Below are 56897 nucleotides of genomic sequence, written 5' to 3'. Positions count from 1 at the left end.
ACTATCACCGATATAGTGCATATAAGCTAAAACATCAGGAATTCCTCTGTCAAGAAATACGATATTTGCCTTTTCTTTTTTGGCTGAATGGAATTGTTTTTTTCTTCCTTCCAATAACAATTCACTAAAAAGTAAAGGTTGTTCTAAAAATAATTGCTCAATTCCTTTTTCTTGAGCTTCTTTGATAACTTCTCTTGAAACTTCTGGATAACAGACGTGTCCGTTTTCTTTTAATTTATTGATTAAAGTTGTTTTTCCAGAACTTGGACCACCAATTAAAACGACAATTTCTTTATTCATTTGATAATTTTCTTGTGGCAAAAATAGTTTTTTTTTAAAAATTTCTTTTGCATTTAAAAATATAAGTTACTTGCTTTTAAGTCTGAACATAAAAAAGTATCTTTGCTATTCAAAAGAATTACAATAAATGGATCAGAAAACAGAAGATTTTTACAAGAGATTAAAAGAAGAATTAATAAACTCAACAATTTGGCCTGCCGAATATTTATTTAAATTTATAGTTCCGTCAGACAATCATAAAATCGCTGTTATTGAAAACTCTTTTGATAATATGGGAGCTGTAATAAAAACTAGTACTTCTAAAAACGGAAAATATACTAGTGTTTCTGTAAACACAACTATGAAAAGTGCTCAATCTGTTATTGACAAATATCAAGAACTTTCTTCAATTGAGGGCATTATTTCTTTATAAAAAAACTTATGAAATTTAATACACAAGACGCTGTTTTTAACTTAGAATATAATGCAGAACGTTCGCATTTAATCATTCCAGAATATGGAAGACATTTGCAAAAATTGATTGATTTAGCCACTGCTATTGATGATAGAGAAGAACGTAACAAAGCAGCAAAATACATAATTGATGTAATGGGAACATTAAATCCTCATTTACGTGATGTTCCAGATTTTCAGCACAAATTATGGGATCAATTGTTTATTATGTCTGATTTTAAATTGGAGGTAGATTCACCTTATCCAATTCCCTCTAGAGAAGTTTTAAATCAAAAACCAGAGCGATTAGCTTATCCTCAAAATTTTCCTAAATATCGTTTTTATGGTAACAATATCAAATATATGATTGATGTTGCAAATAAATGGGAAGAAGGAGAATTGAAAAACGCTTTGATTATTGTGATTGCTAATCATATGAAAAAGTGTTATTTGAGTTGGAACAAAGATACGGTTGAAGATTCAGCAATTTTCAATCATTTGTATGAGCTTTCAAATGGAAAAATTGATTTAAGAAAATCTGAAGAAGAACTTTCTACCTCTCATGATTTAATAAAAGTAAATAAAAAGCAATCTAATAAAACCCAGTTTGGTTCAAACGGTAAAACGATTGTAAAAAAAGGAAAGAGCCAAAAAAATAATAAACAAAATAGTAGAAAATAGTACTCTATGGGAACATTTCAAATTGAAGGTGGTGTAAAATTAAAAGGAGAAATAACTCCTCAAGGTGCAAAAAATGAAGCTTTACAAGTTTTATGTCCAGCATTATTAACGTCAGAAAAAGTAAGAGTTACAAATGTTCCTGATATTATTGATGTTAATAAACTAATTACTCTTTTGGGCAATTTAGGAGTAAAAATCCAAAAAAATGGACCTAGTGACTACACTTTTCAAGCGGATGAAGTTAATGTAGATTATTTAAAAACAGAAGCTTTTAAGAAAGAAGGTGGAAGTTTAAGAGGTTCAATTATGATAGTTGGTCCATTATTAGCTCGTTTTGGTTGTGGATATATTCCAAAACCAGGTGGTGATAAAATTGGACGTAGAAGATTAGATACACATTTTGAAGGTTTTATAAATCTTGGAGCCAAATTTAGATATGAAAGAGAAGACCATTTTTATGGTGTAGAAAATGAAGGAAGATTAAAAGGAACTTATATGTTACTTGATGAAGCTTCTGTAACTGGAACAGCAAATATTGTGATGGCTGCTGTTTTAGCTGAAGGAACAACAACTATTTATAATGCTGCTTGTGAACCATATTTACAACAACTTTGTAAGATGTTAAACTCAATGGGAGCAAACATTAAAGGTGTTGGTTCTAATTTGTTAGTAATTGAAGGAGTTGAATCTCTTGGAGGTTGTGAACATAGAATTTTGCCAGATATGATTGAAATTGGTTCTTGGATTGGTCTTGCAGCCATGACAAGAAGTGAAATTACAATTAAAAATGTGAGTTGGGATAATTTGGGTCAAATTCCAAATGTATTTAGAAAATTAGGAATTACTCTTGAAAGAAGAGGTGATGATATTTATATTCCTGAACATAAAGATGGTTACGAAGTAAAAACAGATATTGATGGTTCAATTTTAACAGTTTCAGATGCACCTTGGCCTGGATTTACACCAGATTTATTGAGTATCGTTTTGGTGGTGGCTACACAATGTAAAGGAGAAGTTTTAATTCACCAAAAAATGTTTGAAAGCCGTTTATTCTTCGTTGATAAATTAATTGATATGGGAGCCAAAATTATTCTTTGTGATCCACACAGAGCAACAGTTATGGGACACAATTTCCAATCGCAATTAAAAGCAACAACAATGTCTTCTCCAGATATTAGAGCTGGAATTTCGTTATTAATTGCTGCACTTTCTGCAAAAGGGACTTCCACTATTCAAAATATTGAACAAATTGATAGAGGTTACGAAAATATTGATGGAAGATTAAAAGCAATTGGTGCTAAGATTGTTAGAGTTAGCTAAAAAGTTAGCAGTGTTCAGTTTTTAGTGTTCATTAAAATATATAAATCCAAATTCCGCAATAAATCGGAGTTTGGATTTTTTAATTCGATTTTAAGTAATGGAAACTTATGTTATAGTGCTGCTTTGTATCGCATCATTTGTGGCTGGATTTATTGATGCTATAGTGGGTGGTGGTGGTTTAATTCAAACACCAGCTGCTTTTATTTTAATGCCAGCACAAAATGTTGCTACCATTATTGGTACTTTGAAAATTCCTGCTTTAAGTGGAACAAGTGTAGCGACTTATCAGTACCTTAAAAAAGCAACTGTTAATTGGAAATTATTTGGTCTAATGGCAATTGTTTCTTTCATGTTTGCCTATCTAGGTTCGAGTTTGTTGAATGTAATGAAAAGCGATTTTATGAAGCCTTTATTGTTTGTAATATTGGTTTTGTTACTGGTTTACACATATTTTAAAAAAGATTTTGGTCAATTTCAAGTGGATAAATTAACGCAGAAGCAAATCTATATTTATGCTATAATTATATGTGTATTTATAGGGTTTTATGATGGGTTTATCGGACCAGGAACTGGTAGCTTACTAATTATGGCCTTTATAGCTATTTTAGGATTTGACTTTCTTCAAGCTAATATTTATGCAAAATTAGTGAACTTGGCTACAAATATTGGTTCTATTACTTTGTTTGTGATGAAGGGCAAAATTATTTGGTCTGTTGCAATTCCTATGGCAGTTTGTAACGCAACTGGAGCTTGGCTTGGAGCACGATTAGCTATTTCAAAAGGGAATGGATTTATTCGAGTTTTCTTTTTGATTATTGTTGGAATTGCTTTGCTTCGTTTTGGGTACGATGTTTTTATAAAATAAAAATTCCAAATTCTAAAACTATTGTTCTTGGAATTTGGAATTTATTTGTTTTTAAAAGTTTTATTAATTCAACCAACCTTTATCAATTGCTTTTTTTGAATACCAGATTAAGAATATTGCAAATAAAGGAATTATAAAAGTCATTACTAGTTCAAAAGTTTCAAAATCAGCAAAATTTAATCTCATAAAAGCATCGATATTTTGTACAACTACTGCTATAAATGAAATAATAAATAATGTATTAGCCATTTTTTTTCGCATTAAAAGAGCAATACATCCTAAAGCTCCAGCAAATACTGCAATTGCAAATGCAGCTGTTGCCCAAGCAGGTGTTTGATTAATTAAAGCTAATTTTTCAGCGGAATACATTGCTCTAAATTCTTCCGTTTGATAGGCTTGTTGAATGTATTGATTTACACCCATTAAATTCCATATCAAAGCAATTACACTGATAATCCAAAAGCCGATGTTTGGTTTGTTTGTTGTTTTCATTTTAAGAGTTTTGTTGGTTAGTTATAGTAAATGTATAAAAAAAACTCCAAATTTCAGTTTCATGAAATTTGGAGTTTTAAATTATTGAAAATTTATATTATTACATTTTTATGCCAAAAACAACTCCATCACCTTGAAATCCATTTTGATAAGCTCTTACATAACTGATTCTAAAAATTCTTAATTTTCCAATTCCAATATTATCGAATCCAACAGAAAACTCTTGATAAGGTTTTAATTTTGGAACATTAATTTGGTGAAATCCACCAACTAAATTCCATTGCAGCTTGTTTAACAACGGAATTTTATTCATGATATACCCTTTGAAATTATGATCAATATGAGTTTCAAAATAAGCATCATTTGTAGAGTTACTATAATAAGGTAGAAGTCCAAAAGAATTTAAATAACTTCCATCTAAAACAACGTGAGTTTGGTTTCCGTTAAAATGTTTGTAGTCTACGAAGGAAATGTTTTCTGCATTAAAGAATTTACCTGCTTTTAAACGAACGGCAAAATCACCTTTATTTCCTATTTTTTTGTCAAAATCAACAGTGGCATTTAGTAAATCATAATTGTATTTGTCTTCACTTCCTGCAAATGCTTTTTGGTAACCCAAATAAATTACTGGAAAATCATCGTTTGAAACTGTAATTTTTCTGTCTGGTCGAGAAATGTATTTTTGTCCAAAACGAATACGTGCTCCAACACTAGCTTTGTACAAATGATGTTCTTCAAATGTAGTAGAAGTGAAATTGTTGGGTTGCAAAGGGTCATTAGAACTATACATATCATCTGATTTTATCAATTTATAATCAGTATTGTTGAATAATGGTTTTCTGTTTTCATAACCTATTTTTCCAGAAATATATAAACCATTTATAGTTTCTTGTCCATATATGGCTTCCACAAATTCTTTATTGTATAACTTCATGAAGTTATTGGTAAAGAAAAGCGTGCTTATAGTATTTAAAAGTTTGCTAATTGGCTCTGAAGCATTAAATTGATTGATACTGCTTCCACCAGCAATAGCAATATTGGCATAATTTTGCATATTAAATCTATGGTAAAATCTTCCATTTACTCTCAATCTGTCTTCGGAAAAACCATAATTAAAGGTAGAATTTATAGAAGTATATTTTCCGTTTTCTTCATTGTATTTGGTATATGAAAAACCACTATTAAAATTATAGCCTTGAACTGTGTTGAATCCTATTGAGCCAATATTTAAAATTCCATCATAATTAAACCTGCTTTTTTTGAAACTATTTTTATAAGTATAACCTGTTAAAATATCTTGAATTTTGAATTTATTGGTTTTAGCATCAATAGAATCCATGTATTTTTGAGAATTTCTCAACGTTGAAATACTATCTTTTTTAACATAGTTAGTGGTTTCTTCTTCAGATAAAGGAACTTGTCTGTTGGCTGTCCAATAAGAATCGTCTTTTTTATTTGCGTTTTCTGCAAAAGAAACAATTTCTCTTCCAAATGTTTTTGGTTCAAAAGCATCTTTAAAATTATAATTTGAGAACACATGAGTAAACTTTCCGGAGAACTTAATTCCAAAAATACCCGCAACAAAATCTAATGCTTGTACATTTTTTACCCAAAGTTTATTTGTTTTATTATAGCTAAAGTTTTGAGTTAATTTCATGGTTTCCAAAATAGGTTGCTGCATTCTATAACCTTTTATGTCTAAATCAACACCATAAATTGCCCATGAATCCTCTACAATATAAATGTAGCCTTCAAATACGGGTTCTTTGTCACGTTTTGGAGTTACTAAAATTTTGTTGATTAATTGATTGTTATCATCATAAAAAGTGCTTTCTAATTTAAACTTGTAATAATTAAAGGTATTGTCAGCAATTGGGGAAACCATATTTACATCAAAATCAATATAGTTTTCATAGAAATCATAATTTGTATTTAGAGCAGTGTTGTAACTAAATCCATTGTCATTTCCGGCAACTTTACTAGCCAAAATTTCTTCTTTTAGTTTATTAGGTTTTTCAACTTTAATTTTTGAAACTGTTTCAGACAAATATATTACACCGCTTCTTGTTGAGTCAATTTCACCATCTAAATCACCAACTTCAATTCCCATGATTTTTTTAGGAACATCTTTCACTCTAAAAATTCCTCTTGAATAGAAATCAGCTTCAAACTTATCCGTTTTTGCGCTATTTGTTTTTTTGGATTTAATAGCATTTCTAATTACAATATCTGCTGGATTTTCACCTTCTGTTAAAACCACTTCTTTTAGATCAAAATTTTCTTCTTGAAGTTTAACATCGTTTGTAAAAGGATATTTATCAATGTTTAAAATGTTTTTTTGAGTTTTATATCCTAAATATTGATACACGACACTTACGTTTTTTTCTCCAGAATAATTTAATTCGTATTTTCCATTTTCATTAGTTGTAGTTCCTATATAGGTGTTTTCTATATAAATACTAACAAATGCTAAAGGTTCATTATTGCTGTCTGTGACGGTTCCTTTTATTTGTCCAAAAGTTATAAAAGAGAAAAGTGCAAAAACAAAAGTGTAAAGTTTTTTCATGAAAATGGTTTTAATTATTTAGACGAGAAAAAGAAAAAAAGGGTTGTAAGAATGCTATTATAAAAATGATTCAATAGCTAAATCATAACTTCTTAAACCAAAACCCATGATAACACCTTTTGCATTTGGTGAAATATAAGATTGGTGTCGAAAAGTTTCTCTTGAAAAAGTATTAGAAATATGAACTTCTACAACTGGTGAAGAAATAGCTTTAATAGCATCACCAATTCCAATTGAAGTATGTGTGTATGCACCGGCATTTATAATGATTCCATCAGCAATAAAACCATGCTCTTGGATTTTATCAATAAGTTCTCCTTCAATGTTGCTTTGAAAATAACTAAAATTAACTTGAGGATATTTAGTTTTGAGTTTACTAAAATAATCTTCAAAAGTTTGATTTCCATATACTTCGGGTTCGCGTTTTCCTAATAAATTTAGGTTAGGACCATTAATGATAATTATATCCATTTGATTTGCTTTTGTGTAAAAATATAAAAACCATCCTTTGATAAGGATGGTTTTTAATAAAATTATGAATTTTTTAATTAAAATATGATTCCAGCTGAAACTTGAAACACAGAATTTTTAGCGTCTGCATCTCTTGCAATTTCGGTTACACCCAAATTATATCGGGCAGAAACAAATAAATTTTTGGTTATGTCAAGTCCTAAACCTGCGTTTACAGAGAAATCAAATGAGTTATAGTCATCAAAAGCTTCATCTTTTTTACTCAATAAAAATGAACCCTGTGGTCCAGCTTCTAAAAATAAAGTTTCTGATAAATTAATTTTTGCTAAAACTGGAATCGAAATATATCCCAATTCATTTTTAAAATCAGCTACTGCAGTATCATAACTTGCTCCAACCGTTGAATATAGCAATTCAGGTTGTATAGCTAAGTTATCAAACAAACTAATTTCCATTAATAGACCAGCATGATAGCTTGTAATAGCATCAGTATTAATCTCAGTATTTGTAAAGTTTGCATAATTTAAACCTGCTTTTACACCAAATCTAATATTTGATTGTGCATTCGCAATTTGAGAAATTGTTAATAAAGTAACAATAAAAAAGGCTATTTTCTTCATGATTTATTGGTTTTAGTGATAAATTAAACTTTGCAAATATATGTTAATATGTATCATCAAAATGTTAATAAGTAAAAAATTTCATTATTTTTCGAAAACTATAAACTTTTAAATTTGTTATATAACTTAAAATTAAACAAAATGAAAAAAGTATTATTTGCTGCAGTAGCAGTTTTTGCATTTGGAATGGCAAATGCTCAAGATGAAACAAAATCTTTTGGTTTTAACCAAAGTGACATTTTTTTGGAAGGTAACTTAGGTTTTTCTTCAACAAATGACAAAAACACTGAAGAGAAAACAAGTGAGTTAAATTTTAATCCTAAAGTAGGTTACTTTATTTCTGATAAATTAGCTCTTGGTGTTGAGTTAATGGCAGGTTCTTACAAGGAAGAAGTTGCAGGTTCTGATGTGTATAAAGAATCTAACTTTGGAGCAGGAGTTTTTGCACGTTATTATTTCTTAGATTTAGGAGAAAGATTTAAAACTTATGCTGAAGCAGGTTTAGGATTTAATTCTGGAAAAGAAGAGTATTTTCCTGGTGATGCAAAATACAGTGGATTTGGTTTAGGAGCAGGTTTAGGTATGCAATATTTTGTTACTCCAAAAATGGCAATCAACTTTGGATTAACTGATATTTTATCTTATTCTTCAAATAAATTTGATGGAGGAGAAAATGTATCAGAATTTAATGGTAATGTAAATGTTTTTAATAACTTTTTTGCCACAGCACAATTTGGTATGACTTTCAAATTATAATATTTAATTTTTTTTTAAATTTTATAAATCCCGATTTATTTCGGGATTTTTTTATGCTTATTTTTTTTGTAATTTTGGTTAATGAGCAATTGGAAATCTTACATAAAAGAATATCAAAATTATTTAAAACTTGAGAGAGGTTTGTCTGCAAATACCATTCAAAATTATACGTTTGATATTGAAAAATTAGTTTTGTTTTTGGAAACCAATTCCATTACTCAAAATCCAGTTACAATTACTGAGGAAACTATTCAACAATTTATTTACCATATTTCTTCGTTGGTAAATGCTAGAAGTCAAGCTAGGGTTATCTCTGGATTAAAAAGTTTCTTTACTTATATTTTATTTGAAGATTATCGAAAAGATAATCCATTAGAATTAATTGAAGTTCCAAAAACAGGTAGAAAGTTACCTGATACCTTGTCAACAATTGAGATAGACCAACTCATTGCAGCCATAGATTTATCAACTCCAGAAGGAGAAAGAAACAGAGCTATTTTAGAAACGTTATATAGTTGTGGTTTGCGAGTTTCGGAATTGACTCATTTAAAAATATCTGATTTGTTTTTTGAGGAAGGTTTTATTAAAGTTACTGGAAAAGGAAATAAGCAACGTTTTGTTCCGATAGGAAAGTCTACCGAAAAATATATTTTGATTTATAAAGATCAAATACGTTCTCACTTAAATATTCAAAAGGGTTTTGAAGATACTTTATTTTTGAATAGAAGAGGGAAACAATTGACAAGAGCTATGATTTTTACAATTATCAAAGATTTAGCTGTAAAAATTAATTTAACTAAAACAATTAGCCCACATACTTTTCGTCATTCCTTTGCTACACATTTATTAGAAAATGGTGCAGATTTACGTTCGATTCAATTAATGTTGGGTCATGAGTCAATAACAACCACAGAAGTTTATATGCATTTAGATCGAAAGCATCTGGCTCAAGTGTTGACTAAGTTTCACCCACGGAAATAGTGTTCAGTGATCAGTTTTTAGTATTCAGTTAAAAGAGTATAAAAAAAATCGCATTAAAATTAATTAATGCGATTTTAAATTTGTATCAACTGTTCACTAAATGCTGAACACTGCCAACTTTTATTTAGCTATATTAACAGCTCTAGTTTCTCTAATTACTGTAATTTTCACTTGACCAGGATAAGTCATTTCTGTTTGAATCTTGTGTGAAATTTCAAATGATAATGTCGCTGCTAATTCGTCAGAAACTTTTTCACTTTCAACAATTACACGCAACTCTCTACCAGCTTGTATTGCATAAGCACTTTTTACACCATTAAATCCGTAAGCGATATCTTCTAGATCTTTTAAACGTTGGATGTAAGAATCTAAAACTTGTCTTCTTGCTCCAGGTCTTGCTCCAGAAATAGCATCACACACTTGAATGATTGGAGAAATTAACGACTTCATTTCAATTTCATCATGGTGAGCTCCAATTGCATTGCAAACTTCTTCTTTTTCACCATATTTTTCAGCCCATTGCATTCCTAAAATTGCGTGAGGTAATTCGCTTTCCGTATCTGGAACTTTTCCAATATCGTGCAATAAACCAGCTCTTTTGGCTAATTTAACGTTTAAGCCAAGTTCGGCAGCCATAATTCCACAAAGTTTAGATACTTCTCTTGAGTGTTGTAATAAGTTTTGACCATAAGAAGAACGGTATTTCATACGACCCACAATCTTAATTAATTCAGGGTGTAAACCGTGAATTCCTAAATCGATTACAGTACGTTTTCCTATGTCGATAATTTCTTCTTCAATTTGTTTTTGAGTTTTGGCTACAACTTCTTCAATTCTCGCTGGGTGAATTCTTCCGTCTGTTACTAATTTGTGTAAGGCTAAACGAGCAATTTCTCTTCTTACAGGATCAAAACAAGAAAGAATAATAGCTTCTGGAGTATCATCAACGATAATTTCTACACCAGTTGCTGCTTCGATTGCTCTAATATTTCTTCCTTCACGACCAATAATTCTACCTTTAACATCATCAGATTCTATATTGAAAACCGATACACAGTTTTCAACTGCTTCTTCTGTTCCAACTCTTTGAATAGTGCTGATAATGACTTTTTTAGCTTCTTGTTGTGCAGTTAATTTAGCTTCTTCAATAGTCTCTTGAATATGAGCCATTGCATTCGTTTTGGCTTCAGCTTTTAAACTTTCCATCAATTGGCTTTTTGCTTCATCAGCAGAAAGACCAGAGATAACTTCTAGTTGTTCTATCTGAGATTTATGCATTTTTTCTACATCAATTTGTTTCTTGTCTAAGAAATCAAGTCGTGTGTTGTAATCGTTTATTTTAGCTTCTAAATCTTCATTAATTTTTTTAGTTTTAGCTAATTCACTAGAAATTTGAGATTCCTTATCTCTAGTTCTTTTTTCAGCTTCAGACATTTTTTTGTCTTTGGCTAAAATTTCTTTTTCGTGTTCTGATTTTAGTTCTAAAAACTTTTCTTTTGCTTGAAGCAGTTTATCTTTTTTAATAGATTCTCCTTCAGCTTTAGCGTCTTTCAAAATTGAAGCAGCTTCTTTTTTTGCGTTTTTGATTAGGTTAGAAACATTGCTTTTTTCTAAGAACTTTGCAATTCCAAAGCCAAATGCTAATCCAACAACGATTCCTATTATGATACTTATTATATCCATGGTTTATTTAAAAAAATTATATAAAAAAAACCTACATTAGAGAATTGCATAAACTCCATTTATACAAGTTTTGAGCTAGTTTGCCGTTCAAGGATCCTTGCTAAAAATGCATGGCTTGCTTTAGTTGCAATAATTCACTCATTTTAATTTGTGACTGTTGAGTTTACCAAATTGATACTAATGTAGGTAGTATTGTTATGTAAGAACGTATTATTTCGAAAGAATTCGACTCAATTTATCATTTAATTTTCGTAGCCTTTCCAAAGCGTCATTGTTATCTTGTGACGTGTTTAGTTGTTTTTGTTCTACTTGAGATGCAAATTGTAAAGCACACATGGCTAAAACATCTTGCTTATCTCTTACGGCATAGTTTTGTTCAAACTGCTTTATTACTACATCAATTTTTTTAGAAGCACTTCTAAGACCTTCCTCTTGCGAATGTTCCACTGTTAATGGATAAACTCGGTCTGCAATTGATATTTTAATTTTTAGTTTGTCTTCCATTTCTTTCTAATCTGAAAGTTGTGCTATGCAATAATCAATTTCTCTAATTAAAGAATTTATTTTGAGTTTCGTTTCTCTTTTATTTTCATCACTACCTAATATTGCATTGACTGTCTTTAAGCTTTCCAATTGGTTTTCTAAATCACCTATGGTTTTTAACTGTTTTTTGTTCTTTTCTTTGAATTGCAATAATTCATCAGATAATTCTTGATTTTTCTTTTCCAAAGTATCCATCTTGTGATACATCTTAGAAAACTTAACTTCAAGAGAATCAATCAATTCAGTTAATTTGCTCATAAAACATCTATTTCAGTACAATATTTACAAAGTTAAGATTTGAATTTTAAATAACAACACTTTTTATTTTTTTTTACATACTAAATGTTTATTTTTTTTGTTTTACTTGTTTTATAAGTACTTAATTATTTATTTTTAGTTTTTTAATTGCAAATTCACTTAGATGAAATACTTATTTCTGTTCTTATTTATCACTTTTTTTAGTTTTGGACAAGATTATCCGAAAGATTATTTTATTTCTCCATTAGATATACCGTTAGATGTTTCTGGGGCTTTTGGAGAATTGCGTAGTAATCATTTTCATGCAGGTTTAGATTTAAAAACTAAGGGTGTTGAAGGTTTACCGGTTTGTGCTGTAGCGGATGGATATGTATCGCGAATAAAAATTTCTACTTGGGGTTATGGAAAAGCAATTTATATTACGCATCCCAATGGATATACATCCGTTTATGGACATCTTCAAACTGCTGTTGGAAAAATTGAAGAAACAATTCGCAAAAGACATTATAGTGAAAAGTCATTTGAAATTGAATTGTTTTTAAAACCATCTGAATTACCTGTAAAAAAAGGAGAAATTATTGCTTTGTCTGGAAACAGCGGTGGAAGTGGCGGTCCTCATTTGCATTTTGAAATTAGAGATACCAAGACAGAAATGATTATCAATCCACTTCTTTTTGGGTATGATAAATTAATAAATGACAAATATAAACCAAAGGTTAATAGCATCATGGTTTATCCTTTAAATGATACAATTGCTGTCAATAACGACTTTTTAGCTCAGACTATCCCTTTATCAATTAATAATGAAGGTAATTATGTTACTCCAAAGATAACTTCAAACGGAGCTATTGGTTTTGGGATGAATGTATTTGATAACATGACAAATCCTTATAATAAAAACGGAATTTATAAAGTGTCTACATTTGTAAATGGAGTTCCTTATTTTTCCTATAAATTTGATACTTTCTCTTTCGATGAATCAAAGCATATTAATTACTTCATTGATTATTTTCGATATAAAAATATGGGGCAACGTTTTCAAAAAATGTTTATGGATAATGATTATCCTTTATCTGTAGTCAATAAAAATAAACGTGATGGCATTTTAACAGTTCAGCCAGCAGCCTCGTATACTTATAAAATTGTTGTGGAAGATTTTTCACAAAATACATCAACTATTGAAATTCCTGTTGTTTATAAAAAGGCAGAATCTTTACCCACAGAAAACTCCACTTCTTTCAAAAAAATAAAAGCTAAAAATGAATATATATTTGAAGAAGAAAAATGGAATGTAAATTTTGCTTCCAACACATTCTATGAAGATTTTAAAATGAAAATGAGTGTTAAAGACGATGTTTTATATTTACACGAGGATGAAATTCCAGTAAAAAATAGTTTTTCGATTTCTTTTGACATCAGCAATTTATCGGATGAATTAAAAAAGAAAAGTTTCATTGCTTATGTTGATGGAAAAGATATTGATTATATAAAATCTTATGTAAAAGGTGATAGAATTTCTGCAAAAGTCAAAAAATTAGGAAATTATAAAGTGGTTCAAGATACCATTGCACCAAGAATATATGCTGTGGATTTTTCTGAAGGCAAGACAATTGATAACTATACCACAATTACTGCAAAAATATCGGATAACTTATCTGGAATAGATTCTTACAAAGCTTATTTAAACGGAAATTGGATTTTGATGGAATACGATTACAAGACTAAAAAGTTAGTACACACTTTATCTGACAATATTTACGTTAAAGGAAAGAATGATTTTAAATTGGTAGTTACTGATGAAATGAATAATTCTACTACCTTTGAGAGCTATTTTTATAAGAACAATTAAATTTACACCTTTGAAGTATATACTATTTTTCCTTTTACTTTGCACTGCAACTTTTGCTCAAACTGCCCAAATAAAAGGAGTAATCCTAAATGAATTTAATGAACCTGTTGAAAATGTAACCATAAAAGTTGGTGAAACTGGAACTACAACAGATGCTACAGGTTTCTATATTCTTCAAGTTCCTGCAAACAAAAAAATAACAATAACCTTTTCTCATATCAGTTATAAATCTTCGACTTTAAAAGATTTGCAATTAAATGCTAATGAAGATTTTGAATTTAATCCTGTGATGAATGTCAATGTAGAAGAAATCAGTGTTGTTACAGTAACCGCAACTAATAAAAAGAGAATAGAAGGTTTAACCAATATCGAACCAACAGTAATTAGAAAAATTCCAGGTGCAAATCCAGGAATTGAAAATATTATTAAAACTTTACCAGGAGTTTATTCAAATAATGAACTAAGTACTTCTTACGCTGTTCGTGGTGGAAATTATGATGAAAATCTAGTTTATGTAAATGAAATTGAAGTGTATCGTCCATTTTTAATTCGTTCAGGCCAACAAGAAGGGTTGAGTTTTACCAATACAGATATGGTTGAAAATGTAGATTTTTCTGCAGGTGGTTTTCAAGCTAAATATGGTGATAAAATGGCTTCAGTTTTAGATATTACTTATAAAAATCCAAAGCAATTTGGAGCTAATATTGAAGCTAGTTTTTTAGGAGTAAATGCAGCTGTTGAAGGTGTTTCTAAAAATCAAAAATGGAGTAATGTTACAGGTGTTCGTTATAGAAACAACAGTCTTTTGGTAAACAGTCAAGATACAGAAACTAATTATGAACCATCTTTTACTGACATTCAAACGATGTTAAACTATAATGCTTCAACCAAATGGCAATGGAGTTTTTTAGGAAATGTAGCTCAAAATAAATACAATTACCAACCTTTATTCAGACAAACAAATTTTGGAACAGTTGATCAACCAATTGGTGTTCAGGTAATTTATGATGGTCAAGAAAAAGATGAATATTTAACGGTTTTTGGAGCTATAAAATCGGTTTATGAATATAATGATAACAACAAATTAAAGTTTATTGCTTCTACTTATCACACACAAGAGCAAGAACATTTTGACATTTTATCGCAATATAGATTAGGTGAAGTAGATACAAATATTGGTTCTGAAACGTTTGGTGATGTGCAATTTACACGAGGAATTGGTTCGCAATTAAATCATGCTCGAAATAATTTAGATGCTTTAATTTTTAATGCAGAAGTGAAAGGCTTTCATAAATTAGAAACAAAAAGCGAAATCGAATGGGGTTTCAAATATACTAGAGAAGATATTAGAGATAGAGTAGTAGAATGGGAAGTTATTGATTCTGCTGGTTTTTCGTTACCAAATCCACTTTTAGGTTACACCGATAACCAACCTTATGAACCTAACACTTATCCATTAGCTCCTTATCAATATGTGAGAGCTACAAACTATACAACGATTAATAGATTTTCTGGATACGGTCAATGGAATTATGGTGGAAAATGGGAGAAAGGTCAATATTGGTTAAACACTGGTGTTCGTTTTCACCAATGGCAAGTCAATGATCAAATTGGAAATGGAAAAGCTCAAATTGTTTTTGCTCCAAGAGTTCAATTTGCTTTTAAACCTTATTGGGAAAAAGATATGTTGTTTAGAGCAGCCGTTGGAGTTTATAATCAACCACCATTTTATAGAGAATTAAGAGATTATGATGGAGTAGTGCAAAAAGATGTCAAAGCCCAACAATCGATTCATTTTGTGTTGAGTAACGATTATAGTTTCAAAATGTGGGGAAGAGGTTTCAAGTTGCTTTCTGAAGTGTATTATAAAGATTTTAAAAATGTCAATACGTATACGATTGATAATGTTAGAATTCGTTATCGTGCTAATAATGATGCAACCGCTTATGCTTATGGATTTGATGCTAGGTTAAATGGAGAATTTGTCCCTGGAACAGAATCTTGGTTCACATTTGGGTATTTAAAAACAGAAGAAAATCAAGATGGAAGAGGTTTTATTGCTCGTCCAACAGACCAACGATTAAAATTTGCGGTTTTATTTCAAGATTATATGCCAAACATTCCAAGTTTAAAAATTTACTTGAATTTGGTGTACAACACAGGTTTACCAGGTGGTTCTCCAGCTTATGCTGATCCATATAATTACCAATTGCGTTTGAATGATTATAGAAGAGCTGATGCCGGATTTTCGTATGTATTTAAAGATGAGAAAATTCAATCGCAAAGAAGATGGTTAAAACCGTTTCAAGAATTTGCCCTTGGTTTTGAAATCTTTAATATGTTTAACAACCAAAATGCCATTACCAATACTTGGGTAAGAGATGTGTACACCAAAAGTCAATATGGAATTCCAAATTATATGACCACAAGAGTTTTTAATATTAAACTATCAGCTCGTATTTAAATACTAGAAAATTAGTATATTTGAACATAACTTTTTTGACTATGCAAACACTTTCAAAATACATTTTAGGTTTAGCTATACTTTCTTTAGTAAGCTGTAAAAAAGAACAAACAACACCAAAAGTAAAATACGAAGATTCAAAAACTAAAGTTGAAGCTCCAGTTAAAGTAGATTCGTCTTCTATAAAAATTGCCGATTTACCTATCTTAATGGAAGGAACAAGGTATTTAATTCATCCTATTGGTGATGTTCGAGTGTATGATGATTATAAAAGCGTTTATGGTTCAAGCAAAACAAATCAGGTTAGTTATGCGATTTCTAATTACAATCGTTTTGAATTAACAGGTTATTTTACCAATTTAAAATTTCAAAATATTGATTCAACTTCTGTTAGAACTTTAACTACAGATAGAATCCAAATTCAAACCGTTACTTTTTTAAATACGTTTGCCGAAAAAACTAAAAAACAGATTTTGGTTTACAGTTTTGTAGATAACGATACCAACAAAGATGGAAATGTCAACCAAAATGATATTAAATCTTTAGCTTTGAGTTCGATTGACGGTTCAAATTTTACCAAATTATCAGAAGATTTTAGTGAAATTATGGATTGGAATATCATTGAAGCTCAAAATCGGTTGTATTTTAGATGTATTGAAGATATCAATAAAAACGGTGCTTTTGACAAAGATGACAAAGTACATTATCATTATGTAAATCTTTTAGATAATGAGTGGAAAGTGGAAGAGTATATGCCAATTTAGGAAGTTTTTAAAGTAATGAAATTGGAAAATAAAATAAAAACTTTAGGTTTTTATCAGATTATAGGAGGAGCACTTGGATTTTTAGTAACAGTTCGTTTTTTACCAAACCTTGGTTCAATTAACGGAGGAATTCTATTACTCATCTTAATAATAATAAGTCTTCATTCATATTCAATATTTTGTGGATATTTACTTTTAAAAAATAAATTATTAAAAGGTTTAAACTTATCGATTTTTAATCAATTTATTCAAATATTGAGTTTTGGAGTTTTAGGTTTTTATTTTGAACATGTTTCAGGTATATATGCTGGGATAAAATTAAACTTAACAAATGATGCTATTCTAACTTTTATGTCTGGAATTAGTTCTTCTGCAATAGTAATAAATGAGCATATTGAATATAAGGAATTAAGTATAAATATTGTTGCATTAATATTAATTAATGTAATTTTTAATTTGAAAAGCGAAGTGGAAAAAAGCGAAGCAAAAATTGAATTGAAATAGTAAATAATTTTTTTCTAATTTCTAAATCAAAATATCACTTTCCAAGTCAGATTTTTCAATTGTAAATCCAAAACCTAGTTTTTCTACTAATTCGATTACCAAATTTTTATACCAATTTTCACTTTTGGGGTGAATATAAATGCGTTCAATTAATTGATTGATATCGACATCAATTTTTAAACCATCGTTGATTTTAAGATTGTCTGTAGTAACATCTGAAATTATCCGAACTTCTCGTTCATATTGAAAACTTTTTCGTTTAAACAAAAAGGGAAAAAAAGTATCATCAAACGGAATGTATTCTTTTTTGTAATCAATGTAATTTACTTCTCCAATGTGTTGTTCCGTTTTTCGTTCAGGTTCTAAAGCTTTTTTGAGTCTTCCAATGGTAGATTGAATCGCTAAACCTTCATTGTTTTTAGTAAAAATTTGCCACATTGCGAATGATTCATATTCATTAATGTGCCAACTACTAATCACTACTTTTTCACGATGTGATTTGTAATAATCTAAAAACTTAGGATTGTTGGCTGCAATTTTTTTGATTTCCTCATAAGTTGGTTCAGAAAATGTACCTTCATATTGGTCTTCAAATTTATCCGAACGCGACATAAACAATCTTTTTGATAAAAGCATGTCTAAAAACTTAGACAAATCTAAATATTTCCAAACAATAATATCTTCATCGTCTGGTAAATTTATATTTGGATTGTTTATGTACATTTTTGGTTTTTATTCAAAAGATTGCATCATCACAAGTTTAGAATACATACCTTCTTTTGCCATTAATTCAGCGTGATTTCCTTGCTCCACAATTTCTCCTTTTTGCATCACGATGATATTATCTGCTTTTTGAATTGTAGATAAACGGTGTGCAATTACAATAGAAGTTCTGTTTTGCATCATATTTTCTAAAGCCACTTGAACAAATTTTTCACTTTCTGTATCTAAAGCTGAGGTTGCCTCATCCAAAATCATAATTGGAGGATTTTTCAAAACAGCTCTGGCAATAGATAATCGTTGTTTTTGACCACCAGATAATTTCCCACCAGCATCACCAATATTGGTTTCAATTCCGTCAGGTAAATCAACTACGAATTCATAAGCATTGGCAATTTTTAAGGCATCAAAAATTTCTTCATCCGTTGCATCAGGTTTTCCAATGAGAATATTTTTCTTAATGGTATCATTAAACAAAATAGAATCTTGTGTTACCAATCCCATTAAACCTCTTAAAGAATGAATATTCATGTCTTTAATATTAACACCATCAATTTTAACAGCTCCTTCTTGCACATCATAAAAACGCGTTAATAAATTGGCAATCGTACTTTTTCCTGAACCTGATTGACCAACCAGTGCAACTGTTTTTCCTTTAGGAACTTCAATTGAAAAGTTTTTTAAGACATTTTCGTCACCATATCTAAAGTTAATGTTTTCGATTGTAACCTTATCTGTGAAATTTGTCTTTTCAACAGCATCTAATTTTGTGTCAATGGTATTTTCTTGTTCTAAAATTTCAAAAACACGATCTGCAGCAGCCAAACCATTTTTCACAGCATAAGAAGCTTTAGAAATGGCTTTTGCTGGAGTTAAGATGTTGTAAGCTAATCCCATAAAAGCTAAAAAAACTTCTCCTTCTATGGATTCTTCGACTAAAACTAAACTTCCTCCATAATACAATAAGACAGCAATAGTAATGATTCCCATAACTTCACTTAATGGACCAGCTAAATTATTTTTCTTTCCAATTTTATTTGATAATTTTAATAATCTATCCACAGACCCACCAAATTTGTTTCTAAATGTGTTTTCTGCATTATAACTCTTTACGACTTTTAAGCCTGATAAACTTTCTTCCACTATTGATATTAAATAACCACCTTCGAATTGTGCTTTTGTAGATTGTGATTTAAGACTTTTGCCTATTTTTGAAATGATAAAACCAGCAACAGGTATAAATAAAAATACAAATAGAGTGAGTTTCCAACTGATGGAAAACATAAATGCTATTGAGATTATTATGGTCATTGGTTCTCTTACGATTAGTTCTAGAAGCATAAAAAATGAGTTTTGAACTTCGCCAAGATCACCGAGCATACGTGCCATTACATCACCTTTTCTTTTCTCAGAATAAAACGAAATAGGTAAACTAATGATTTTGTTATACATGGTCTTTCTCAAATCTTTAAGCACTCCGTTTCTTAAGTGCATCATATGATAAGAAGCGAGGTAGTTGAATAAATTTTTGAATAAAAATGTTACAATTACTAGAGCTACGACTAATAATAGAGCGTATTGTGGAGTTTCGCTTTCTGCGAGGTTTGAAACTTTGTAATAAAAACTCTCTTTTAAGTAACTTCCAATTTTCAAATAACCTTCAAATTCAGGAGCTTTTTCAATTTTTTGAGTTTTATCAAAAAGGACATTCATCATTGGTATTAATGCAATAAATGATATAGCACTAAACAATGCATATAAAATGTTGTAAATTATATTCCAAATTACATGCAATTTATAAGGTAATACAAACGGTTTAAGTTTTTGTATGATTCTTTTCATTCAATTAATTCAATTGCATCGAAGCAATAATATTTTTTATTTTGGTATCTAATTCTTGTTCTACTTTCTTAAAGTTGTCTACACTATCTAAAGTATCGTTTACACTAAAATAGAATTTAATTTTTGGTTCTGTTCCACTTGGTCTTGCACAAATTTTGCTTCCGTCTTCTAAATAGTAAATCAGTACATTTGACTTTGGTAAATGAAGAGTTTCAATTTCACCTGTAAACATATTTTTGGCTGTACTATTTTGATAATCTTCAATCATCACAACTCTTTCACCATTGATTTCTTTCATTGGATTTTCGCGCAAGTCAATCATCATTTGGTTAATTTCTTCCAATCCAGAAATTCCTTTTTTGGTTAAAGAAATTAAATGTTCTTTGTAAAAACCATGATCTACATATAAATTTAAAAGTTCTTGATAAATACTACTTCCATTTGCTTTTGCAATAGCTGCAATTTCACAAACTAATAAAATAGCAGAAACCGCATCTTTGTCTCTCACAGCATCACCAACCATGTATCCAAAGCTTTCTTCTCCACCACCAATAAATTGTTGGTTTGGAAAATCTTTAATAAATTTTGCAATCCATTTAAAACCTGTTAAACCTACTTTGCATTCTACTCCATAAGCAGAAGCTAATTCAAGCATCATTGGAGTGGATACAATAGTTGAGCCAATGAACTGTTTGCCTGTAATCTTGTCAGCTTGTTTCCATTTTTCTAGCAAAAAGGCAGTCATCACCACCATGGTTTGGTTTCCATTTAATAAAACCATTTCACCTTCTAAATTTCGGACAGCAACACCAACTCGATCACTATCTGGATCAGTTCCTACCACAATGTCAGCCTCAATTTTTTCAGCCAAAGCTGTTGCCATTGCTAATACTTCTGGCTCTTCTGGATTTGGAGATTTTACAGTTGAGAAGTTTCCATCTGGAACTTCTTGTTCAGGAACGATATTTACATTTTTGTAACCTGCTTTTGCCAAAACGGCTGGAACAGATTTAATTGAAGTTCCGTGTAAGGAAGTGTAAACTATTTTAAGATTGTCTTTGGCATTTTGAGGTGTGTTGAAACTCGCATTTTCTACTGTTGAATTTACAAAAGCTTCATCAATTTCGGTATCGATATATTCAATTAAACTTTCATTAGCTTCAAATTTGATATCGCTATAGTGTAGATTTTCAATTAATTGAATAATTTCTCCGTCTTGTGGTGGAACCAATTGACCACCATCTTGCCAATATACTTTGTATCCATTATATTCTGGTGGATTATGTGAAGCCGTTAAAACAATTCCAGCATGACAATTCAAATGCTTTAAAGCAAAAGATAACTCTGGAGTTGGACGCAAATCTGAAAACAAATAAACGTGAATTCCGTTTGCTGAAAATACATCTGCTACAACTTTTGCTAGGGTATTACTATTGTGACGACAATCGTAAGCGATAACTACTTTTAATTTCTCATTTGGAAATGATTTCTTTAAATAGTCAGATAAGCCTTGGGTGTTTTTTCCAAGTGTATATTTGTTGATTCTGTTTGTTCCAACACCCATAATTCCTCGCATTCCTCCAGTTCCAAATTCTAGATTTTTGTAGAAACTATCTTCTAATTCTGCAGGTGATGAAGTCATCATTTCTTTGATTTCTTCTTGCGTTTGGTTGTCAAATGTTGGAGTTAACCAAATATTTACGTTGTCTAATATTTCTTGTTTGATTTGCATAATCTAAATTTTTTCAGAAATCTTGTATCGTTCTTCGTTGTTTTTTGTTCTTAAAATTATTTCTCCAAGAAAACCAGCTAAGAATAATTGTGTTCCAATTATCATGGTGGTTAAAGCGATGTAAAACCAAGGATCTCTTGTGACTAAAATGGTTGGTAAATTATGATATAACTTCCAGATTTTCATAAATCCAATATATCCAGCTGCTAAAAAACCAAATATGAACATTACTGTTCCTAATAAGCCAAATAAATGCATAGGTCTTTTTCCAAATTTTGAAATAAACCAAATAGTTATTAAATCAAGAAAACCATTTATAAAACGACTTACTCCAAACTTAGAACTTCCGTATTTTCTGGCTTGATGAATCACTACTTTTTCACCAATTTTTCCAAATCCTGCATTTTTAGCTAAAACAGGAATGTAACGGTGCATTTCACCAGAAACTTCAATGTTCTTTACGACTTTGTTTTTGTAAGCTTTTAAACCACAGTTAAAGTCATGCAATTTTACACCAGAAGTTCTTCGAGCTGCCCAATTGAATAATTTAGAAGGAATATTTTTGAATATAACAGAATCATATCTCTTTTTCTTCCAACCCGAAATTAAATCATAGTTATCCTTTATAATTAAGTCATACAATTCTGGAATTTCATCCGGACTATCTTGTAAATCTGCATCCATAGTAATAATCACATCACCTTTTGCTTGAGCAAATCCGGCATGTAAAGCTTGACTTTTTCCATAGTTTCTCAAAAAACGAATACCTTTTACATTTTCATCTTTTTTGGACAATTGTTCAATGGTTTGCCATGAATTATCCGTACTTCCATCATCTATAAAGAGAATTTCATACGAAAAGTTATTCGCAAGCATAACCTTTGCAATCCATTGGTGCAACTCGGGTAAAGATTCCTGTTCATTTAATAGAGGAATAACTATGGATAAATTCATTTAGTATTGGTCTTTTGGTTTGCTTTTGAAAATAGCTGCTAAAATTAATCCGAAAATTGAGCTAAATATAATACTAAATGCTGCTCCTTTAATTTGACTAATGGTTTCAAATTGATTTGTTTCAGACATGCCTTCTACAGCTTTTTTGATTTCAGAAGTTGGTGTTCCAAATTTTTTCATCATGTTAACTGCAGATTCAATAGATAACTCTTGAACTGTATCTTTTAATGAAGGATCAATTACATTAAAAAGTAGAATGTTAAAAACTACTGAAATTGCAATTCCAATAACAGCCGAAATAAAATAGGTAGTAAAAGCATCTTTGAAAGAGAAAACTCCTCCTAATTCTTTTCTGGTTTTAATTAATAAATAGATTCCAATTGCTAAATATATTAATATGCTTACAAGTCCTAGCCACCATGCTGTAAATAGCTTAATGTCTACCAAATAGATAAATCCTGTTATTAAGATAGAAATCACACCCGTGATTATTCCAAAAGTAATTCCGTTCTTTTTAATAATTTCGTTCATGGTTAGTTTGTTTTTAATTAATTTACAAATATAGAAATAATAAAGTTTACCTATATAAGTGATAAAAAAATAAAAAAAGTTACAGAAGTGCTTGTAAATTAAAAATTAAGTGTAAATTTGCACTCTCAAAATATAAAAGATTATAAACAAAAAGTTATAGACGTTTATACCTTTTTCAGTAAAAAGAGAAAGCATCAGAACGGTTTATAGCCAACAAATAAAAAGATTTACAAAGATGAAAAAAGGAATTCACCCAGAAAATTACAGATTAGTAGCTTTCAAAGACATGAGTAACGATGATGTATTTATTACAAAATCAACAGTAGAAACAAAAGAAACAATTGAACACGAAGGTGTTGAATATCCAGTTTATAAAATGGAGATTTCTAGAACGTCTCACCCTTTTTACACAGGTAAATCTAAACTTATCGATACTGCAGGACGTATTGATAAATTCAAAACTAAATATGCAAAATTCGATAAAAAATAATCGAAATTTTTCTAAAGATATAAAACCTTCCAAATTGGGAGGTTTTTTTATGGAATAAACTTTGTAACTTTGAGCTTTCAAATTAAAAAATCATGAACTATATACTTTTTGACGGAACTGTTCGCAATGCATTACTACCTTTTACTTTCACAAGACCAGTAGCTGATATTCGTGTTGGAATTTTGACTATCAGAGAAAAATGGGAAATGTATTTAGGATACACAACCACTTCTTTAACTGAAGAATATTTGATGGAAAAATTTCCTATGGTTGAAATGGAAGAAAATGTAATGATTAATGCTTCTTTTTTACCGAATGAAATTTTGGTTGAAATGATTATGAATTTAGAAAATAATCAGGCAATAACATACAAAGAAGAAATTGTTGCTTTTTATACAAATGATACGCAAGAAGAAGTAGATTTTGATTCGTATGATTTAATTGAATTTGAAGATGAGGTTTTACAAATTGTAAATACTTGGGATATTTTTGAAAAGAACGATATCGCAATCCGAGAAGATTATGATTATTTGACACAAGATAGAAAATCACAACCTATTCCAAAAAGTGTAAACGTAATTGCACCAGAAAATGTATTCATTGAAGAAGGAGCAAAGCTAGAATTTGTAACCTTAAATGCATCAACAGGACCAATCTACATTGGAAAAAATGCAGAAATAATGGAAGGTACAGTCATTCGTGGGCCATTTGCACTTTGTGAAGAAGCTCAAGTTAAATTAGCTTCTAAAATTTATGGTGCTACAACTGTTGGCCCTCATTGTAGAGTTGGAGGTGAAGTTAATAATTCGGTACTTTTTGGCTATTCTAATAAAGGTCATGATGGGTTTTTAGGAAATTCTGTTTTAGGAGAATGGTGTAATATTGGAGCTGATTCTAACAATTCCAACCTTAAAAACAATTATGATGAGGTTCGTTTATGGAGCTATGAAACCGAAGGTTTTGCTCGAACTGGATTGCAATTTTGTGGATTAATGATGGGTGATCATTCTAAATGTGGCATTAACACTATGTTCAATACAGGAACGGTTGTTGGAGTTTCTACTAACATTTTTGGTTCAGGTTTTCCACGTAATTTTGTACCCAGTTTTTCTTGGGGTGGAGCTTCAGGCTTTACAACTTATGTCACTAAAAAAGCTTTTGAAACAGCAAAAATTGTAATGAGCAGAAGAAAAGTAGAATTCACCGAAGAAGATGCCAAAATAATGGAACACATTTTTGAAGAAACTAAAAAATTTAGAAAGGAGTAATTAGTTTCTTGTCTTAAATTTTAATAAATTACTGTTCGTAAACATCAATTGAAATGCTATTGAAAAAGAATGTATAAATTAAATAGAAAATAGTAGAAAGAAACAAAACCGTTAAAAAGAAATATAAAATATTGTTTTTAATTCTTTGGTTTTTATCTTTTTTGCAATTTTCTCTAATTTCAGCCAACAATTCTGGTGAAGTTTTAATATGGTCTTCTGTTAGGACAATTTTATTTCCTGTATAATTTTTCCAACTATTTCTTCTTTTGTCTTTTAATAATGCTTTGTTATTTCGCATGGTATGTATTGCATGCATCATAGAACCTTCTCCAGCCATAATCTTTATTTTAATAATTATACGAACCAAATTACCAAAAAGTTACAAATTTAATTCGTGAATTTGTGGTTCTTTAATTTTTACCTAAATTTGCCAACTCAATTTTTTGACAACGATTTCATCAATTGAGCAAACTTATGGAAAACAAGAAAAAAGTAGCATTTTACACTTTAGGATGCAAATTAAATTTCTCTGAAACTTCAACAATAGCGAGAAATTTTAAAGAAGAAGGTTTTGAACGCGTAGATTTTGAAGAAGTAGCTGATATGTACGTTATCAATACATGTTCGGTTACCGAAAACGCTGACAAACAATTCAAACAAATAGTCAAAAAAGCCTTAAAAGTTAATGAAAATGCATTCGTAGCTGCTGTTGGTTGTTACGCGCAATTAAAACCAGAAGAATTAGCAGCTGTTGATGGTGTAGATTTGGTTTTAGGAGCCACAGAGAAATTCAAAATCACAGATTATATAAACGATTTGTCTAAAAATGACATGGGTGAAGTGCATTCATGCGAAATTGAAGAAGCTGATTTTTATGTAGGAAGTTATTCTTTCGGAGACAGAACACGTGCATTTTTAAAGGTGCAAGATGGTTGCGATTATAAATGTACCTATTGTACCATTCCATTGGCTAGAGGTATTTCGAGAAGTGATACGATGGAAGGTGTTTTGAAAAATGCTAAAGAAATTTCTGCAAAAGGAATCAAAGAAATCGTTTTAACTGGAGTAAATATTGGTGATTACGGAAAAGGTGAATTCGGAAATAAAAAACACGAACATACTTTCTTAGATTTAGTTACTGAATTAGACAAAGTAGAAGGAATTGAACGTTTGCGAATTTCATCCATAGAGCCAAATTTATTGAAAAATGAAACTATTGAATTGGTTTCAAAATCAAGAGCATTTGTACCTCATTTTCATATTCCATTACAATCAGGTTCAAATGATATTTTGAAAAAAATGAAACGTCGTTATTTACGAGAGTTATATGTAGATAGAGTCAATAAAATTAGAGAAGTAATGCCTCATGCTTGTATTGGAGTAGATGTAATTGTGGGTTTTCCTGGTGAAACAGATGAACATTTTCTTGAAACATATCATTTTTTAAATGATTTGGATATTTCTTATTTACACGTTTTTACGTATTCTGAAAGAGACAATACAGAAGCAGCTGAAATGGATGGAGTAGTGCCAAAGAATGTTCGTGCAAAAAGAAGTAAAATGCTACGTGGATTATCTGTGAAGAAACGAAGAGCTTTTTATGAAAGTCAAATTGGAACCAATAGAACCGTTTTATTTGAAAGTGAAAACAAAGAAGGATATATTCACGGATTTACTGAAAATTATGTAAAAGTAAAAACACCTTGGAATCCTGAATTGGCTAATACATTGCACGAAATTAAATTAACACATATTGATGATGATGGAAGTGTTCGATTAGAATTTTTAAATGTTGAGGTTTAAAAAAAAGGTTAAATTATTATATAAAAAAATGCTCTTTGTTTAAAAGAGCATTTTTTGTTTTTTATATTTTTAATCCTGGAGGAAGCATTTCTTGGTAACGTCTATTTTTTCTAAAAAATTTCACTAATCTTATATGAGTAGGGACAACTTTTAAATTGCGTTCTTCTGCAATTGCTAATACATTTCTTATAAATTCGTCTTGAATGACTAGATCTTCATTTTCGTTTTCGCAAAACTTTGTTAAGAATATTTTGCGATCTTGTAAGGAATATTCAATAGCAACTAATCCAGAGTCTGTAGTTATTTCAAATTGTCTAAGAAGTTCGTTATCTTTGATTTCCATTTTGATTGTATTTGAAAACAAAGTTACGAAATTTTTCCTAAATATCTTATGAATAAGATCCCTGTTTATTTAATGCCTGGTTTGGCTGCAAGTTCTACAATTTTTGAGAATATTAAATTGCCTGAAGAAACTTTTGAAATTTATTATTTGGAATGGTTTTTGCCAAAAGATAAAGAAACAATCGAAGACTATGCTTTTCGAATGACAAAAAAAATAAAGCATAAAAATCCAGTGTTAGTTGGAGTTTCTTTTGGTGGAATTTTAGTGCAAGAAATGGCTTTACATATTAAAACTAGAAAAGTAATTATCATTTCAAGTGTTAAATCAAATCTTGAACTTCCTTTGCGGATGAAAATTGCTAAATCTACAAAAGCATATAAAATAATTCCAACGAGTTTGTTTTCAAATATAGAGGCATTGGCAAAATATGCTTTTGGAGAAAATATAGTTAGTCGACGATTAAAGCTTTATGAAAAATATTTGCAAATGCGTGACAAAAAATATTTGGATTGGGCGATAGAAAACGTAATTTTATGGCGAAGAACAAAACCAGATGGGAATATTCTTCATATTCATGGTGATGCGGATGCAGTTTTTCCAATAAGACACATTAAAAATAGTATTGTATTGAAAGGTGCAACGCATATTTTAGTCATAATGAAGTATAAATGGTTGAATGAAAATTTACCTAAATTAATTTTAAACAATGAAGATGATGAAACAAAAACTTAAAAAAGCGTTACAAATAATAGGAATTATAACCATAAGCACCTTATTTATTTATGCGGCCTCAACTAAAATTTCAAGAAATAGCCCAACAGTTCCTTATCCTTCAGGGATGAATTTTGCAGGAGAAGTTGTTCCAACCGATGATAACGATGTAAGTGAACGCTTGGATAGGGAAATGGTTACTAATATTAATTACCATTCTAATACAACATTGGTTATTAAACGGGCAAATAAGGTGTTTCCAATTATAGAACCAATTTTAAAAGCAAACGGAATTCCAGATGATTTTAAATATTTGGCTGTTATAGAAAGTAGTTTGGTAAATGCAGTTTCTCCAGCAGGAGCAAGAGGTGTTTGGCAATTTATGCCTGCAACGGCTAAAGAATATGGAATGGAAGTTTCGGGTGATGTAGATGAGCGTTATCATTTAGAAAAATCAACTGAAGCTGCTTGTAAATATTTGAATGATGCTTACAAAAAATTCGGGAATTGGACATTAGTAGCTGCATCATACAATGGGGGAATGGCTGGCATCAATAGGGTTTTAGAAGCACAACATGTGTCTAACTATTATGATGCTTTGTTTTATGAAGAAACAGGTCGCTATGTATTTAGAATTTTAGCACTGAAAGAAATTATGAAAAATTCACCAAAATATGGATTTGATATTCCTGAAAATGAGTTATATGTTAGTGTACCTACAAAAAAACTGCAAGTAGAAAATTCTATCGATGATTTGGCAATATTTGCAAAAGAACAAGGTACGAATTATAAAACCTTAAAAGTATTAAATCCTTGGCTGAGAGATAAAAAATTATCCGTTACTGGTGGACGAACTTATTTAATAGAAATTCCAGATTAGAGATTGAATTTTCGAAATAAAAAAAATCACAAACTAGTTTATCTAATTTGTGATTTTTTATTTTCTGCTAACAGCTAATTAAATTCGTTTAAGCTGTTGTTTTAGCATATCAATCTGTTCTTTCAACATATTGTGTTTATCTAATTTTTTGGCTTCATTTAGGTATTTAGTAGCTTCCATTTTTCTTCTTTTGGTTAAAGAAATTCCAGCTAATTGTAGTTTAGCTAAAGCTAAATCTTGATCCATACTTAAGCCTAATTCTATGGCTTTTTTGAAAAACTTTTCTGCTAAAGTCAAATTTGTTTGAGAAACCATAATTCCGTTTAAGTAATTATAATAACCTTGTTGTTTTCTTACTAAAGCAGTTTCTGGATTTTTTATTTTATCTAACCAAGACTTCGCTCCATCCATATCTTGTTTTCTCAATTTCATGAAAGCCATTAAAATTAATTCGTTTTTGAAGTATAAGAAAATGAAAATTATTGAGAATAATAAAAGAAAAATTCCGTTTCCAATGTTTCCTTCCGTGAATTGATATACTGCATAAGCGATGATTAAACCTGCTAAAACTAACTTGATATTCTTGTTAAACATACTCTATTTTTTAATTTGGAGCAAAGGTAATAAATTCTAACTAAAAAATATTTTAAAAACTACTTGTAAATGAAAAAAACCTTTGTATATTTGCACTCGATTTATAGGAAGCTATAATAAAAAGTAAAATAGATTTTTAAAGATATAAAGCAATGAGCAAGAGAACGTTTCAACCATCGAAAAGAAAAAGAAGAAATAAACACGGGTTTATGGATAGAATGTCTACTCCTAATGGTAGAAAAGTCCTTGCACGTAGAAGAGCAAAAGGAAGACACAAATTGACTGTTTCTTGTGAACCAAGACATAAAAAATAATGATTAGTTTCTAATCAATATTAAGCCGTTACTTTTATTAGTAGCGGCTTTTTTTTAAACTTGTTTATAAAATTTAATAAGTTTCAAATCTCAAAATTTATTTTCTAAAACAAAGAGGTTAATTTTGAAAAATACATCAAACTACAAACAACAACACATACAAAATGCCAAAAGACAATTCAATCAAATCGGTTTTAATTATAGGTTCAGGTCCAATTGTAATCGGACAAGCTTGTGAATTTGACTATGCAGGTTCGCAATCAGCTCGTTCGCTTCGTGAAGAAGGAATTGAAGTAATTTTGATAAATTCTAATCCGGCTACCATCATGACAGATCCAACAATGGCTGATCATGTATATTTAAAACCACTTACAACAAAATCTTTAATTGAAATTCTAAAAGCTCATCCCCAAATTGATGCTGTTTTACCAACTATGGGTGGACAAACGGCTTTAAATCTATGTTTAGAAGCTGATGACAAAGGGATTTGGAAAGACTTTAATGTAAAAATGATTGGTGTTGATGTAAATGCAATCAACATTACAGAAGACAGAGAACAATTTAAACAACTTTTAGCTAAACTTGGAGTTGGAGCAGCACCAGCAAAAACAGCTACTTCTTTCTTACAAGGAAAAGAAATTGCACAAGAGTTTGGGTTTCCATTAGTAATTCGTCCTTCCTTTACTTTGGGTGGAACAGGAGCAGCTTTTGTACACACGAAAGAAGAATTTGACGAAAAACTATCTTATGGTTTAGAAATGTCTCCTATTCACGAAGTTCTAATTGATAAGGCACTTTTAGGATGGAAAGAATATGAATTAGAATTACTTAGAGATAAAAATGATAACGTAGTAATTATCTGTTCTATCGAAAATATGGATCCAATGGGAATTCATACAGGAGATTCTATAACTGTTGCACCAGCAATGACTTTGTCAGATTCAACTTATCAACGTATGCGTGATATGGCCATTTTAATGATGCGTGCTATAGGGAACTTTGCTGGTGGTTGTAACGTACAATTTGCCGTTTCTCCAGATGAAAAAGAAGATATTGTAGCTATCGAGATTAATCCAAGGGTTTCTCGCTCTTCAGCTTTGGCTTCTAAAGCTACGGGTTATCCAATTGCCAAAATTGCAACGAAACTAGCTTTAGGTTATCACTTAGATGAATTGCAAAATCAAATTACAAAATCAACTTCGGCTCTTTTTGAACCAACTCTTGATTATGTAATCGTAAAAATACCACGTTGGAACTTCGATAAATTTGAAGGAGCAGACAGAACGTTAGGACTTCAAATGAAATCTGTAGGGGAAGTGATGGGAATTGGACGTTCGTTCCAAGAAGCACTTCATAAAGCTACTCAATCACTAGAAATTAAAAGAAATGGGTTAGGAGCTGACGGAAAAGGTTATAAAAACTACGAACAAATCATTGAAAAACTAACTTTTGCGAGTTGGGACAGGGTTTTCGTAATTTATGATGCTATTGCTATGGGAATTCCATTGAGTAGAATTCATGAAATTACTAAAATAGACATGTGGTTCTTGAAGCAATATGAAGAATTATTCCACTTAGAAAGAGAAATTTCAAAATATAAAGTTGATACTTTGCCAAGGGAGTTGTTGTTGGAAGCTAAGCAAAAAGGATATGGTGACCGACAAATTGCTCACATGATGGGTTGTTTGGAAAGTCAAGTGTACAAATTGCGAGAAGAGCAAAAGATAAACCGAGTTTATAAATTAGTGGATACTTGTGCAGCAGAATTTAAAGCTAAAACACCTTATTATTACTCTACTTTTGAAGCTGAAATTCAAAAAGCTGACGGAACAACTTATGTAGATAATGAAAGTATCGTTACTGATAAGAAAAAAGTTATCGTTTTAGGTTCTGGACCAAACAGAATTGGACAAGGAATTGAGTTTGACTATTCCTGTGTGCATGGAGTTTTAGCAGCCAAAGAATGTGGTTATGAAACGATCATGATTAACTGTAATCCTGAAACCGTTTCTACGGATTTTGATACAGCAGACAAATTATATTTCGAACCAGTTTTTTGGGAACATATCTACGATATCATTCGTCATGAAAAACCCGAAGGAGTTATTGTACAACTAGGTGGACAAACCGCTTTAAAATTAGCAGAGAAACTTTCTAAATACGGAATTAAAATATTAGGAACATCTTTTGATGCCCTAGATTTAGCAGAAGATAGAGGACGTTTTTCTGAATTATTAACGGAATTAAATATCCCTTTCCCTAAATTCGGAATTGCTGAAAGTGCTGAACAAGCTTCTCAATTAGCAGATACTTTAGATTTTCCATTGTTAGTTCGTCCTTCTTATGTTTTGGGTGGTCAAGGCATGAAAATTGTAATTAACAAACAAGAATTAGAAGAACACGTAATTGATTTATTAAAGTCAATTCCAGGTAATAAATTATTATTAGATCATTATTTAGATGGAGCTATAGAAGCAGAAGCAGATGCTATTTGTGATGCTGATGGAAATGTGTACATCATTGGAATCATGGAACACATTGAGCCTTGTGGAGTGCATTCTGGTGATAGTAATGCGACTTTGCCACCTTTTAATTTAGGTGAATTTGTAATGCATCAAATCAAAGAACATACACACAAAATTGCTAGAGCTTTAAAAACAGTTGGATTAATCAATATTCAATTCGCAATTAAAAATGATACGGTGTACATCATTGAAGCTAATCCAAGAGCCTCTAGAACCGTTCCATTTATTGCAAAAGCTTATGGTGAACCTTATGTAAATTATGCTACAAAAGTGATGTTAGGTCACAATAAAGTAACAGACTTTACTTATAATCCACAATTAAAAGGCTATGCTATTAAGCAACCTGTTTTCTCTTTCAGTAAGTTTAAAAACGTAAACAAAGCATTAGGTCCAGAAATGAAGTCTACAGGTGAAAGTATTTTGTTTATTGATGACTTAAAAGATGATCAATTCTACGAATTGTACTCGAGACGTAAGATGTATTTGAGTAAATAGTATAAGTAGTAAGATAAAAAAGTCCTCGTAATAGAGGACTTTTTTGTTTAGACTCTAAAAAATGTGCGAGTAGCACATAAACAACTTTTTTTTAAATTATTGTTAACGTGTTTGTGTATGATTTCGTTGCGTGTTTAAGCACTAAAGTTAGCAAATAAATCACAGATAGAAAGTCCGCGAGGACTTTCGTAAGTAAGCTATAACTAGCAATGAATTATACACGGTGTTACCACCAGTTTTTTATTCCGAGCAATTCTTTCATTCGGTCGTTATATCTATATAGAATTCGATGTTCCTCCAAAGTTCCATACATTTTTTCGGGATACTCAATTTCAAATCCGTGTTCTTTAGATTTTAATTCCAATTGTTCAATAATTTTTTTTGAGTATTCAATTCCATTTCCAAGTAAGTATCTTTTTCTTCCAGCAAAAAAGTCCTGTTCAGCCTTTTTAATATTGAATTTATTATAGAATTCAGGTGCTTTAGTTGAATCAATTTTATTTGAGATATGGTAATCATATATTTTAAATTCGAGACTATCTTTTTCTCCAATTCCCTCAATAAACAAGAATTCTTCTCTTAAGTTTTTTGTTTTTGGATTTACGGTTATTCTACAATAGCTGAAATATTTATCTGGGATTTTAAAAACACCAAGAGAGTCAGTTTTCAAAAGAGTAGTATCCTTTTTATTTGTAATTAAAATATCGTGTTTTCTTTTATTCAGATACGCAAGAGTTTTGTCAGTAGTCGATTCCGTAAATTTATCGTCTGTATCTCTATATTTCAAGACCTTTACTTTTCCGACTTTCGTTTCCTGCGCAAGTAGATTTTGGAATATTCCAGCCGTTAGAATTAGTAATATGTATTTTAAATGTCGTTTCATCCAAATTGGTGGTAACGGTCTTGGCTATGGTTTCGTTGCGGAATAGTTCGGCAGAACTATTCCGCCGTAAACCAAAGTTAGCAAACACGCAGGAATTTCCGAGAGGAAATTCCGCCGCAATGAACTATAGCCGTTGTTGCCCACAGTTATTTTTTAGGTGTCAATTTAAATTCTGTCCTTTTATTTCCTCCCATTCCCCAAAGTGAAAAATTGGTCTCCACGTCCATAATTCCTTCGTATAGAATCCAATAGCCTTTTTCTAAATCAAATTCGGCTGTTGCTTTATGTGACATTTTCATAAATGTCTTTTTATCAGTTTTATCTTTTGAAAACATAGTCATCATTCCATTTCCAAAATCTCCTGAAACGTATTCCTCAATGTCATATTCGATTACTGCAATTTTATTTCCATTTAGGTTTTTTAGGTCTTTAAGTCTGACGACGTTTTTCTTGTAAAGAGTGTCTGCTTTAAAGTTTTGATCCATTGAAACCATACTAACTTTCAAATCCCATTCATCACCAACTGCAACGGGTTTTGTTGGAAGTTCAAATAGAATAGAAATCAGATTTTTTTGAGCCTCTTTATAATAGAAACTTAATAATTCTCCTTCAGGACTGACTTTTCCTCTTAAAACCACATTTCCATTCATTTTTGCCATTCCTGAAAATAAAGTTTCGGTTGTATCTGCTTTGTCTTTTTTGAGCACCATAGAAATGTCCACATTTCCATTTTTGTCTGGAAATAGTTTTGTTTCATATTTCAAGTCGGAAAGTTGTTCTTGCATTGCTTTAAGCATTCCGCTCATTTTTTTCGCAATCGAATCATTTTCGGGTTGTTCTTTACTTTTCTCAAGAATCACATCTTGCATTACTGTTTTATAGGTAAGAGTATCAGTTATTTTCCATTTCAAATCCACAGTTTCTTTTTGCTGTGCATTTAATGAAAATGCGATTAGTAAGAATGGTAGTATCAGTTTTTTCATAATTGTGGGCAACTCGTTTATATATGACAAAAACTTTCGCTTTAACACCTAATTTAGATGAATACACGAAAGTTTGTTTCGTTTTATATATCAAATATATAAAATTATTTCTTTTAAATTTCTTTGAGGTTTACTAAAAATAAAAAAGCACAATCTCAAATTGAAATTGTGCTTTTTTATTTTGAAATTATTTTGAATTATCCACCCATTTTTTCTTGAAATTCTTCCATAGTTACTTTCTCAAATCCTTCTGGAACCATGAAAGCTTCTTTTGGTAAATCTTTAGAAACTTCAGTAGCTTTTAAGTTTAAAGTAGATTCTGGAGTAACGATTGTCATTTCTAAAGGAAATCCTTTTAGTTTAGATTCTTTAGTTGAAGATGTCATTTTGATATCGTCTGTTACATAAAATTCACCTGTTTTATCATCTTGATAAGTAACAGTTGCTTTATAACATTTATAACCAGCTATTTCTTTAGTAGTAGCTTTATCTAAAGTTACAGTAGCAATATTGTCTAAATCAGCCATGTCAACACCTTTTGCAGCATTGTCATCTAATTCAATAATTTCATATTTGTTACCCATTGCATCCATGGTCATTTTTGTAGAGTTTGGCTCGTTGATTTTTTTGTACACTTTTGTTAAAATCATTCCTCCCATCATATCTACTTCTACGGCTACATTATCTTTGTCAAAATAATTTGTCATTATGATGTCGCCCATCATTGCCATTTGTTCGTTGTCGCTAGTCATTTTGTATTTTACAACACCACTAGACATTGTTTGACCAATTGAACTAATAGAAGCTAATAGCAAAAGGCAAATTGAGATTTGTTTAATTTTTTTCATTTTATTACGTATAAATTTTTTTATAAAAGTATTAAAAAAAGTAGAGTTACAAATTATTTCAGATTAAAATCTAATGTAATGTTAACTTGCTTTGATAATTTTTTACTAACTACATTTGGAATTTTAATGTCAAAATCATCAACATTAACTATAAAATCAGACACTAAATTGATACTTTCACCATTCTTTTTTAATTTTGCTTTAATATTTAAATCTTTGGTTTTTCCGTGTAATTCGAGTTTTCCTTTAATAGTGTATTCTTTTGCTGTTGAAGCTAATTTTGAAATTTCAAAATTTTCTATTTTGCCTTTAAAAGTAGCTTTTGGATATTTACTGCTTTCAATATAATTTTCATTGAAATGTTCTTCCATCAAAGCAACTTTAAATCGAAAACCCTTCATAAGTGCTAAAGCTGCTATTTCACCGTTTTCTGTATTCAATATACAAGTAACGGTTTCGTTTTTGGCCTTAACTTCCTCAAAAGAAGGAACTGAAGCTTCAAAAGTTATTGTTCCGGTTTTGGTTATTTTTTTCTCTGCAATAGGCGAAAAACTAACCAGCAGAAATAGGAGAGCTGTAATGATTTTCATAATTTGTTTTTTTAATTAATTTATTAAGCAATAACTATTCCAATAATCCATCTGTGTTCCATTTAATAATAACATCAATAGTTTGTTGAGGTAATTTGCCAGTTTGTGGCATCAATTGTGGATCTCCAACAGGTCTAGAAATTCTGTCAATCAATCCATTATTCAAAACGGCTTGTTTTACTTGGTTATAATTTGTTAACGAGAGTCCGGCATTTGGATTAGTATTTCCATGACAATTTAGACAATTGTTATTGATTATGTTTTTTACATCAGTATTATAAGTTATAATATTGATTGTGTCATTTTTTTCTATTAAATCATCTTCTGAGTTATTTGTACAAGAAAAAAAAGAAATTATTAACATTGTAATTATTGTTTTTTTATATATCATAGTTGTTTTTTGTATAAAGTTAATAATTTTTATTAAATTTGGAATAAATAATTTATTAATGAAAAAAAAAGTAATTTTATTTTTTCTTTTAATTTGTGTTGTTTCTTTTGGAGTTTATAGCTATTTGTACAAGGCACACAGGAATATTTCTGACGAAAAAGCTTCTTATACTTTTAAAACAAACCAATTGATTGAAGAATATTCTAGAGATGAAAATTCAGCTAATTCTAAATATTTAGATAAAGTAATTGTTGTTTCTGGAAAAATTACCCAAGTTAACATAGCAGAAAAGTCTATAACTCTTGATGAAAAATTATCAGGATTGGTAATTGACGACTTGTCTAACCTTAAAGTGGATGACTCAATAACTATTAAAGGTAGATTTTTAGGGTATGACGAATTATTAGAGGAAGTTAAAATGGATCAAATAAATTTAAATTAAAAACCAATTACTATGAAAAAAAATTACTTATTTAAATCTTTGTTGCTTGCACCAATAGCAGCTTTATTATTCTTGTCTTGGTCTAGTGGTTATACTGGAGCGAGTGTTACAGGTTCACCAGGTGATGGGAATTCAACATGTACACAATGTCATGGAGGTGGAAACTTTAATGCTTCTGCAACAATAACCACTAACATTCCTGCTAGTGGTTATGCTTTGAATACTGCTTATAATATTACAGTTACTGTTACACAATCAGGATCATCTAAAAGAGGTTTTCAATTAACTGCTGAAAATTCTTCAAATACTAAAGTAGGAAATTTTACTGCTGGAACAGGAAGTCAAGTTTTTAATAGTGGAAAAACAGTTTCACATTCAACTGCAGGAAATACACAATCTTCTTGGACTTTTACATGGACTTCTCCAGCAACAGATGAAGGTACGGTTACATTCTACACTGCTGTTAATTGTACTAATGGAAATGGAGGAACAAGTGGTGATCAAGTAGTTACGGCAAGTTTGCCAGTTGGAGTTTTAGGAACGGAAGATTTCTTTTCAAAGCAATTTTCAATTTATCCAAACCCAACATCTGACAATTTTTCAATTGAAATGCCAACAAACGTTTCTTCTGCTGATATTTCTATTTTTGATTATTTAGGAAGACTTGTATCAAATCAAACAATTTCTTCTTCAAGTACTTCTATAAATGTTTCGGCATTAAATTCTGGAACTTATATCGTATATGTTGCCACAGAAGAGGGAGTTGCTAAGAAAAGATTAGTTGTAAAATAGTTTTATGAAGAAAATAATTATTACACTTTTTTTAATTCCTTTATTATCATTTGCACAAGATGATTTACTAAACGAAATAGATACAGTATCAGTTGATAAAAGGGTTAATTCGTCTTTTAAATCTTTAAAAATAATTAATTTAGAATCTACAAAATTAGCTTCCAAAGGTGATTTGTATTTTGTAGTTTCTCATCGCTTTGATTATTTAAAAAATGGTTTTGATGATTTTTTTGGATTAGACAATGCTAATACGAGATTACAATTTGTATATGGATTAACTCCTTGGTTGAGTATTCATGCTTCTCGTAGTGGTTTTAATAAAACTTATGAAGCAGCTGGAAAATATAGTCTGATGCACCAAGAAGAAGGAGGTTTTCCTTTTGAAATTGCTGGGTTTAATAGTATTGCTATAAACACTGCTCTCGAAAAAGATTTCCTACCTTTATTAGAGTTTGAAGATCGATTAAGTTATGTAAATCAATTACTAATTTCGAGAAAATTTAGTGATAAATTATCTTTAGAATTGGCTCCAACATATTTTCATGAGAATTATGTTGTTGATGATAATCAAGATAATAGTCAGTTTGCATTAGGCTTTGGAGGAAGATATAAACTAACCACTCGTTGGTCTATAAATATGGATTATGCTGCTCATTTAAATAGAGCATCTAATTCACCTTTTACAAATCCATTATCCATAGGTGTAGATTTAGAAACTGGTGGACACGTTTTTCAAATGCATTTTACCAATGCACAAGCCATGCATGAAAGTGGTTTTCTCGGAAATACAAGTGGAAAATGGAGTGATAGTGAAATCGCTTTTGGTTTTAATTTAGTCAGAGTATTTTAAATAAATAAATCCCAATCAATTACGATTGGGATTTTTTAAAATTTACTGTAACATTATAATTGGAAAGATTTTCAATTGACTTTTCGGATGTATGATCAAATTTATCTTCTAATATTTTGTTTTTTTTCTTTTGATTAATCCTAATTACACAATCATAAAAACGTCTTATTTCTTCTAAATTTGACAGAATTAATGTTGGAACTTTAGCATTATTTCCTTCCTCGTCTTTGGCAACCATTGTAAAATAACTTGAATTGCAATGTTTTACTTCACCTGTTTTTATGTTTTCAGAAATAACACGAATTCCTACAACCATAGAACTATTTCCAACATAATTTACAGAAGCTTTTAAAGTCAATAATTCTCCAATTTCAACCGGATTTAAAAAATCAACTGTATCAACAGAAGCAGTTACACAATATAAACCCGAATATTTTGAAGCACTTGCAAATGCAATTTGATCCATTAGCTGTAATAAGTAGCCTCCATGGATTTTGCCACTAAAGTTAGAATGTGAAGGAAGCATCAATTCAGTTAAGGTAATTTTAGAGGCATCTATTGTATTGGTTTTGTTACTCATAATTATTTGTTGAAATGAGGAGATTTTTCGGCAGAAACACTTTTTATAAAATAACGAGTATCACCCCACCAAAAAAATGTTCTATAGCGTTCAATATATTCAACTTTTACATATTGACCTTGCAATTCTTTTAGCTTTTCAATAGCTTCAGGATTATTATCCATAACAGAAAATGAAAAAATTTGAGCTCCAGAAATTCCTTGGCTGATTTCTCCTTCCCAAGTTTTTACTACATACCCCTTGTGACTTATTTTTATCAATTCTCCAGAGCGAACACCTTCGCTATAAGAAACATAATACACAAAAACAAAGTAGCCAATTAGAAACAATAGAAATCCTAATGCTCCATACAATAATACTTTCATAAATTTACTCATAGTTCTATTCGTTATTTGTTAAATTTTCTTCTATTTCGTTTGCTCTTTTTAGTATAGTTTCGGGTAAAGCTTTCTTTGCTTTTGCACCCATTTTTTTTAATTTTTCTACACTTGTTACTAAGTTTCCTTTACCTTCAACAAGCTTGTTCATGGCATTTCCATATTCTGATTTGGCTTCATCCATTTTCTTTCCAATTTTTATTAAATCAGATACAAAGCCTTCAAATTTGTCATACAATGCACCAGCTTGACGAGCAATTTCTATGGCATTTTCTTGCTGCTTTTGATTGGTCCACATACTATCAATTGTTCGTAAGGTAGCTAATAGAGTTGTTGGAGTTACAATTACAATATTTTTTTCAAAAGCCTTATTGTATAAGGTATTATCGTCATTTAACGCTAATGCAAAAGCTGGTTCAATTGGAACAAAAAGTAAGACAAAATCTGGACTTTCCATTTCATAAATATCGTGATAATTTTTTGCACTTAACTGTTCCACATGACGTTTAATCGAATTCACATGTTCTTTTAAATAAGTAACTTTTAAAACTTCATCTTCTTCATTTATATATCGCTCGTAACCTGTTAAAGAAACTTTAGAATCCACCACCATTTTCTTTCCATCAGGTAGGTTGATGATAACATCAGGAAGAATTCTAGTTCCTTCCTCATTGGTGAAACTTTGTTGGACTTCGTATTCTCGACCTTTTTCTAAACCCGATTTTTCTAAAACTCTTTCTAGCACTAATTCACCCCAATTTCCTTGCAATTTGCTATCACCTTTTAACGCTTTTGTCAAGTTGATAGTTTCTTTGCTCATTTGCTCATTCATTTCGCGTAAGCCAAGTATTTGTTGACGAAGAGCAGCATGATAATCGATACTTTCTTTATGAGTATCTTCCACTTTTTTCTCAAAATGATGAATTTTTTCTTGTAAAGGAGAAAGAATATTTTTCATATTCTCTTTGTTCTGTTCAGTAAATTTATTGGATTTTTCGTCCAAAATCTTATTTGCTAAATTTTCAAATTCTTTGGTGAATTTTTCTTGCAGTTGCTCAACTTCTTGTTTTTGTTCTTTGTTTCGTTCCCAAAGATTTTCAAAATCAACTTCTTTTTTTGACAATTGAATAGCTAGGGCTTCTTTTTCAGTTCGGATAGTTTCTTTCTCACTATTAACTTGTTGTAAAAGTTTTTCGAATTGCATTTTTTCTGAAGCGAATTGATTTTTAAGTTGTTCAATCTGACTCATTAAGCCATTCACTTTTTCTTCTAAACCTATTTTTTCGGATTGTGATTGGGCTTTAGTAAGTAGTTTTCCAACAAAAAAACCAATAGCTAATGCTACTAGAAATGTGATTAGAATAATAAACGATTCATTCATGTATTAAAAATTTATGTAAAGTTACTAAATTATTCAGATTATAGATTTAATACTTGAATTTAAAAGTAAGATTAATAATGTATTTTTGCCAAAATTTATTTCATAATGCATCGTCATTTTTTATTACATAAACCTCATAGTTATCTAAGCCAATTCATTTATGAACAAAAGCGAAAAAAGCGTTTATTAGGTGAATTGTTTGATTTTCCTGAAGGTACAATGGCTGTTGGAAGATTGGATGAAGATTCTGAAGGTTTATTGTTTTTAACAACTGATGGAAAAGTTAGTGAGCAAGTTAGAAGTAAAAAAGTAGAAAAAGAATATTACGCTCAAGTTGATGGAATTATTACGCAAGAAGCTGTTAATCAAATGACAAATGGAGTTGAAATTGGCATTAACGGTTCCAAATATTTAACCCGAAATTGTAAAGCTCATTTACTTCATGAATTACCAAATTATATTGGACCTGGAAGAAGAATTAGAGATGAAAGACATGGACCAACAAGTTGGGTTTCGGTAACTTTAACAGAAGGAAAGTTTCGTCAAGTACGAAAAATGACAGCTGCTGTTGGATTTCCAACGTTAAGATTAATCAGAATTCGAATTGGAAATACAACTTTAGAAGGATTGCAAGCAGGTGAAGTATTAGAAGTAGATGAATTTGATATTTAAACAACAAACTATAAACAAATAACCACAAAATTAAAGAATGCTAAACATAGTTTTAATAGAACCAGAAATACCAAACAACACAGGAAACATAGGACGATTATGTGTTGGAACAGAAAGTCGTTTGCATTTAATTCATCCGTTTGGTTTCGAAATTACGGATAAGAATTTGAAACGTTCGGGTTTGGATTATTGGGTGCATTTAGATTGGAAAGAATACCAATCCGTTGCAGAATGGAAAGCTCAAATTCCTGATTTATCACGTGTTTTTTTAATGAGTTCTCATGCTGAAAAATCGTATTTGGAACAAGGATTTCAAGATGGAGATTGGTTGGTTTTCGGAAAAGAAAGCGTTGGATTGAGTAAAGAAGTTTTAGCTCAATTTGAAAATCATTTAAAAATTCCGATTTCTAAATACGTTCGAAGTTATAATTTAGCTAATTCTGTAACTTTTTTAATTGGTGAAGCCAAAAGGCAGATTGCTTTAAAATAAAATATTTAACCATTAAGAAATTAAGTTACATTAAGTTTAACTGAATTTGATTAATTTCTTAATGGTTTATAAAAATTATTTAAAAAGTTCTTCAAAGAAAATTTTCATGGCTTCCCAACTTCTTTTATCTGCTTTTTCGTTGTAAGCTGCACCTTTACTATTGTCTGTTCCAGCATCTTTATGTGTAAAAGCGTGAACAGCATTTGCATACATATTTAACTGCCAATCTGCTTTAGCAGTTCTCATTTCGTCTTCAAAAGCACTAACTTCTTTAGCAGGAACATATGGATCATCAGCACCATGAAGCGCTAAAACTTTTGCTGAAATTGGAGTTGCAATTCTATTACCATCTTTACCTAAACCACCGTGAAAAGAGACAACACCTTTAACTTTCAAACCACCACGAGCAGCTTCTATAGCACCAGTTCCTCCGAAACAATACCCAATAACCGCAATTTCATCTGCATTTGCACCAGCTTTTACTAATTGGTCAATGGCTAATTGAATTCGTTTTTGATAACTAGCAAAATCCGTTTTAAAATATCCTGCTAATTTTCCTGCTTCATCAGTGTTTTGTGGTTTGTTTCCTTGTCCGTAAACATCGGCTACAAAAGAATAATATCCTAATTCAGCTAATTTTTCGGCACTTTCTTTTTCGTGTTCGCTAATTCCCATCCAAGCATGGAGAACAACTACACCAGCTTTTTTAGCGTTTGGTTTTGTTGGAGTGGCCAAAAAGCCTTCTAACTTTTGATTTCCGTCAGAATATGAAACTGATTTCAATTGAGCCTGTGTATAAATAGTTGAAAATAGTAGAACTATTGCACTTATTTGTTTGATTGACATGTTTTGATTTTTTTTTTACTAAAATACAAATTCTTTATTTAATTTTAGTTAAACAAAAGGTAAGTTTTATTTAATATTAAATTTTCCGTGAGAAGCATCGAACTGGATGTTTTCATTTTTAAATATTTCATTAAAAATTCCTTGTTCTATCAATTTGCAAGGTTGGTTTTGATAAATTTTTTCTTCAGTAATTACAATTATTTCATCACATAATTGAATGGCTAAATCAATATCATGTGTGGAATAAAGAATTGTTTTACCAGTTTCATGTGTTAGTTTTTGCAGTAATTTTAATAAAGTAACCTTGTGAACCAAATCTAAATGCGTAGTTGGTTCGTCTAAAATAATCAAATCTGTGTCTTGGGCTAAAGCTCTAGCAATTAAGGTTTTTTGCAATTGACCGTCACTAACTTCAAAGTGTTTTTTGTGTTGAAAAGCATCTATTTCTGTTAACCTAATAGCTTCATCAATTTTTAATTTGTCTTCTTTAGAAAGAGTTCCAAGCCAATTGGTATAAGGTTGTCTTCCCAACGCTACAATTTCATAAATCGATAAATTACTTGGTGGCAATTGTTCGGTTAAAACGATACTCAATTCTTTAGCTAAATCCTCTGATTTGAAATCTTCAATGGATTTATCGTTAATAAAAACATTTCCTTCTAAAGGTTTTATGATTCCAGTTATTGTTTTTAATAGAGTTGATTTTCCAATTCCATTGGCTCCAATTAATCCAATTAGTTTTCCAGAAGTTAAATGAATGTTTAGGTTTTTGGCAATGGTTGTGCTTTTGGATTTGTTGGTATATCCAATGGTTAAGTTTTTTGTATGTAGAACATTTGTATTCAATTTATAAAATCTATGTTTCTATGTGTTTCAAAAAAAATCAACTAAAATTTCGTTTTCTGACCAATAACCAAATAACAATAGGAGCACCAATCATTGATGTCACAGCATTAATAGGCAAAGTTAAATCACTTCCAGGTAATTGAGCTATGATATCGCAAAATAGTAAAATGATTGCTCCCAATAAAATCGTACTCCAAAACAAAGTCAAATGATTACTCGTTTGAAATAATAATTTTGCCATATGTGGTACTGCTAATCCGATAAAAGCAATTGGACCAACAAAAGCGGTAATACTTCCTGCTAAAATACTGGTTGCAATTATGATTAGGATTCGTGTTTTTTTGAAATTTATTCCCAAACTATTAGCATAACGTTCCCCTAAAAGTAAAGCATCTAAAGGTTTGATGACTAAAAAACTAATGCTTAGCCCAATGGATGTTAGAATTCCTAATAAACTAACTTCATTCCAACTCAAATTGGCTAAACTTCCCATCGACCAAAAAGTGAATTTTTGCAATTGTTCAGCTGTTGAAAAATAGGTTAGGACTGAAACAATTGCACTGGTGAAACTTCCAAACATTAATCCGACAATTAGAATTGCCATAGTGTCTTTTAGTTTTTGGGAAACTAGTAAAACAGCCATTAAAACCAATGCGCTTCCTAAACCAGAAGCTATAACAATTCCGTAAGAAGAAAGAAATAGTTCAGAAAGAAATGATGGTAAAAATGAAGTTCCTAAAATAACAAATGCAACTCCTAAACTTGCTCCTGAACTTAATCCTAAAACATAAGGTCCAGCTAAAGGGTTTCTGAATAAAGTTTGCATCAATAAACCACTAATGGAAAGAGCCATTCCAACTAAAATGGCAGTAAATGCTTTGGGTAAACGAAAATTATAGAGAATTATTTCCCAACTTTCTTTACGCATTTTTTGATTGAAAATTCCTTTTGCAATTTCTTCACTTGGAATTGAAATTGAACCTAAACTGATGTTTACAAAAAACAAAATTACTAAAGCAATAAGTAATGCTAAGAATAATAAGTAATGTTTTTTGGAGTTTGGCATTATTAGAAATAGTTATAAAGCAATCCTCAAAGATAGTACAAAGAATTTTAATCTGATTTTATTGGAGTTGTTCAAAAAAGAACAGTTCATAATTGGGTAAAAGTTCAGGATGTAAAATTTTTATCATGTCCTTTAAAACTAAATCTGGTCGGTTTGGTGCTAATTCATAATAAATTACACCACCTGTTTTTCCTTTTTTGGTACTAAATGAATAGACGTTTTTAGTTTCAACAGCTTTGAAAAATTGATAGTTTTTGTTGTTTTTAATAATTTCGTCAATTGAAGTAAATTGCCCTGGTCCAATCCAAAAATCTGCATCTTTAGCTTTGTCTAAAACGGATTCAAATGATAAAGCTATGCTACCAGTTCCTGTTGAGTCTGCCCAAAGATAATTTCCGTTAGCTTCTTTTAAGAATAAAGCAGCCCAACTATCACCTTGTGGCAAAAACCATTGATCTTCATAAATGGATCCGGCAAAAATTGTCGGTTTTGTTTCAGCCTTTTGTGCTAATTTTAAAGCTTTGTTGTAGCTTTCTTCTATGGTTTCAAATTCTAAATTTGCTTTTTCTTTCTTGTCATATAAGGCTCCAAAAAACTTAATCCATTCTGCTTTTCCTAAAGGAGTTTTTTCTGTCCAATCTGAATTAAAGATTACTTTTTGTCCGTTTTTTTCTAGATTTTTGTAGGTTTTCATATCGCCATCAACACTAAAACCAACAATTACATCTGGATTTATGTCTAAAATTACTTCTGTATTTAAACTTTGATTTTTACCAATTTCTCTGACTTTTCCTTGATCAATTCTTTCTCTAGTTGTTTCTGAAGAAATGTATTTTAATGATGGAAATGCCACTAATGTATTTTCAACACCTAACATTTCAAGTGAAGGAATATGAGTGGTTGAAGTAACAATTATCTTTTGAATAGGAATTTGAATGGTTGTAAATTTTTGTAAACTATCAGGAATAATTACATTTTCTTTATGCAAGACATAGGTAAAAGTTTCATCAGATTCAGGATAAGTATTTTTGACTTTTAAAATAGAAAAATCATCGTATTCAACCAATGAAAATCCTTCAGCATGAACAATTTCATTTTCATTAACAGTTGCTTTTGCTATGTTTTCGGTTTTTTTACATTGGGTTAAACCCAAAAAAATGAATGCTAATAAAAATATTTTAGATAAGTGTTGCATAAAAAAATATACTTTACGCAAAAGTAAAATTTTGGTTTTAAATATTATTAAATAATAAAATTTTAACAAATAAATTTTATTTTATTTTAGTATTATTTTATTTTTGATACATTATTGATTACTAGACATTTTATTATGAGAAAATTATGTGTTATTTCAGTTTTTTTTAGTTTAACGTTTTTATTAAGTTGTTCAGAAGAGCAAAATTTAAATTCTAATGAAGTTATTACTGAATCTGGTAATATTGTTAAATTAGAAAGTCCGTTAGGTAAAAAGTTATCAAATGATGAAGAAACTTTAAAAGAAGATTTGTTAAAACATGTGAATACTAAAAGTAAAACTAGTATTAAAGGTAAAGTTATTATAGAAAATATCAGGTATTCTGAAAATGAGAATGTGTCTGTTTCTATTATTGATTATAAAATTAATAATATTGGTTATTCAATTTTAGTACCGTTATATAAGTCAAAAGACATAATGATTTTACATGATTTACATACTTTAAGGTTTGTTAAAAGAGATATTAAAGACGGTTTAATTAAAGGTAATAGATTAACATTTAATTCGTCAAATTTAAATAGTAATAGAGTTTATGGTGGTGTTTATGATGGGGCTGATTGTATTGCTAAAGATTGTTGCAAGTGGACAGAAGTAGTTTCAGGCACAGAATATAATTGTGGATGTCCGTCTGATTTGACTTCAAATGGAGAAATTATATTAACAACTTCAGATGGTTGTAAAATTAGTATGTAATCTTTATAAATAAAAAAACACAATAAATATTGCGATATTGTCCCAAAAAGTGGCTAACTATTTGGGGCATTTTTTATTTCAGAATGTTAAGCTTTTTGAAAAAAAATTAAAAAAATAGCCATATCTTCGCACCAGAATTAAGGTTGCTTGTTCAGTATTGAACAGCATTAAAAGGGAATTAGGTTTAAAACCTAAGCTGTACCCGCAACTGTAAGCTATTAAGCTTGTTATTATCTACATTGCCACTGTTTAGTAATTTAGAATTTAGATTTCAGAATTTAGAAAATTTCTAACTTCAAACGTCTACTTTCTAACTTCAAAATGGGAAGGTGAATAACAAGACGCAAGCCAGGAGACCTGCCTAATTTGTAACGTACAAACTTTCGGGAAAAAGAGTTTGAGTATGGGTAATTCTATGCTTTCTTTCCAGATTTAAAATCTAAAAAAAAACAAGATGAACAAAAATTTTCGTCTAGGTTTCTTTGCTGTGTTATCAAGTTCTATGACTATTTATGCTCAAGAACAAGATTCTGTAAAGGTTAATCTTTTAAATGAAGTGGTAGTTTCTGATACCAAATTTGCGCAAAGCAAAGAAAAATCAGGAAAAATTATTGATGTGATTACTGCTAAAGATTTTGAGCATAGAAAAGGTCAAAATTTAGCGAATGTCTTAAGTCAAATGGTTGGTTTAGAAATTAATGGAAATCAATCCGTTGGTGGAAAAAATTTGAGTTATTACATCCGTGGTGGAAGAAATCGTCAAGTTGTAATTTATATTGATGGTGTTCCTGTAACGGATGCTTCTGGAATTTCAAATGAATATGATTTGCGATTATTACCAGCCGAACAAGTTGAAAAAATTGAAATTATGAAAGGTGCAGCAAGTACTTTATACGGAACTGGTGCAGCAACTGGAGTTATCAATATTACTTTGAAAAAATCTTCAGATAAAAATATTTCAGCCAATGCATATTTGAATTTAGGTACTCAAAACACTACGGAAACTGATAAATATAGTGGTCAAGAAGCTAATCAAGGATTTTCGGTTAATGGAACAATAGGGAAGTTTAATTATATAACGTCTGTTAATAGTTCTGAAATAAACGGAATTTCTGAAGCAAAAGGTGAAGATTTTGAAGAAGATTCATTCTCAAGGATAAATGTTTTGCAAAAAATAGGAGTTAAGGCTACTGAAAGACTTTCATTTGACTTTTTTGCAAACTATGATAAAATTAAAACCAATTTTGATAATTCGTTTGGTGGAGAAAATTCAATAGCTGATGACACTATAAATAATTCTATTAGCGAGCAATTCAGGTTTGGGTTTTTATCTAAATACAAATATAAAAAAGGAGAATTTCAATTAAATTCGAACTTAACTTCTATTGATAGAAATGTTTTTTTATACAATTCTTGGACTGATGCTGTTGATGATTATAATTATTCTTCAAGAAATATAAATATTGATGCCGTTAATAAATATGGATTCTCAAATCAATTATTCTTGGTTTTAGGTACTCAATTTCAATATTTTGACATGAATCAAATGGATGAATATACTGATATTCAAAAAGAGAATGCAAAGTTCACTATTATTGATCCATACGCTACTTTAGTTTATAATTCTAATTTTGGATTAAACATTAATGCTGGTGCTCGTTTAAATAATCATGAAATTTATGGAAATCAATGGATTTACAATTTTAATCCGAATTATACATTTAAAACTATTCCTTTAAAGTTAATTGCATCGTATAGTACAGCTTACATTACACCAAGTTTATATCAATTATATTCGGAATATGGAAATTTAGATTTAAAACCAGAAGAAAATGCAACTGTTGAAGCAGGATTTGAATATAGCTTTTTAGAAAATAAATTGGTTTTGAATGCAGTTGCTTTTTATCGTGATGAAACAAATTCGATTGGTTTTTACACAAATCCAACAACTTATCTTTCTAATTACACTACTATAGAAGGAACGAATAATGCTAAAGGCGTTGAAACTTCAGTTCAATATAAGTGGAATGAAAAAATAAATGTTTCAGGAAATTATACTTTTATTCAAATGGAAGAAGCTTTAAATAGATTGATACCAAAACATAAAGCAAATGTTAATTTCAATTATCAAGTGAATGATAGAACTGGTTTTAATGTTACTTATCAATATGTGGATCAAAGAAGTGATGCTTATTTTGATAATTTGACTTACTTAACAGAAAATGTTAATTTAAAAAGTTACCAATTAGTGCATGCAAACATTCGATACAACTTAATTAAAAATCAATTGAGTATTTTTGGAGCAGTTTCTAATATTTTTAATGCTAGTTTTGAAGAAAATATTGGTTTTAATACCAAAGGTAGAAATTATAAAATTGGTTTAAATATTACTTTATAATAAAAAAGGCTTCCAGTTGGAAGCCTTTTTTTATTCTCTATTTAAATTTGGAGGGTTTTCTATATACATTCCTTTTTCTATTCCGTCTACATTTTTAGAATCACTAAAATGTTCGAATACTTTAGCGTTTGAATTGTTACTAAATTTTCCATTTATATTTATGTAATTTAAGGCTACATTTAGCAATGGCTCATTAGCATCTCCCAGAATTCCAAGATTTCCTATATCTTCAGGATTAGGAACATTTGGTACAAAACCATTAGAATATGAGCTACCATTGTTTTTATTTGCAATTTTAAGAACAATAGGTTGCATAGCATATTTGTGGTTTGGATTTACATTTTGTTTTCCAAAAGTAGGAGAATCGTATAATGTAACTGAACCAACGTTTTTCCCCGTAGTTACATCACCTATTGTTTTTACTTCAATATAAGGGTTTAAACTGTTAATAATTAATTCACTTGCTGATGCCGTTGACTTTGTTGTAATTACGTATAGTTTATTTAAATTTAAACTATTAATACTATTTCCGTTTGAAAGCGTATTGGTAAATTTATTAATTAAAGCATCAGGATTAACAGAATTGTAGTAAGCTAAACGTTTGTCATTCCACAGCTGTTTTGCAAACACTTGCCCATTGAATTGACCTGTAATCATACTGCCTAATCTTGTTGCAACATTTACAGAACCACCACCATTGTATCTTAAATCTAAAACCAAATGTGTAATTCCTTCTGCTTGAAAATAAGCAAAAGCATTATTTAGTTCATTTTCATAATTAGAATAAAAGCCATTATACATTAAATACCCAACTTTTTTAGTTCCAACAATGTGAATGTTTTTTATTAAAACTGGATTTTCAGAATAAACAGTTTTTGTTAGTGAAACAGAATTTCCGTTAGGAGTAATGTTTCCATTATTATAATCAGCTAAATTTAAAGTATAAGTTTCGTTAGCAAGTAATTGAATATAATTTGAAACCGTTAAAGGAGTTCCATTAACAGCATAGAAAATATCGCCTCTTTGTATGTTTTTTGTAGATGCATCAGAATTAGGTAAAATATAGCGGACATAACCAAAGATTTCTGTTGTGCTTCCTGATTTATATTTCAATCCATACTCAACACCATTGTTTTTTGTCGTCCCTGATAAAACACCTTCTAAAACATTATAATCACTAAAAAGCACGCTGTATTTATCAATATTGCCAGGCTCATATCTTAGATGTTGAAATAAGCTTTCAGGTGAATAATTATTTAAAAAACTTTGAAAAGCTTCATCTGTAGCAAACCTAGCGTCATTTAGATCTGGTGAATCTTTTTGCCAATAATAGTATTGATTTAATCCTTCCCAAATAAATTCATTGGTACTTCTATAGTGTAAAACATCATCATAATCATCACTACAACTTTTTAGTACAAAAGAAAGTCCTACTATTACTAGTAAGGATACATATAATTTTCTCATTTCAATTTTTTTTAAAAATAAAGTATAAATATATAACTTCAAAATTATTTATTTCGTATTTAAAATTAATTTTATAAAAACTATTGTAACAATTTTATGTTATATTCGTCTTAACTCTATAAACTAACCAACATGAATCAACAAGAGTTTATTGCTCTAATTCAACCTTTTAAAGATAAACTTTTTCGTTTAGCTAAAAGAATATTGGTTAGTAGGGAAGAAGCTGAAGATGCAACTCAAGAGGTTTTGTTAAAATTATGGAAAATTGATACAGCTTCATTGAAAAGTGTAGAAGCAATGGCAATGAAAATGATTAAAAACTATTGTTTAGATCAATTAAAAGCTAAAAGAAGCGGTAATATCTCTTTGGTTCATAATAATTATAGTGATAATTATTCTTTAGAAAAGCAAGTTATAGCAAAGGATGATTTAAATACTGTTGAGAAAATTATAAACAATTTGCCTGAACAGCAACGTTTAATTGTTCAGTTGCGAGAAATTGAAGAATATGAATTTGCAGAAATAGCCAAAATAGTAGATATGAATGAAACAGCTATTAGAGTAGCTTTATCAAGAGCAAGAAAAACAATAAGAGAAAAATTTAGTCAATTATAAATTATGGAACTGCAAAAAATAGAAGAATTACTAGAAAAATATTTAGAAGGAACCACATCATTAGAAGAAGAGAACATTTTGAAAAACTTTTTTTCAAATGATAATGTGCCTTCTCATTTAACAGATTACAAAATGCTCTTTGGATATTATAAAATGAATAAACAAGAAATGAGTAAAACACGAATGATTCCAAAAAAGAAAAATAATTATATAAAGTGGTTTGCTGTTGCTGCGAGTCTTGTATTTGTAACAATGCTTACATTTATGTATTTGCAAAACAATACAACCAATCAAGAAAATATAGATACGTTTGAAACTCCAGAAGAAGCTTTTATTGAAACGCATAAAGCGTTACAAATGGTATCTATCAATATTGATAATGGCATGGAAAATGTATCTTATTTAGAAGAATACGAAAAAACAAGAAAAATAATTTTTAAATAATTAATAAAATCATGAAAAAAATAATTCTATTAGTATTAGTCGTTTTACCATCATTTTTATTTGCTCAGTCAGCTTTTGAAAAATTTGAAGGTAAAGAAGGTGTAAGCTCAATGAATGTTAGTAAAAAAATGTTCGAAATGATGAGCAAAGTTAAAGTTGATCCAAAAGATAAAGACATGCAACAATATCTTAACTTGCTTAAAAAGTTAGATAATTTGAAAGTTTTAACTACAACAAGTTCAAAAATTGCCAATGAATTTGAGACTTCTGTAACGTCTTATTTAAAATCACATCCTTTAGAAGAATTGATGAGAGCTAATAGTGACGGAAAAAACATTAAGATTTATATTAAATCTGCTGGTAATAGTACGATTGTAAAAGAGTTGTTAATGTTTATGGAAAGTAGTTCAAAAGATACACCTTCTGTTTTATTATCTTTAACTGGAGAATTTGATTTAGATGAGTTATCTTCTCTTACCGAAAGAATGAATTTACCTGGAAAAGACGAGTTGAAAAAAGCTTCAAAAAAATAGTATGAAAAAATTAATTATAATTTTATTTTCAGTAGTTACCCTTGTAAGTTGTAAAAACAAACCTTCATTGCAAAAGTATTTTGTAGAAAATGCCGAATCTAAAGATTTCATTGCAATAGATTTGGGTTCTGATATTATAAACACAGAGAAAATGGCATTGACTGAAGCTGATAAGGAAACTTTAAAATCATTTGAAAAAATGAATATATTGGCTTTTAGAAACGATAAAGCTAATGAAAGCAACTATGATGTTGAGGTTAAAAAAGTAAAAACAATTTTAAAAGACACCATTTCTTACAGTGAATTAATGAAATTTGGTTCAGGAAATGATGGGGCTTCAATTTATGTAGTTGGTGACGACGAACATATTAATGAGTTTGTCTTATTTGCAAACAGAAAGGAAAATGGTTTTGCGGTTGTTAGAATCTTAGGAAAAGATATGAATCCCATGAATATTATGAACATCATTAGTTTGATGCAAAAATCAGATATAAATTTGGAACAACTCAAACCTTTACAAGAAATAATGAAATAGATGTACTTGTAAATTTAAAACCTCCAAATTGAATTATATTTGGAGTTTTTTTTGCCACTGATTCACAGATTAATAAAGAGCTTATTAAATTAAAATCAGTGAATCAGTGGCTTTATAATTGACTATTAATTTTTAAAATACTTCCACGGAACGACTAACATTCCAAAGCATTCTCCTTTTTCTTTTCCAATATGTTTGTGATGCATTTTGTGAGCTCTTCTTACAGCTTTTGCATATCTGTTATTAGCATTTCTAAACAACTTAAAGCGTTGATGAATAAATATGTCATGAACTAAGAAATAAGCAATGCCATAAGCTAGAATGCCTAAACCTATTGCCAAACCTAAATCAAATGAACCTATACTCCAAGTATAAAAACAAGTAATACTTACAATAGCATAAAAAATAAAGAATGCATCATTTCTTTCAAACCATGAATCATGATCTTTTTTGTGATGATCAGCGTGTAAGCTCCATAAAAAACCATGCATTACGTATTTATGTGTAAACCATGCCATAAATTCCATGATGCAAAATGTGAGTATGAAAACAATTATTTGTAAAAACATTTTTTAATAATTTTTAAATAATATTCAATCTATATTTAACGTAACATCTAGCTAAAAGTTGCATTTTTTGATAATCTGAAACTCTAATTCGAGTGTTTTTAATTTCTAATGAAGGAGTTTTTTGTAGCTTTTTCAATAGTTTTTTATAATAGCGATAAGCTGTATAAACTCCAAATTTGGCTTCCAAAGGTAAGTTTTTTATACCTTTAAAAGCAGCTTCAAAATCACTTTCAATATCTGAAATAATTTCTTGTTTAGATTTTTCGTCTAAATGATTTAAATCTGTATTTGGAAAGTAAGTTCGACTTAAATCTTCAAAATCGGCTTTTAAATCTCTTAAAAAATTTACTTTTTGAAATGCTGAACCCAATCGCATAGCAGAATCCTTTAATTCATTATATTTTTCTTCGTTTCCTTTTACAAAAACTTTTAAACACATTAAACCAACAACATCAGCAGATCCATAAATGTATTCTTGATATTCTTCGGTTGTAGTATATTCACTTTTGCTTAAATCCAAACGCATACTCTTCATAAAAGCATCAATCATTTCTTGTGGAATATTGTGTTTGTTTACTGTGTGTTGAAATGAATTTAAAATTGGGTTTAAACTTATTTTATGTTTAAGAGCATCAACTAAATCTTGTTCAAATTTATTAAAAAGAAACTCTTTGTCAAAATCATGAAATGAATCAACAATTTCATCGGCAAATCGAACAAAACCATAAATGTTATATATATCTTGTCTTATACAAGGTGCAAGCATCTTTACAGCACTTGAAAATGATGTACTATAAGTTTTAGTGACTTTTACACTACAATCATTAGAAACTTTGTCAAATAGTGATTTCATGATTATTGATATTTTTTTATTAAATCGGACACTAATTTTCCTGAAATTAAAGATGGAGGAACTCCAGGTCCAGGAACTGTTAATTGCCCTGTAAAATATAAATTTTTAACTTTTTTACTCTTTAATTTTGGTCTTAAAAATGCTGTCTGAAGTAGAGTATTAGCCATTCCATAAGCATTTCCTTTGTATGAATTGTAATCTTTGATAAAGTCATTTACGCAAAAACTTTCTTTAAAGATTATACTTTCTCTAACTTTTTGATTGGTCAATTTCTCAAATCTAGTAATTATTTTTTCAAAATATAATTCTCTAAATGGTAAAGAGTCATTTAAACCAGGAGCTATTGGAATTAAAAAAATTCCAGCTTCTTTTCCTATAGGAGCTGCATTTTCATCTGTTTTAGATGGAAAACTTGCATAAAATAAAGGTTCATCTGGCCATTTTGGGTTATCATAAATATCAGAAGCATGAATATCAAAATCAACATCGAAGAATAAAGAGTGGTGTTCTACATTATTTATTTTCTTGTCAAAGCCTACGTAAAATAGGAGAGAAGAAGGAGCAAATGTTTTCTTATCCCAGTATTTTTCAGAATATTGTCTATATTTTTCTTCTAATAAAGTTTCAGAATGATGATAATCTGCACCACTTAAAACAATATCACTAGTAATTATATTTCCGTTTACTTGAATTCCAATTGCTTTTCCATTTTCAACAAGAATCTTTTCTACGTTTGAATTTGTTTCAATTTTTACACCTAACTCTTTTGCTAAAGATTCCATAGCTAAAATTACAGAATACATTCCGTTTTTTGGATGCCATGTTCCTAATCCAAAGTCAGCAAAATTCATAAAGCTATAAAAAGATGGAGTGTCGCTTGGTTTTGCACCCAAAAACAATACAGGAAACTCCAAGATTTGAATTAACTTTTTATTTTTAAAACGTTTTCGAACATCTTTTGAAATATTACTAAAAAACTGATTTACTTTTTTGGCAGTCTCTAAAGTAATTAATTCCATAACTGATTCACCAGGACGATAAACTAAGTCCTTAATTGCAATGTTATAATTACTTTGTGCTTCATTCATAAATTGTCTAAGAACATTTCCGCTACCTTTTTCAATAGAATCAAATGTAGTAATAATATCTTCTAAATTGTCTGCAATAGTTACAAAATTAAGCTTGTCAAAATAAACTTGATAAGCTGGACTTAGTTTTATCAGTTCATAATAATCAGAAGGTTTTTTATTGAAGTCGTTAAAAAAACGTTCAAAAACATCTGGCATCCAATACCAAGTTGGACCAATATCAAAAGTGAATCCTTCTTTTTTTAGTTGTCTTGCTCTTCCACCAATTGCCTTATTTTTTTCATAAATAATAACTTCATTTCCACTTTTTGCCAAATAACAAGAAGCAGCTAATGCTGAAAAACCAGAGCCAATTATAGATATTTTTTTATTCATGTGTTAAAGATTACTAATAAAATCAAATATACTTTTGTGAATTTTTATTTTTTCGGGTAATTTATTTTCATCTATTTCTAGCGTCATTCTTCCTAATAAGATTAAATCATGTATATTATCAGATAGTATTTCAGCGTTTACTTTGTCGATGTAATTTTCTAATTCATCAACAGGAGGTTCAACAGTTAAATAGCTAACAAATGTTATTTTATCATAATAACCCTTTAAGTCCAATAAATTTTCAATAGGTAAATTTTCACCTAAAAAAATCGTTTTGTAACCACTATGAAGAAGTTCAAAATTGACGTACATTAATCCTAATTCATGAATTTCATTTAATGGTAAATAAAGTATGAATACTTTATCATGTTTTGTAGCTTCTTTACTCTGAATTTTTTCAGTTTCACTCAATAATTTTTGTTTTATTAAGTAAGAAATAAAATGCTCATGAGCAGGAGTTATGGTTTCAGTTTGCCATAAAAAGCCTATTTCTTCCATCAACGGCAAAAAAACCTCGTAGAATACTTCTCTAAACGATTTGTCTGTAAGAAGCTCGTTATATGTTTTAAAAAACAAAGTTTGATCAAAATTCATCATTGCCATTTTGAATGACTTAATAGCATGAACGTTTGCGCTTTTTTGTGATATAATTTCTTTAACCTTGAGAGGAATTTCCTCGGGTGCTAGTTGAGCTATTTTGGAAATTTTATACCCATAGTTATGAAGTAATACTATATTTAATAGCTTTTGTAGATTTTTTATGTCATAGCATCTTATATTGGTGTCAGTTCGCATAGGTTCAAGAATATTATATCTCTTTTCCCATATTCTGATAGTATGTGCTTTGATGCCAGAAAGATTTTCAAGGTCTTTTATACTAAATACATTTTTAACATTGTTCATCTTTTTTGTAAATTTGTTAAACAAAAGTAATAAAAATATTTTACAATGAAGGTTTTATGCATAAAAAAAGCTAAACAAATTTTGTTTAGCTTTAAATTTAAAGTGACCATGGAGGGATTTGAACCCTCACGCTTTTACAAGCACCACCCCCTCAAGATGGCGAGTCTACCGTTTCTCCACATGGCCTAAAAACAAAAAAAGCTAAGCGTGATGCTTAACTTTTTAAAGTGACCTGGCTGGGGCTCGAACCCAGGACCCCATCATTAAAAGTGATGTGCTCTACCAACTGAGCTACCAAGTCGATGCATTCATTATGTTGTAAATTTGTGACCTGGCTGGGGCTCGAACCCAGGACCCCATCATTAAAAGTGATGTGCTCTA

The 56897-nt window shown here is 29.9% G+C and carries 61 protein-coding genes, 2 tRNA genes and 1 riboswitch (1 of these 64 running past the window's edge); of the genes, 28 read left to right on the top strand and 35 right to left on the bottom strand.

The window, feature by feature from the left end; all coding sequences use genetic code 11:
• Positions 1-300 carry the 5' portion of an ATP-binding protein gene (locus tag AABJ49_RS11115; RefSeq protein ID WP_338378346.1) on the bottom strand. It extends 240 nt beyond the left edge of the window, so the window shows 300 of its 540 coding nt (coding positions 1-300); the start codon lies at positions 298-300; its stop codon lies beyond the left edge, outside the window.
• A 127-nt stretch (positions 301-427) separates the two neighbouring features.
• Here AABJ49_RS11115 and AABJ49_RS11110 point away from each other — a divergent pair, with 127 nt between their 5' ends.
• The 4 genes from AABJ49_RS11110 (at position 428) to AABJ49_RS11095 (ending at position 3598) form a co-directional block, all read left to right on the top strand.
• On the top strand, positions 428-712 hold the full coding sequence (locus AABJ49_RS11110; protein ID WP_338378345.1) for a DUF493 family protein: 285 nt from the start codon (positions 428-430) through the stop codon (positions 710-712).
• 8 nt (positions 713-720) lie between these two features.
• Complete coding sequence (locus AABJ49_RS11105) at positions 721-1413, top strand: DUF4290 domain-containing protein (RefSeq protein WP_338378344.1); 693 nt, start codon at positions 721-723, stop codon at positions 1411-1413.
• A gap of 6 nt (positions 1414-1419) precedes the next feature.
• On the top strand, positions 1420-2733 hold the full coding sequence (murA, locus tag AABJ49_RS11100; RefSeq protein WP_338378343.1) for a UDP-N-acetylglucosamine 1-carboxyvinyltransferase: 1314 nt from the start codon (positions 1420-1422) through the stop codon (positions 2731-2733).
• Positions 2734-2830: 97 nt separating this feature from the next.
• Positions 2831-3598 (top strand): TSUP family transporter, encoded by a 768-nt coding sequence (locus AABJ49_RS11095; protein WP_338378342.1) that lies wholly within the window; start codon positions 2831-2833, stop codon positions 3596-3598.
• Positions 3599-3661: 63 nt separating this feature from the next.
• Here the strand turns inward: AABJ49_RS11095 and AABJ49_RS11090 are convergent, their stop codons facing one another.
• The 4 genes from AABJ49_RS11090 to AABJ49_RS11075 all read right to left on the bottom strand — a co-directional run bounded on the left by AABJ49_RS11090 (position 3662) and on the right by AABJ49_RS11075 (position 7747).
• Positions 3662-4090 (bottom strand): hypothetical protein, encoded by a 429-nt coding sequence (locus AABJ49_RS11090; protein WP_338378341.1) that lies wholly within the window; start codon positions 4088-4090, stop codon positions 3662-3664.
• Between the two features lie 100 nt (positions 4091-4190).
• Positions 4191-6656 (bottom strand): DUF5686 and carboxypeptidase regulatory-like domain-containing protein, encoded by a 2466-nt coding sequence (locus AABJ49_RS11085; RefSeq protein ID WP_338378340.1) that lies wholly within the window; start codon positions 6654-6656, stop codon positions 4191-4193.
• 57 nt (positions 6657-6713) lie between these two features.
• Entirely contained in the window at positions 6714-7127 is a 414-nt protein-coding gene (gene aroQ / locus AABJ49_RS11080) for a type II 3-dehydroquinate dehydratase (RefSeq protein WP_338378339.1), read from the bottom strand.
• 77 nt (positions 7128-7204) lie between these two features.
• On the bottom strand, positions 7205-7747 hold the full coding sequence (locus AABJ49_RS11075; RefSeq protein ID WP_338378338.1) for a porin family protein: 543 nt from the start codon (positions 7745-7747) through the stop codon (positions 7205-7207).
• A gap of 141 nt (positions 7748-7888) precedes the next feature.
• On the opposite strand from AABJ49_RS11075, the gene AABJ49_RS11070 reads away from it, so the two are divergent.
• Complete coding sequence (locus tag AABJ49_RS11070) at positions 7889-8503, top strand: outer membrane beta-barrel protein (protein ID WP_338378337.1); 615 nt, start codon at positions 7889-7891, stop codon at positions 8501-8503.
• 81 nt (positions 8504-8584) lie between these two features.
• Positions 8585-9484 carry a site-specific tyrosine recombinase gene (locus AABJ49_RS11065; RefSeq protein WP_338378336.1) on the top strand — a complete coding sequence of 300 codons (900 nt, stop codon included), beginning with the start codon at positions 8585-8587 and terminating at the stop codon, positions 9482-9484.
• Positions 9485-9604: 120 nt separating this feature from the next.
• Here the strand turns inward: AABJ49_RS11065 and rny are convergent, their stop codons facing one another.
• The 3 genes from rny to AABJ49_RS11050 form a co-directional block, all read right to left on the bottom strand.
• On the bottom strand, positions 9605-11167 hold the full coding sequence (rny, locus tag AABJ49_RS11060; RefSeq protein ID WP_338378335.1) for a ribonuclease Y: 1563 nt from the start codon (positions 11165-11167) through the stop codon (positions 9605-9607).
• A gap of 210 nt (positions 11168-11377) precedes the next feature.
• The gene (locus tag AABJ49_RS11055; RefSeq protein ID WP_338378334.1) at positions 11378-11671 is read right to left on the bottom strand and encodes a cell division protein ZapA; all 294 of its coding nucleotides are present in this window, start codon (positions 11669-11671) and stop codon (positions 11378-11380) included.
• A gap of 6 nt (positions 11672-11677) precedes the next feature.
• Positions 11678-11968, bottom strand: a complete 291-nt coding sequence (locus AABJ49_RS11050) for a hypothetical protein (RefSeq protein WP_338378333.1) — start codon at positions 11966-11968, stop codon at positions 11678-11680.
• 163 nt (positions 11969-12131) lie between these two features.
• Between AABJ49_RS11050 and AABJ49_RS11045 the strand changes: the two genes are divergently transcribed.
• Genes AABJ49_RS11045 through AABJ49_RS11030 form a run of 4 tightly spaced genes read left to right on the top strand, consistent with a single transcriptional unit; the run spans position 12132 to position 17549 of the window.
• Entirely contained in the window at positions 12132-13817 is a 1686-nt protein-coding gene (locus AABJ49_RS11045) for a M23 family metallopeptidase (RefSeq protein WP_338378332.1), read from the top strand.
• A 10-nt stretch (positions 13818-13827) separates the two neighbouring features.
• Positions 13828-16281 carry a carboxypeptidase regulatory-like domain-containing protein gene (locus AABJ49_RS11040; protein ID WP_338378331.1) on the top strand — a complete coding sequence of 818 codons (2454 nt, stop codon included), beginning with the start codon at positions 13828-13830 and terminating at the stop codon, positions 16279-16281.
• 41 nt (positions 16282-16322) lie between these two features.
• The gene (locus AABJ49_RS11035) at positions 16323-17045 is read left to right on the top strand and encodes a hypothetical protein (protein ID WP_338378330.1); all 723 of its coding nucleotides are present in this window, start codon (positions 16323-16325) and stop codon (positions 17043-17045) included.
• Between the two features lie 21 nt (positions 17046-17066).
• Complete coding sequence (locus AABJ49_RS11030; RefSeq protein ID WP_338378329.1) at positions 17067-17549, top strand: hypothetical protein; 483 nt, start codon at positions 17067-17069, stop codon at positions 17547-17549.
• A 21-nt stretch (positions 17550-17570) separates the two neighbouring features.
• On the opposite strand, the gene AABJ49_RS11025 is transcribed toward AABJ49_RS11030, so the two are convergent.
• From AABJ49_RS11025 to AABJ49_RS11005, 5 genes are read right to left on the bottom strand one after another with little or no spacing between them, the layout of a single operon-like run.
• Positions 17571-18272 carry a hypothetical protein gene (locus tag AABJ49_RS11025; protein ID WP_338378328.1) on the bottom strand — a complete coding sequence of 234 codons (702 nt, stop codon included), beginning with the start codon at positions 18270-18272 and terminating at the stop codon, positions 17571-17573.
• A gap of 9 nt (positions 18273-18281) precedes the next feature.
• A complete protein-coding gene (locus tag AABJ49_RS11020) occupies positions 18282-20111 on the bottom strand; it encodes an ABC transporter ATP-binding protein (protein WP_338378327.1) in 1830 nt (609 codons plus the stop codon).
• Between the two features lie 4 nt (positions 20112-20115).
• Positions 20116-21843, bottom strand: coding sequence for a phospho-sugar mutase (locus AABJ49_RS11015; protein WP_338378326.1), 1728 nt, complete (start codon positions 21841-21843; stop codon positions 20116-20118).
• Positions 21844-21846: 3 nt separating this feature from the next.
• Positions 21847-22797: a glycosyltransferase family 2 protein gene (locus AABJ49_RS11010; RefSeq protein WP_338378325.1), complete on the bottom strand. Its 951-nt coding sequence runs from the start codon at positions 22795-22797 to the stop codon at positions 21847-21849.
• Positions 22798-23328 (bottom strand): DUF4199 domain-containing protein, encoded by a 531-nt coding sequence (locus AABJ49_RS11005; protein WP_338378324.1) that lies wholly within the window; start codon positions 23326-23328, stop codon positions 22798-22800.
• Between the two features lie 235 nt (positions 23329-23563).
• Here AABJ49_RS11005 and AABJ49_RS11000 point away from each other — a divergent pair, with 235 nt between their 5' ends.
• On the top strand, positions 23564-23818 hold the full coding sequence (locus AABJ49_RS11000; RefSeq protein WP_264559324.1) for a type B 50S ribosomal protein L31: 255 nt from the start codon (positions 23564-23566) through the stop codon (positions 23816-23818).
• A 92-nt stretch (positions 23819-23910) separates the two neighbouring features.
• Positions 23911-25086 (top strand): GlmU family protein, encoded by a 1176-nt coding sequence (locus AABJ49_RS10995; protein WP_338378323.1) that lies wholly within the window; start codon positions 23911-23913, stop codon positions 25084-25086.
• A gap of 28 nt (positions 25087-25114) precedes the next feature.
• On the opposite strand, the gene AABJ49_RS10990 is transcribed toward AABJ49_RS10995, so the two are convergent.
• Complete coding sequence (locus AABJ49_RS10990; protein ID WP_338378322.1) at positions 25115-25423, bottom strand: hypothetical protein; 309 nt, start codon at positions 25421-25423, stop codon at positions 25115-25117.
• 137 nt (positions 25424-25560) lie between these two features.
• Here AABJ49_RS10990 and mtaB point away from each other — a divergent pair, with 137 nt between their 5' ends.
• Entirely contained in the window at positions 25561-26889 is a 1329-nt protein-coding gene (mtaB, locus tag AABJ49_RS10985) for a tRNA (N(6)-L-threonylcarbamoyladenosine(37)-C(2))-methylthiotransferase MtaB (RefSeq protein ID WP_338378321.1), read from the top strand.
• A 61-nt stretch (positions 26890-26950) separates the two neighbouring features.
• Here mtaB and AABJ49_RS10980 read toward each other — a convergent pair whose 3' ends face one another.
• A complete protein-coding gene (locus AABJ49_RS10980; protein WP_338378320.1) occupies positions 26951-27232 on the bottom strand; it encodes an N-acetyltransferase in 282 nt (93 codons plus the stop codon).
• A gap of 48 nt (positions 27233-27280) precedes the next feature.
• Between AABJ49_RS10980 and AABJ49_RS10975 the strand changes: the two genes are divergently transcribed.
• Both AABJ49_RS10975 and AABJ49_RS10970 read left to right on the top strand, forming a co-directional pair.
• Positions 27281-27964: an alpha/beta hydrolase gene (locus AABJ49_RS10975; protein ID WP_338378319.1), complete on the top strand. Its 684-nt coding sequence runs from the start codon at positions 27281-27283 to the stop codon at positions 27962-27964.
• Entirely contained in the window at positions 27948-28823 is an 876-nt protein-coding gene (locus tag AABJ49_RS10970; protein WP_338378380.1) for a lytic transglycosylase domain-containing protein, read from the top strand. Before AABJ49_RS10975 ends, AABJ49_RS10970 begins: the two co-directional genes overlap by 17 nt.
• 78 nt (positions 28824-28901) lie before the next feature.
• Here the strand turns inward: AABJ49_RS10970 and AABJ49_RS10965 are convergent, their stop codons facing one another.
• Positions 28902-29417 carry a DUF2892 domain-containing protein gene (locus tag AABJ49_RS10965; RefSeq protein WP_338378318.1) on the bottom strand — a complete coding sequence of 172 codons (516 nt, stop codon included), beginning with the start codon at positions 29415-29417 and terminating at the stop codon, positions 28902-28904.
• A gap of 152 nt (positions 29418-29569) precedes the next feature.
• Between AABJ49_RS10965 and rpmH the strand changes: the two genes are divergently transcribed.
• On the top strand, positions 29570-29731 hold the full coding sequence (rpmH, locus tag AABJ49_RS10960; RefSeq protein WP_035665819.1) for a 50S ribosomal protein L34: 162 nt from the start codon (positions 29570-29572) through the stop codon (positions 29729-29731).
• 164 nt (positions 29732-29895) lie between these two features.
• Positions 29896-32751, top strand: a complete 2856-nt coding sequence (gene carB / locus AABJ49_RS10955) for a carbamoyl-phosphate synthase large subunit (protein ID WP_338378317.1) — start codon at positions 29896-29898, stop codon at positions 32749-32751.
• 226 nt (positions 32752-32977) lie between these two features.
• Here the strand turns inward: carB and AABJ49_RS10950 are convergent, their stop codons facing one another.
• The 5 genes from AABJ49_RS10950 to AABJ49_RS10930 form a co-directional block, all read right to left on the bottom strand.
• Positions 32978-33634: a hypothetical protein gene (locus tag AABJ49_RS10950; protein ID WP_338378316.1), complete on the bottom strand. Its 657-nt coding sequence runs from the start codon at positions 33632-33634 to the stop codon at positions 32978-32980.
• A 146-nt stretch (positions 33635-33780) separates the two neighbouring features.
• The gene (locus tag AABJ49_RS10945) at positions 33781-34617 is read right to left on the bottom strand and encodes a hypothetical protein (protein WP_338378315.1); all 837 of its coding nucleotides are present in this window, start codon (positions 34615-34617) and stop codon (positions 33781-33783) included.
• Positions 34618-34814: 197 nt separating this feature from the next.
• Positions 34815-35465 (bottom strand): DUF4412 domain-containing protein, encoded by a 651-nt coding sequence (locus tag AABJ49_RS10940; RefSeq protein WP_338378314.1) that lies wholly within the window; start codon positions 35463-35465, stop codon positions 34815-34817.
• A 53-nt stretch (positions 35466-35518) separates the two neighbouring features.
• Positions 35519-36055, bottom strand: coding sequence for a YceI family protein (locus AABJ49_RS10935; RefSeq protein ID WP_338378313.1), 537 nt, complete (start codon positions 36053-36055; stop codon positions 35519-35521).
• Between the two features lie 34 nt (positions 36056-36089).
• The gene (locus AABJ49_RS10930; RefSeq protein ID WP_338378312.1) at positions 36090-36446 is read right to left on the bottom strand and encodes a cytochrome c; all 357 of its coding nucleotides are present in this window, start codon (positions 36444-36446) and stop codon (positions 36090-36092) included.
• 58 nt (positions 36447-36504) lie between these two features.
• Here AABJ49_RS10930 and AABJ49_RS10925 point away from each other — a divergent pair, with 58 nt between their 5' ends.
• The 3 genes from AABJ49_RS10925 to AABJ49_RS10915 are packed head-to-tail and all read left to right on the top strand — an operon-like array spanning position 36505 to position 38530.
• Positions 36505-36888, top strand: a complete 384-nt coding sequence (locus AABJ49_RS10925; RefSeq protein WP_338378311.1) for a hypothetical protein — start codon at positions 36505-36507, stop codon at positions 36886-36888.
• A gap of 12 nt (positions 36889-36900) precedes the next feature.
• Positions 36901-37680 carry a choice-of-anchor V domain-containing protein gene (locus AABJ49_RS10920; protein ID WP_338378310.1) on the top strand — a complete coding sequence of 260 codons (780 nt, stop codon included), beginning with the start codon at positions 36901-36903 and terminating at the stop codon, positions 37678-37680.
• A 4-nt stretch (positions 37681-37684) separates the two neighbouring features.
• Entirely contained in the window at positions 37685-38530 is an 846-nt protein-coding gene (locus AABJ49_RS10915; RefSeq protein WP_338378309.1) for a DUF5777 family beta-barrel protein, read from the top strand.
• Between the two features lie 19 nt (positions 38531-38549).
• Here AABJ49_RS10915 and AABJ49_RS10910 read toward each other — a convergent pair whose 3' ends face one another.
• The 3 genes from AABJ49_RS10910 to rmuC are packed head-to-tail and all read right to left on the bottom strand — an operon-like array spanning position 38550 to position 40868.
• Entirely contained in the window at positions 38550-39110 is a 561-nt protein-coding gene (locus tag AABJ49_RS10910; RefSeq protein WP_338378308.1) for an acyl-CoA thioesterase, read from the bottom strand.
• A gap of 2 nt (positions 39111-39112) precedes the next feature.
• Positions 39113-39487 (bottom strand): 6-phosphogluconate dehydrogenase, encoded by a 375-nt coding sequence (locus AABJ49_RS10905; protein ID WP_338378307.1) that lies wholly within the window; start codon positions 39485-39487, stop codon positions 39113-39115.
• 4 nt (positions 39488-39491) lie between these two features.
• Positions 39492-40868 (bottom strand): DNA recombination protein RmuC, encoded by a 1377-nt coding sequence (gene rmuC / locus AABJ49_RS10900; RefSeq protein WP_338378306.1) that lies wholly within the window; start codon positions 40866-40868, stop codon positions 39492-39494.
• A 105-nt stretch (positions 40869-40973) separates the two neighbouring features.
• On the opposite strand from rmuC, the gene AABJ49_RS10895 reads away from it, so the two are divergent.
• Together AABJ49_RS10895 and AABJ49_RS10890 are read left to right on the top strand one after the other, a co-directional pair.
• Complete coding sequence (locus AABJ49_RS10895; protein WP_338378305.1) at positions 40974-41540, top strand: pseudouridine synthase; 567 nt, start codon at positions 40974-40976, stop codon at positions 41538-41540.
• Positions 41541-41577: 37 nt separating this feature from the next.
• A complete protein-coding gene (locus AABJ49_RS10890; protein ID WP_338378304.1) occupies positions 41578-42030 on the top strand; it encodes a tRNA (cytidine(34)-2'-O)-methyltransferase in 453 nt (150 codons plus the stop codon).
• 75 nt (positions 42031-42105) lie between these two features.
• On the opposite strand, the gene AABJ49_RS10885 is transcribed toward AABJ49_RS10890, so the two are convergent.
• From AABJ49_RS10885 to AABJ49_RS10870, 4 genes are all read right to left on the bottom strand, one after another.
• Positions 42106-42876, bottom strand: a complete 771-nt coding sequence (locus AABJ49_RS10885) for a dienelactone hydrolase family protein (protein WP_338378303.1) — start codon at positions 42874-42876, stop codon at positions 42106-42108.
• Positions 42877-42942: 66 nt separating this feature from the next.
• Complete coding sequence (locus AABJ49_RS10880; RefSeq protein ID WP_338378302.1) at positions 42943-43722, bottom strand: ABC transporter ATP-binding protein; 780 nt, start codon at positions 43720-43722, stop codon at positions 42943-42945.
• 37 nt (positions 43723-43759) lie between these two features.
• Positions 43760-44788: an iron ABC transporter permease gene (locus tag AABJ49_RS10875; protein ID WP_338378301.1), complete on the bottom strand. Its 1029-nt coding sequence runs from the start codon at positions 44786-44788 to the stop codon at positions 43760-43762.
• 58 nt (positions 44789-44846) lie between these two features.
• Entirely contained in the window at positions 44847-45983 is a 1137-nt protein-coding gene (locus AABJ49_RS10870) for an ABC transporter substrate-binding protein (protein WP_338378300.1), read from the bottom strand.
• Positions 45984-46118: 135 nt separating this feature from the next.
• Between AABJ49_RS10870 and AABJ49_RS10865 the strand changes: the two genes are divergently transcribed.
• Together AABJ49_RS10865 and AABJ49_RS10860 are read left to right on the top strand one after the other, a co-directional pair.
• Positions 46119-46736 carry a hypothetical protein gene (locus AABJ49_RS10865; RefSeq protein WP_338378299.1) on the top strand — a complete coding sequence of 206 codons (618 nt, stop codon included), beginning with the start codon at positions 46119-46121 and terminating at the stop codon, positions 46734-46736.
• A 123-nt stretch (positions 46737-46859) separates the two neighbouring features.
• Positions 46860-47116: riboswitch (cobalamin riboswitch) on the top strand.
• 74 nt (positions 47117-47190) lie between these two features.
• Positions 47191-49134, top strand: a complete 1944-nt coding sequence (locus tag AABJ49_RS10860) for a TonB-dependent receptor (protein ID WP_338378298.1) — start codon at positions 47191-47193, stop codon at positions 49132-49134.
• Between the two features lie 30 nt (positions 49135-49164).
• Here AABJ49_RS10860 and AABJ49_RS10855 read toward each other — a convergent pair whose 3' ends face one another.
• Complete coding sequence (locus AABJ49_RS10855; RefSeq protein WP_338378297.1) at positions 49165-50601, bottom strand: S41 family peptidase; 1437 nt, start codon at positions 50599-50601, stop codon at positions 49165-49167.
• Between the two features lie 132 nt (positions 50602-50733).
• On the opposite strand from AABJ49_RS10855, the gene AABJ49_RS10850 reads away from it, so the two are divergent.
• Genes AABJ49_RS10850 through AABJ49_RS10835 form a run of 4 tightly spaced genes read left to right on the top strand, consistent with a single transcriptional unit; the run spans position 50734 to position 52728 of the window.
• Positions 50734-51216 carry a sigma-70 family RNA polymerase sigma factor gene (locus tag AABJ49_RS10850; RefSeq protein WP_338378296.1) on the top strand — a complete coding sequence of 161 codons (483 nt, stop codon included), beginning with the start codon at positions 50734-50736 and terminating at the stop codon, positions 51214-51216.
• A gap of 3 nt (positions 51217-51219) precedes the next feature.
• The gene (locus AABJ49_RS10845) at positions 51220-51660 is read left to right on the top strand and encodes a hypothetical protein (protein ID WP_338378295.1); all 441 of its coding nucleotides are present in this window, start codon (positions 51220-51222) and stop codon (positions 51658-51660) included.
• A gap of 11 nt (positions 51661-51671) precedes the next feature.
• A complete protein-coding gene (locus AABJ49_RS10840; protein ID WP_338378294.1) occupies positions 51672-52193 on the top strand; it encodes a DUF4252 domain-containing protein in 522 nt (173 codons plus the stop codon).
• A 1-nt stretch (position 52194) separates the two neighbouring features.
• Positions 52195-52728, top strand: a complete 534-nt coding sequence (locus AABJ49_RS10835) for a DUF4252 domain-containing protein (RefSeq protein ID WP_338378293.1) — start codon at positions 52195-52197, stop codon at positions 52726-52728.
• Positions 52729-52853: 125 nt separating this feature from the next.
• Here the strand turns inward: AABJ49_RS10835 and AABJ49_RS10830 are convergent, their stop codons facing one another.
• From AABJ49_RS10830 to AABJ49_RS10805, 6 genes are all read right to left on the bottom strand, one after another.
• Complete coding sequence (locus tag AABJ49_RS10830; RefSeq protein ID WP_338378292.1) at positions 52854-53297, bottom strand: sterol desaturase family protein; 444 nt, start codon at positions 53295-53297, stop codon at positions 52854-52856.
• A gap of 13 nt (positions 53298-53310) precedes the next feature.
• Complete coding sequence (locus tag AABJ49_RS10825) at positions 53311-54150, bottom strand: phytoene/squalene synthase family protein (protein ID WP_338378291.1); 840 nt, start codon at positions 54148-54150, stop codon at positions 53311-53313.
• A gap of 2 nt (positions 54151-54152) precedes the next feature.
• Entirely contained in the window at positions 54153-55613 is a 1461-nt protein-coding gene (gene crtI, locus AABJ49_RS10820) for a phytoene desaturase family protein (protein ID WP_338378290.1), read from the bottom strand.
• Positions 55614-55616: 3 nt separating this feature from the next.
• A complete protein-coding gene (locus AABJ49_RS10815; protein ID WP_338378289.1) occupies positions 55617-56516 on the bottom strand; it encodes a MerR family transcriptional regulator in 900 nt (299 codons plus the stop codon).
• Between the two features lie 103 nt (positions 56517-56619).
• Positions 56620-56702 (bottom strand) — tRNA-Leu (locus tag AABJ49_RS10810).
• Positions 56703-56744: 42 nt separating this feature from the next.
• Positions 56745-56817 (bottom strand) — tRNA-Lys (locus AABJ49_RS10805).
• Positions 56818-56897: the final 80 nt, after the last annotated feature.

Source organism: uncultured Flavobacterium sp. (genome assembly GCF_963922255.1).
Classification (GTDB): domain Bacteria; phylum Bacteroidota; class Bacteroidia; order Flavobacteriales; family Flavobacteriaceae; genus Flavobacterium.
Note: the sequence above shows the minus strand (reverse complement) of the source record. Positions and strands in the feature narration are given on the sequence as shown.

What these genes read in the sequence shown, in the direction of transcription:
- AABJ49_RS11110 (WP_338378345.1), top strand. Translation starts at nt 428, where the DNA reads ATGGATCAGAAAACAGAAGATTTTTACAAGAGATTAAAAGAAGAATTA.
- AABJ49_RS11105 (WP_338378344.1), top strand. Translation starts at nt 721, where the DNA reads ATGAAATTTAATACACAAGACGCTGTTTTTAACTTAGAATATAATGCA.
- murA (WP_338378343.1), top strand. Translation starts at nt 1,420, where the DNA reads ATGGGAACATTTCAAATTGAAGGTGGTGTAAAATTAAAAGGAGAAATA.
- AABJ49_RS11095 (WP_338378342.1), top strand. Translation starts at nt 2,831, where the DNA reads ATGGAAACTTATGTTATAGTGCTGCTTTGTATCGCATCATTTGTGGCT.
- AABJ49_RS11090 (WP_338378341.1), bottom strand. Translation starts at nt 4,090, where the DNA reads ATGAAAACAACAAACAAACCAAACATCGGCTTTTGGATTATCAGTGTA.
- AABJ49_RS11085 (WP_338378340.1), bottom strand. Translation starts at nt 6,656, where the DNA reads ATGAAAAAACTTTACACTTTTGTTTTTGCACTTTTCTCTTTTATAACT.
- aroQ (WP_338378339.1), bottom strand. Translation starts at nt 7,127, where the DNA reads ATGGATATAATTATCATTAATGGTCCTAACCTAAATTTATTAGGAAAA.
- AABJ49_RS11075 (WP_338378338.1), bottom strand. Translation starts at nt 7,747, where the DNA reads ATGAAGAAAATAGCCTTTTTTATTGTTACTTTATTAACAATTTCTCAA.
- AABJ49_RS11070 (WP_338378337.1), top strand. Translation starts at nt 7,889, where the DNA reads ATGAAAAAAGTATTATTTGCTGCAGTAGCAGTTTTTGCATTTGGAATG.
- AABJ49_RS11065 (WP_338378336.1), top strand. Translation starts at nt 8,585, where the DNA reads ATGAGCAATTGGAAATCTTACATAAAAGAATATCAAAATTATTTAAAA.
- rny (WP_338378335.1), bottom strand. Translation starts at nt 11,167, where the DNA reads ATGGATATAATAAGTATCATAATAGGAATCGTTGTTGGATTAGCATTT.
- AABJ49_RS11055 (WP_338378334.1), bottom strand. Translation starts at nt 11,671, where the DNA reads ATGGAAGACAAACTAAAAATTAAAATATCAATTGCAGACCGAGTTTAT.
- AABJ49_RS11050 (WP_338378333.1), bottom strand. Translation starts at nt 11,968, where the DNA reads ATGAGCAAATTAACTGAATTGATTGATTCTCTTGAAGTTAAGTTTTCT.
- AABJ49_RS11045 (WP_338378332.1), top strand. Translation starts at nt 12,132, where the DNA reads ATGAAATACTTATTTCTGTTCTTATTTATCACTTTTTTTAGTTTTGGA.
- AABJ49_RS11035 (WP_338378330.1), top strand. Translation starts at nt 16,323, where the DNA reads ATGCAAACACTTTCAAAATACATTTTAGGTTTAGCTATACTTTCTTTA.
- AABJ49_RS11025 (WP_338378328.1), bottom strand. Translation starts at nt 18,272, where the DNA reads ATGTACATAAACAATCCAAATATAAATTTACCAGACGATGAAGATATT.
- AABJ49_RS11020 (WP_338378327.1), bottom strand. Translation starts at nt 20,111, where the DNA reads ATGAAAAGAATCATACAAAAACTTAAACCGTTTGTATTACCTTATAAA.
- AABJ49_RS11015 (WP_338378326.1), bottom strand. Translation starts at nt 21,843, where the DNA reads ATGCAAATCAAACAAGAAATATTAGACAACGTAAATATTTGGTTAACT.
- AABJ49_RS11010 (WP_338378325.1), bottom strand. Translation starts at nt 22,797, where the DNA reads ATGAATTTATCCATAGTTATTCCTCTATTAAATGAACAGGAATCTTTA.
- AABJ49_RS11005 (WP_338378324.1), bottom strand. Translation starts at nt 23,328, where the DNA reads ATGAACGAAATTATTAAAAAGAACGGAATTACTTTTGGAATAATCACG.
- AABJ49_RS11000 (WP_264559324.1), top strand. Translation starts at nt 23,564, where the DNA reads ATGAAAAAAGGAATTCACCCAGAAAATTACAGATTAGTAGCTTTCAAA.
- AABJ49_RS10995 (WP_338378323.1), top strand. Translation starts at nt 23,911, where the DNA reads ATGAACTATATACTTTTTGACGGAACTGTTCGCAATGCATTACTACCT.
- AABJ49_RS10990 (WP_338378322.1), bottom strand. Translation starts at nt 25,423, where the DNA reads ATGGCTGGAGAAGGTTCTATGATGCATGCAATACATACCATGCGAAAT.
- mtaB (WP_338378321.1), top strand. Translation starts at nt 25,561, where the DNA reads ATGGAAAACAAGAAAAAAGTAGCATTTTACACTTTAGGATGCAAATTA.
- AABJ49_RS10980 (WP_338378320.1), bottom strand. Translation starts at nt 27,232, where the DNA reads ATGGAAATCAAAGATAACGAACTTCTTAGACAATTTGAAATAACTACA.
- AABJ49_RS10975 (WP_338378319.1), top strand. Translation starts at nt 27,281, where the DNA reads ATGAATAAGATCCCTGTTTATTTAATGCCTGGTTTGGCTGCAAGTTCT.
- AABJ49_RS10970 (WP_338378380.1), top strand. Translation starts at nt 27,948, where the DNA reads ATGAAACAAAAACTTAAAAAAGCGTTACAAATAATAGGAATTATAACC.
- AABJ49_RS10965 (WP_338378318.1), bottom strand. Translation starts at nt 29,417, where the DNA reads ATGTTTAACAAGAATATCAAGTTAGTTTTAGCAGGTTTAATCATCGCT.
- rpmH (WP_035665819.1), top strand. Translation starts at nt 29,570, where the DNA reads ATGAGCAAGAGAACGTTTCAACCATCGAAAAGAAAAAGAAGAAATAAA.
- carB (WP_338378317.1), top strand. Translation starts at nt 29,896, where the DNA reads ATGCCAAAAGACAATTCAATCAAATCGGTTTTAATTATAGGTTCAGGT.
- AABJ49_RS10950 (WP_338378316.1), bottom strand. Translation starts at nt 33,634, where the DNA reads ATGAAACGACATTTAAAATACATATTACTAATTCTAACGGCTGGAATA.
- AABJ49_RS10945 (WP_338378315.1), bottom strand. Translation starts at nt 34,617, where the DNA reads ATGAAAAAACTGATACTACCATTCTTACTAATCGCATTTTCATTAAAT.
- AABJ49_RS10940 (WP_338378314.1), bottom strand. Translation starts at nt 35,465, where the DNA reads ATGAAAAAAATTAAACAAATCTCAATTTGCCTTTTGCTATTAGCTTCT.
- AABJ49_RS10935 (WP_338378313.1), bottom strand. Translation starts at nt 36,055, where the DNA reads ATGAAAATCATTACAGCTCTCCTATTTCTGCTGGTTAGTTTTTCGCCT.
- AABJ49_RS10930 (WP_338378312.1), bottom strand. Translation starts at nt 36,446, where the DNA reads ATGATATATAAAAAAACAATAATTACAATGTTAATAATTTCTTTTTTT.
- AABJ49_RS10925 (WP_338378311.1), top strand. Translation starts at nt 36,505, where the DNA reads ATGAAAAAAAAAGTAATTTTATTTTTTCTTTTAATTTGTGTTGTTTCT.
- AABJ49_RS10920 (WP_338378310.1), top strand. Translation starts at nt 36,901, where the DNA reads ATGAAAAAAAATTACTTATTTAAATCTTTGTTGCTTGCACCAATAGCA.
- AABJ49_RS10915 (WP_338378309.1), top strand. Translation starts at nt 37,685, where the DNA reads ATGAAGAAAATAATTATTACACTTTTTTTAATTCCTTTATTATCATTT.
- AABJ49_RS10910 (WP_338378308.1), bottom strand. Translation starts at nt 39,110, where the DNA reads ATGAGTAACAAAACCAATACAATAGATGCCTCTAAAATTACCTTAACT.
- AABJ49_RS10905 (WP_338378307.1), bottom strand. Translation starts at nt 39,487, where the DNA reads ATGAGTAAATTTATGAAAGTATTATTGTATGGAGCATTAGGATTTCTA.
- rmuC (WP_338378306.1), bottom strand. Translation starts at nt 40,868, where the DNA reads ATGAATGAATCGTTTATTATTCTAATCACATTTCTAGTAGCATTAGCT.
- AABJ49_RS10895 (WP_338378305.1), top strand. Translation starts at nt 40,974, where the DNA reads ATGCATCGTCATTTTTTATTACATAAACCTCATAGTTATCTAAGCCAA.
- AABJ49_RS10890 (WP_338378304.1), top strand. Translation starts at nt 41,578, where the DNA reads ATGCTAAACATAGTTTTAATAGAACCAGAAATACCAAACAACACAGGA.
- AABJ49_RS10885 (WP_338378303.1), bottom strand. Translation starts at nt 42,876, where the DNA reads ATGTCAATCAAACAAATAAGTGCAATAGTTCTACTATTTTCAACTATT.
- AABJ49_RS10875 (WP_338378301.1), bottom strand. Translation starts at nt 44,788, where the DNA reads ATGCCAAACTCCAAAAAACATTACTTATTATTCTTAGCATTACTTATT.
- AABJ49_RS10870 (WP_338378300.1), bottom strand. Translation starts at nt 45,983, where the DNA reads ATGCAACACTTATCTAAAATATTTTTATTAGCATTCATTTTTTTGGGT.
- AABJ49_RS10865 (WP_338378299.1), top strand. Translation starts at nt 46,119, where the DNA reads ATGAGAAAATTATGTGTTATTTCAGTTTTTTTTAGTTTAACGTTTTTA.
- AABJ49_RS10860 (WP_338378298.1), top strand. Translation starts at nt 47,191, where the DNA reads ATGAACAAAAATTTTCGTCTAGGTTTCTTTGCTGTGTTATCAAGTTCT.
- AABJ49_RS10855 (WP_338378297.1), bottom strand. Translation starts at nt 50,601, where the DNA reads ATGAGAAAATTATATGTATCCTTACTAGTAATAGTAGGACTTTCTTTT.
- AABJ49_RS10850 (WP_338378296.1), top strand. Translation starts at nt 50,734, where the DNA reads ATGAATCAACAAGAGTTTATTGCTCTAATTCAACCTTTTAAAGATAAA.
- AABJ49_RS10845 (WP_338378295.1), top strand. Translation starts at nt 51,220, where the DNA reads ATGGAACTGCAAAAAATAGAAGAATTACTAGAAAAATATTTAGAAGGA.
- AABJ49_RS10840 (WP_338378294.1), top strand. Translation starts at nt 51,672, where the DNA reads ATGAAAAAAATAATTCTATTAGTATTAGTCGTTTTACCATCATTTTTA.
- AABJ49_RS10835 (WP_338378293.1), top strand. Translation starts at nt 52,195, where the DNA reads ATGAAAAAATTAATTATAATTTTATTTTCAGTAGTTACCCTTGTAAGT.
- AABJ49_RS10830 (WP_338378292.1), bottom strand. Translation starts at nt 53,297, where the DNA reads ATGTTTTTACAAATAATTGTTTTCATACTCACATTTTGCATCATGGAA.
- AABJ49_RS10825 (WP_338378291.1), bottom strand. Translation starts at nt 54,150, where the DNA reads ATGAAATCACTATTTGACAAAGTTTCTAATGATTGTAGTGTAAAAGTC.
- crtI (WP_338378290.1), bottom strand. Translation starts at nt 55,613, where the DNA reads ATGAATAAAAAAATATCTATAATTGGCTCTGGTTTTTCAGCATTAGCT.
- AABJ49_RS10815 (WP_338378289.1), bottom strand. Translation starts at nt 56,516, where the DNA reads ATGAACAATGTTAAAAATGTATTTAGTATAAAAGACCTTGAAAATCTT.